A 55,954-nucleotide genomic window follows, 5' to 3' on the forward strand; every position below is an offset into this window, starting at 1 on the left:
GCCCCGCGGCGATCGTGAACGCCCACCGCTTCATCTTCGACTCGCGCGACGACGCCGGTGGAGCGCGCCTGGACATCCTCAACGACAAGGAGGGCGTGTGGCGCTGCCGCACGACCTTCAACTGCACGGAGGCGTGCCCGCGCGGCATCCAGATCACGCAGGCGATCGCCGAGGTGAAGCAGGCCGTCATCCGCGGCCGCGCCTGATCCTCCCCCTCGCGAACGCGTCCGGCCCGCCGGGATCCTCGGATCCGGCGGGCCGGACGCGTTCCAGCGTGCAGGCGGGCGCGTGCACGGGAGCGCCGCGAGGCCTCAGTACGCTGGAGGAATGACCGAGGCGGCCGACACTCCCCGCGGGATCCCGGGCCTGTTCGAGCGGGTCATGCGGACGCGGCCGGTGCGGGTGATGCTCCACTACTCCGAGACCGGCGGGCCCCTCTTCGCCTCCGGACTCGCCTTCCAGGCCCTGTTCGCGGTCTTCGCGGCGCTCTTCGTCTTCTTCGCCGTCTTCGGCTTCTGGGTGCGCGACGACTCGGTGCTGCGCGACTCCCTCCTCGATCTGGTGACCCGCTCCGTCCCCGGCCTGATCGGCGGGAAGAACGCGCTCGTGTCGGTGGACGACCTGCTCGACTCGTCGATCCTCGGCTGGACGGGTGCGATCGCGGCCGCCGGCCTGCTCTGGACGGCGCTGAACTTCCTGGGGAGCCTGCGCCAGGCGGTCCGGCTGCTCTTCTCGCTCCCCGGACCCACGACCCTCTTCGTCCTGCTCAAGCTCAAGGACGCGGGGCTCGCCCTGGTCTTCGGGGCGGTGCTGCTGGTCTCGGCGGGTCTCTCCGTGTTCTCGACCTCGCTGGTGGACGTGGCGTTCGGCTTCCTCGGGATCGGCAGCGAGTCGATGCCGGCCCGTCTCGCCGGCAGCGCGGTCGGCCTGCTGATCATGCTCGCCCTGGACACGGGCACGCTCGCCGGCTCCTTCCGCATCCTCTCGGGCATCTCGATCCCCTGGAAGAACCTCTGGGCGGGGTCGCTGCTCGGCGGGATCGCGCTCGGCGCGCTCAAGGTCCTCGGGACGCAGCTGCTGGGCGGCGCCTCCCGCAATCCGCTGCTCGCCTCGTTCGCGGTCCTCATCGGTCTGCTGATCTGGTTCAACCTCGTCTGCCAGGTGATCCTGATCGCCGCGTCGTGGATCTCCGTCGGGATGAGCGACGCCGGGATCTCGGCGCGCAAGCTCACGCCGGAGGAGCGCGAGAAGGAGCGGGAGGAGCAGCTGCGCACCGCCCGCCGCACCCTCGCCGAGGCCGAGCGCGAGCGGCTTCGCGCCGCGCTGCCGGAGGCGTCCCTCCTCAAACGACGGCGCCTGGAGCGCCAGCTCGCGCAGCTCGAGGAGGAGCTCGAGCAGCTCGCCGCCTGACCCGGCGGACTACTTCGCGTCCCTCCCGGCGTCGCCGCGCCCGATTCCGCCTGCCGAGTCTGTCCGTTTCTGTTGACTTTCCTCCCGAACGGGTCTAAAAAGAGGTAAACGCAGATCCGAGGTCGGCAACGACACCGCGGATCCGGCGCACCACCCACGGCGAGACGACGGAGTCCACATGTACGCACCGGAGCGGCACCAGGCGATCCTGGACCGCGCCCGCACCGACGGGCGCGTCGAGGTCCGCGACCTCGCCCTCTCCCTCGCCGTGACGCCGGAGACGATCCGCCGCGATCTCACCAGCCTCGAGAAGCGGGGCCTGCTGCGCCGTGCGCACGGCGGAGCCATCCCCGTCGAGCGGCTGGGCATCGAGCCCGAGGTCGCCGCCCGCGAGGGACACCTCGCCGGCGAGAAGGACCGCATCGCCACCGCGGCCCTCGCCGAGGTGCCCGACGGCGGCTCGATCGCCATCGATGCCGGCACCACCACGGTGCGGCTGGCGGAGCTGCTCCCCCTGGACCGCCGGCTGACGGTCGTCACCCACTCCCTCCCCGTCGCGATGGCGCTCGTCGGCCGGCCCAACATCGACCTCCACCTCATCGGCGGGCACCTGCGCGGAGTCACGCAGGCCGCCGTCGGGCCGTGGGCCGCCCAGGCCCTCTCCACGGTCTCGGTGGACGTCGCCTTCATCGGCACGAACGGCCTCAGCCTCGAGCGCGGGCTCACCACCCCCGATCTCGACGAGGCCGTCGTCAAGTCCGCGATCATCGCCTCCGCGCGCCGGGTCGTGGTCCTCGCCGACCACTCGAAGTTCGGCCGGCAGGACTTCGGGCACGTCGCTCCGCTGTCCGCGGTCGACACCGTCATCACCGACGCCGATGTCGACGACGAGCTCGCCGACGACATCGAGTCGGCCGGCCCGGAGGTCGTCCGCGCATGATCGTCACCGTCACCGCCAACCCGAGCGTCGACGTCACCCTCTCCACGAGCGGCTTCGCCGTCGGCGAGGTCAACCGCGCGCACGACGTGCGGCGCGACCCGGCCGGCAAGGGCGTCAACGTCGCCCGTGCCCTCGCCCGCAACGGCGTCGAGGCGACCGCGGTCTACCCGGCCGACGCCTCCACCGGCCTCGACCTGTCCACGATGCTCCGGGCCGCCGGAGTCCGCTCGGCCAGTGCGGCGATCGCCCACCCGATCCGCACCAACATCACCGTGGTCGACGACAAGACGGGCCGCACCACCAAGATCAACGAGCCCGGCCCCGCCGTCACGGAGGAGGAGGCCCACGCCCTCTCCGAGCTGATCGGCGAGCACGTCTCGGCCTCGCCCCGCTGGCTCGTCGCCTGCGGCAGCGTCCCCCCGGGACTGGGAGCGGACTTCTACCCCGCGCTCGGCCGCCTCGCCCTGCACTTCGGCGTCCCCCTCGCCGTCGACACCTCGGGAGCCCCCCTGACCGCGATCATCGCGGCCGGCACCGCCACCCTGGTGAAGCCCAACCTCGAGGAGCTCGAAGAGCTCCTCGGCCGCTCCCTGACGACGGTCGGAGACGTCGTCGCCGGAGCCCGTGAACTCCTGCAGCTGCCCGACGCGCGAGCGCTCGTCAGCCTCGGAGAGCACGGCGCCCTCCTCGTCACGACGCACGCGTCGTGGTGGGCGGGCGCCCCCGCCGTCGTGCCTCTCAGCACCGTCGGCGCCGGCGACAGCACGCTCGCCGGCTACCTCTCGGCCGTCGACGCCACGGAGGCGGAGCGCCTCGCGACAGCAGTCGCGTGGGGTACCGCCGCCGTCCAGCTCCCGGGCAGCGAAGCCCCGGGTCCCGACTCCCTCCGCCTCGACGACGTCTCCGTCGTCGAGAACCCCGACCCCACCCTCCCGATTGGAGAACTGAGCGCATGACTGCTCTCACCGAGGCGTCGACGGTCATCGTCGACCTCACCGCCGCCACGAAGGACGAGGCCACCGCGCAGCTCGCGAAGACGCTCGCCGACGCCGGCCGCGTCACCGACCTCGACGGCTTCCTCGCCGACGTCCGCGACCGCGAGTCGCAGATGGCGACCGGGATGCCCGGCGGCATCGGGATCCCCCACGCCCGCTCCTCCCACGTCGTCTCGCCCAGCGTGGCGGTCGGCATCGCGAAGCAGGGCGTCGACTTCGGCGCCCCCGACGGCCCGGCCGACCTGATCTTCCTGATCGCGGCTCCGGACGGCGCCGACCAGGCGCACCTCAAGATCCTCGCCCAGCTCGCCCGCAAGCTGATCCACGAGTCCTTCACCGGTTCCCTCCGCGCCGCCGCCAGCGGCCAGGAGGTCGCGGACATCATCGCCCGAGAGGTCGTCGTCTCATGAGGATCGTCGCCGTCACGAGCTGCATCGCGGGCATCGCGCACACCTACATGGCGGCCGAGGCCCTCGAGCAGGCCGCGAAGAAGAAGGGGTACGAGATCCAGGTCGAGACCCAGGGCGCCGCGGGGTCCGATCCCATGTCGGACCGGACCATCGCCGACGCCGACGTCGTGATCCTCGCCGCCGACCTCGAGGTCCGCGGCAAGGAGCGCTTCGCCGGGAAGCCCACCCTCGAGGTGGGCACGTCGGAGGCGCTCGCGAAGGCGGCCGACGTCATCGACCGCGCCGTCGCGAAGGTGCAGGACACGCCCGCCGCGAGCCCCGCCTCCGGCCCGCGCTTCGTCGCCGTGACCAGCTGCATCGCGGGCATCGCCCACACCTACATGGCCGCGGAGGCGCTCGAGCAGGCCGCGAAGAAGCGCGGCTACCCGATCCGCGTCGAGACCCAGGGCGCGGCCGGCTCGGACGAGATGACCGCGGCCGACATCGCCGCCGCGGACGTCGTCATCCTCGCCGCCGACCTCGAGGTCCGCGGCAAGGACCGCTTCGCCGGCAAGCCGATCCTCCAGGTGGGCGTCGCCGAGGCCCTCTCCAAGCCGGATGAGGTCCTCGACCGGGCTCTGGCCCTCCGCGGCTCCGGCTCCGCCGCGTCCGCCCCCGCCCGCTCGACTCCGGCCGCGGCCCCCGCCGCGCCGAAGAAGGTCGGCGTCGGCACGCGCATCCGCCAGAACCTGATGACCGGCGTCTCCTACATGATCCCGTTCGTCGCGGCGGGCGGTCTGCTGATCGCGCTGTCGTTCCTGTTCGGCGGCTACCGGATCGTCGACTTCACGGCCCAGCAGATCATCGACGACGGCTTCAACGTGGCGAACATCACCGACTGGGCCGGAGTGATGTTCCTCATCGGAAGCGCGACCTTCGCGTTCCTGGTGCCGGTGCTCTCGGGCTTCATCGCCTTCGGCATCGCCGACCGTCCCGGCATCGCGCCGGGCTTCCTCGGCGGCGCGGTCGCGGTCACCGTCGGCGCGGGCTTCCTGGGCGGCCTCGCCTCCGGCTTCATCGCCGGCTACGCGGCCCTCTACATCTCGCGGATCAAGCTCCCAGCGGCGTTCAAGTCGCTGATGCCCGTCGTGATCATCCCCCTGATCGCCACCTTCATCACCGGCTTCCTGATGTTCGTGGTGCTCGGAGCGCCGCTCCGCGCACTGAGCGAGGGCCTGTCGTCCTGGCTCTCGGGCCTCTCGGGCGGCAACCTGATCATCCTGGGGATCATCCTCGGCCTCATGATGGCGTTCGACATGGGCGGTCCGGTCAACAAGGTGGCCTACGCCTTCGCGACCACCGGCCTCGCCTCCGTCCCCGCCGACGGCGACCCGAACTCCGTGCAGTTCAAGGTGATGGCGATCGTCATGGCCGCCGGCATGACCCCGCCGCTGGGTCTGGCCCTGGCCACGACGCTCCGCAAGCGCCTGTTCACCGACGCCGAGCGCCAGAACGGCAAGGCCGCCTACCTGCTGGGCGCGTCCTTCATCTCGGAGGGTGCCATCCCGTTCGCCGCGGTCGACCCGCTGCGCGTGATCCCGTCCGCCATGGTCGGCTCGGCCGTCACGGGTGCGCTCGTCGCGCTCTTCGGCTCCACCCTCCGCGCCCCGCACGGCGGCGTCTGGGTCACCGGGCTCGTCGGGCAGCCGATCCTCTACCTGGTCGCCATCCTGGTGGGCATGGTCGTCACGGCCGTCTGCGTGATCATCGCGAAGAGCATCAAGCGCGCCCCGGTGGTCGCCGAGGTGCCCGAGCCCGCCACCGCGCAGGCCGTCCCCGCCTGATCCCCTCCGACCGACCGTCCTGAGCGGTCCCGCCGGCGGTCGCCTCCGCGCTCCTCCCCCTCTCCGAGGGAGTGGCGCGAGGCGGCTGCCGGCTTCCGCGTTCCGGGGTGCGAGCGCGGCCGGGCGGCCCGCTCCGCGGCTCCGAATAGACTGCTCCGGTGACTCGCAGCACCCTCCGCATCGCCTCCGTCAACGTGAACGGCGTCCGCGCCGCCTACCGCAAGGGGATGGGCGACTGGCTCGCCGCCCGCGACGTCGACGTCCTGGCCCTGCAGGAGGTCCGCGCCTCCACGGACGACCTCACGGGGCTCCTCGGGGACGAGTGGGACGTGCTGCACGACGAGGCGACCGCCAAGGGGCGCGCCGGAGTCGCTCTCGCCTCACGCAGGCGCGCCACGATCCACCGCGTGACGTTCGGCGCCGACGACTTCGACTCGGCAGGACGCTGGCTCGAGGCCGACTACGAGGTCGGCGGCCGCTCGCTCACCGTCGTCTCCACCTACGTCCACTCCGGCGAGGTCGGCACCCCCAAGCAGGTCGAGAAGTACCGCTTCCTCGACGCGATGGAAGCGCGCCTGCCCGAGATCCGGGCGCACAGCGAGCTCGCCGTGGTGATGGGCGACCTCAACGTCGGCCACCGCACGCTCGACATCAAGAACTGGAAGGGCAACGTCAAGAAGGCAGGCTTCCTCCCGGAGGAGCGCGCCTACGTCGACCGCTTCGTCGGCGCCGAGGGCGACCCGGACTACAACGCCGGTGCCGGACTGGGCTGGGTCGACCTCGGCCGCCGGTTCGCGGGCGAGGTGCCCGGACCGTACACGTGGTGGTCCCAGCGCGGCCAGGCCTTCGACACCGACACCGGCTGGCGCCTCGACTACCAGCTCGCCACGCCCGCGCTCGCCGACCTCGCCCGAAGCTACGAGGTCGACCGCGCCGCCTCCTACGACACCCGCTGGTCCGACCACTCCCCCGTGGTCGTCGACTACGAGCTCTGACCCTCTCCCCCGCGAACCGACCCCTCGAGGCCACCCATGACTCCCAGCACCCCGGGCGCCAAGCCCGTCATCTTCTCCGGCATGCAGCCCTCCTCCGGGTCGCTGCACCTCGGCAACTACATCGGCGCGCTGACCCAGTGGGTCGCGATGCAGGAGGACTTCGACGCCTACTTCTGCGTCGTCGACCTGCACGCGATCACGGTCCCGCAGGATCCGCAGCAGCTCCGCGAGCGCACCCGCGCGACCGCCGCGCAGTACATCGCCGCGGGCATCGACCCCGCGCGCTCGACCCTCTTCATCCAGTCCCACGTGCCCGCTCACGCCGAGCTCGCCTGGGTCCTCAACACCCTGACCGGCTTCGGCGAGGCCAGCCGGATGACGCAGTTCAAGGACAAGTCGGCGAAGCAGGGTGCTGAGGCCGCCTCGGTGGGTTTGTTCACCTACCCGATCCTGATGGCGGCCGACATCCTGCTGTACCAGACGGACGCGGTGCCGGTCGGCGAGGACCAGCGCCAGCACCTGGAGCTCACCCGCGATCTCGCCGCACGCTTCAACTCGCGCTTCGGTGAGACCTTCGCCGTGCCGGAGCCCCACATCGTGCGCGAGACCGCGAAGATCTTCGACCTGCAGAACCCCGGCGCCAAGATGTCGAAGTCGGCGGAGTCGGACGCGGGCCTGCTCAGCGTGCTCGACGAGCCGAAGGCGACCGCGAAGAAGATCATGCGCGCCGTGACGGACACCGAGTCGGAGGTGCGCTTCGACCGGGCGGCGAAGCCCGGCGTCTCGAACCTGCTGACGATCTACTCGGTCCTCGCCGACCGCTCCGTCGAGTCGCTGGAGCAGGAGTACGCGGGCCGCGGCTACGGGGACCTCAAGAAGGGCCTCGTCGAGGTGGTCGCCGCCACCTTCGACCCGATCCGAGCGCGGACCGCGGAGCTGCTCGCCGACCCGGCCGAGCTCGACCGGGTCCTCTCCCTCGCCGCCGACCGCGCGTCCGAGACTGCGGAGCGCACGCTCGCCGCCGTCTACGACTCCGTCGGCCTCCTCCGCCGCGTCCGCTGAGGCGGCCGTGCTGCGGCTCGCGCTCTTCGACCTCGACGACACCCTCTTCGCCCATGCCCGCGCCGTGCGGGAGGGGATCGTCGCGTACGCCGCCTCGCTCGGCGCCGCCTACGCCGGCGAGCCGGCCGACGTGCAGCGCCGCTGGCACCTGCTCGAGGAGGAGCACTACCACCGCTACCTCGCGGGCGAGCTCGACTACGAGGGCCAGCGCCGGGCGCGCGCCACGGACTTCGCCGCGGAGGCCGGAGTCGGGCTGACTCCCGAGGAGGCGAGCTCCTGGTTCCGCGGGTACCTCGAGCACTACGTCGCCGCCTGGACCCTCCACGACGACGCGCTGCCCGTCCTCGACCGGCTCGACGCCGCCGGAGTCCGTCTCGGCGTCATCACCAACGGCGTGCTCGACTTCCAGCGGGGGAAGATCGAGGGCACGGGCCTCTCCGGTCGCTTCGAGCACGTGATCGCCTCCGGCGACGTCGGCGTCACCAAGCCGGACGCGCGGATCTTCGCGATCGCCTGCGAGCGGTTCGGGGTCTCTCCGGAGGAGGCCCTCTACGTCGGCGACCGGCTCGGCACCGACGCCGTCGGAGCGGCCGCTGCGGGCCTGCGCGGCGTCTGGCTCGACCGCGTCGGCGGTCCCGAGCACGGCCGCATGCTGCCGCCCGAGGCGGTCGAGCTGGGCGTGCGCCGGATCGCTTCCCTGGACGAGCTGGACGCGCAGCTCGGGCTGTCGGCGGACTGAGGCCCCGCCCGGTCCGGGTCTCGATAAGCCGCCTGCAGCGACTACGCGACCAGCATGCAGGTCCGAATTGCCGGGTCTCGATGAGCCGTCTGCGGCGATCACTCGACCAGCATGGGTGTCCCCGAACCACCCCGTTGCGATACCCGTTGCGCCGTCGTCGGAACGACGAAGCGCCCCACCCGACCCGAGGGTCGGACAGGGCGCATCACCGTGAACGGACTCACGCCATCCGCTCGTCGCGCAAGGCGAACGGGGAGGACGCGTGTCGGCGTCGTCCCCTAGCCGGACGCGACCCGCTCCCCGAGACGCGACCACCTCGATGAGCCGACCGCGCCGCGGCAGGCAGGGACTGCCGCGGAGAAAACTACTGCACGTCCTCGTCGATCCAGTCGAAGGTCTTGGTGACGGCCTTCTTCCAGAGGCGGTACTGGCGGGCGGCCTCGTCCTGGTCCATCTGCGGGGTCCAGCGCGAGTCCTCCTGCCAGTTCTGGCGCAGGTCGTCGAGGTTCTCCCAGAAGCCGACCGCGAGACCGGCCGCGTAGGCCGCTCCGAGCGCGGTGGTCTCCGCGACGACCGGTCGGACGACCGGGACGCCGAGGATGTCGGCCTGGAACTGCATGAGCAGGTTGTTGGCGATCATTCCGCCGTCGACCTTGAGCTCCTGCAGGGGGACGCCGGAGTCGGCGTTGACCGCGTCCAGGACCTCGCGGGTCTGGAAGGCGGTCGCCTCGAGCGCGGCGCGGGCGATGTGGCCCTTGTTGACGTAGCGGGTGAGGCCGACGAGGGCTCCGCGGGCGTCGGAGCGCCAGTAGGGGGCGAACAGACCCGAGAAGGCGGGGACGAAGTACGCGCCTCCGTTGTCCTCGACCGTGGCGGCCAGCGCCTCGACCTCGGGGGCCGAGCCGATGAGGCCCAGGTTGTCGCGCAGCCACTGGATCAGCGAGCCGGAGACCGCGATCGAGCCCTCGAGCGCGTAGTGCACCTCGCCGTCGCCGAGCTTGTAGCCGATGGTGGTGAGCAGACCGTTCTTCGAGTGGACGATCTCGGTGCCCGTGTTGAAGATCAGGAAGTTGCCGGTGCCGTAGGTGTTCTTCGCCTCGCCCGGGTCGAACGCCGCCTGGCCGAAGGTCGCGGCCTGCTGGTCGCCGAGGATGCCGGCGATCGGGACCTCGCGCAGCAGCGACGAGGACTCGACGTGCCCGTAGACCTCGGAGGAGGAGCAGACCTCGGGGAGCATCGACTTCGGGACCCCGAAGGCCTCGAGGATGTCGTCGCGCCACTCGAGGGTCTCGAGGTCGAGGAACAGGGTGCGGGAGGCGTTGGTGACGTCGGTCTTGTGGACGCCGCCGTCGATGCCGCCGGTCAGGTTCCAGAGGACCCAGGTGTCCGTCGTGCCGAAGATCAGGTCGCCCGCCTCGGCCTTCTCGCGAGCACCCTCGACGTTCTCGAGGATCCAGACGATCTTGGTGCCGGAGAAGTAGGTCGCGAGCGGGAGGCCCACGATCGACTTGAAGCGGTCAGCGCCCTCGTCGCCCGCGAGGCGGTCGACGATCGACTGGGTGCGGGTGTCCTGCCAGACGATCGCGTTATAGACCGGCTTGCCGGTCGTCCTGTCCCAGACGACAGCGGTCTCGCGCTGGTTGGTGATGCCGACGGAGGCGATGTCGTGGCGGGTCAGGTCGGCGCGGGAGAGAGCCTGGCCGATCACCTCGCGGACGTTGTTCCAGATCTCGATCGGGTCGTGCTCGACCCAGCCGGCGCGCGGGAAGATCTGCTCGTGCTCCTTCTGGCCGGTGGAGACGATCGATCCCTTCTTGTCGAAGATGATCGCGCGGGACGACGTGGTCCCCTGGTCGATAGCGATGACGTAGTCAGCCATGAATGATTACTCCTTCGTAACGGGGGTGAAAGGAAGCGCGGCGGTCTAGAGGACCGGGAGCAGCACGAGCGAGGCGAGGCCCGCGAGCACTCCACCGACGATCGGGCCGGCGACGGGCACCCAGGCGTAGCTCCAGTCGCTCGAGCCCTTGCCCTTGATCGGCAGCAGCGCGTGCGCGATGCGGGGGCCGAGGTCGCGGGCGGGGTTGATGGCGTAGCCGGTCGGGCCGCCGAGGGAGGCGCCGATTGCGATCACCAGGATGGCGACGGGCAGCGCGCCGAGCGCGGCCAGACCGCCGTCGCCCTGACGTCCGCCGCCGAAGCCGATGACGACGAAGACGAGGACGAAGGTGCCGATGACCTCGGTGACGAAGTTCCAGCCGTACGAGCGGATCGCCGGACCGGTCGAGAAGACGCCGAGCTTGTTGGCCGCGTCGGGCTCCTCGTCGAAGTGCTGCTTGTAGGCGAGCCAGCAGAAGACGGCACCGAGGATCGCACCGATCATCTGGGCGAGGATGTAGACGAGGATCGAGACGATGTCGACGGGCACGCCGGAACCGAACTCGGTCGCTCCACTCGCGACGAGGCCCAGGGTGACCGCGGGGTTGAGGTGCGCCCCCGAGTTGTACGAGACGATCACACCGGCGAAGACCGCGAAGCCCCAGCCGATGTTGACCATGAGGGTTCCGCCGTTGAGACCCTTGCTCTTCACGAGCGCGACGTTGGCGACGACACCGCAGCCGAGGAGCACGAGCATGGCCGTTCCCACGACTTCGGCGAGGAAGACCACTCCGAGATTGTCCACGTTGACCTTTTCCTTTTCGTAAGACGGACGCGCACAGGCGTCCGCGGCGGGCTTCGATGCCCGACGGTGTGAAGTTATCGGCGCCCTGTCCTAGCGACAAGGAACGGCGCGTGCACGTTTGTGCGTTGTCACGACGGAAGCCCCGGTCGAGGTGGTCCTCGGTCCGGGGCTTCCGTCGATCCGCGCCTGATCGCCGATCAGGAGGCGGGCACGGCCGTCGGGGTCTGCACCGAGGTGCCCCCGACGTCGACGCCGTTGTACTCCTTGAGGTGCGCGATGGTCGCGTCGACCTCCGACGCGCGGGCGGCGTCGTCCCAGCCCAGCACGGCGCCCGTGTGCTCGGCGAGCTCCTCGAGGAGCTCGCGGCTCAGGCCGCCCGTGAAGGCGTGGTTGGTGCGGCGCATCACCAGGTCGATGAGGTGCACCACGCTTTCGCGCTGGGCGAGGTAGCGGATCTCACCGGTGGTGAAGTCCTTGTCGAAGTCGAGCGCCTCGTCGTGGCCGTCGGCCAGGGCCTCGATGACCTCCTGCGCCCGGGTGCCGTAGCGCTCGAGCAGCTGGCCCGTGCGGGCCGAGGAGAGCCCGGAGCGGTGCTGGCTGATCCACTGCGCGCGGGACGCGTCGGTGCGCGGGAAGCCCTTGCCGCCTCCGATGGGGGTCTTCACGGTGGAGACGCGACGGGTCACGCCGATCCGCTTGAAGACCTCGTTCGAGAGGTGCTCCGACAGGGCGCGGAACGTCGTCCACTTGCCGCCTACCAGGCTGAGCACGGGCGAGCCGTTGCCGGGGAGCGTCGAGGGCTCGATGCGGTAGTCGCGGGAGACGAAGCCCGGGGCCTCGTCGTCGTGGCGGGGCAGCGGGCGGATGCCGGAGAACTTGAAGACGATCTGCGAACGGTCCACGCGGATGGCCGGGAAGACGTGGTTCACGAGCTCGAAGAAGTAGTCGATCTCCTCCTCCGTGCACACCGCCGGCTTCGTGGGGTCGGCGTCGATGTCGGTCGTGCCGACCATCACGCGGCCCTTGAGCGGGTAGATGAGGACGATGCGTCCGTCGCTGTGCTCGAAGAACATCTCGCGACCCTCGCAGGCCTCGACCAGCTCGGGGTTGTCGAGCACGATGTGCGAGCCCTTGGTGCCGCCCATGAATTTCGTGGACGTGCCGAGGGCCGTGTTGGTGAAGTCGGTCCACGGTCCGGAGACGTTGACGACGACGTCCGCTGCGAAGGTGAACTCCTCGCCGGACTCGCGGTCGCGGAGGACGACGCCCTTCTCGTCGGCGCCGACGGCCTCGACGTAGTTGGCCGCGCGGGCCTTCCTGCCGCCGATCAGCGCGTCGTGGAGCACGTCGAGCGCGAGGCGCTCGGGCTCGTGCACGGAGGCGTCGAAGTAGGTGGCGGTGTACTTGATCTTCGGGTCGAGCTTGGGGAGCTCGTTCAGCGAGAGCTTGCGCCCGTGGAACTGGTGGCGCGGGACCGTGCCGCCGTCGCGGGAGAAGAAGTCGTACATCGTGAGGCCGACCTTGATCAGCAACGCACCGCGCTCCTGCGGCTTGCCCGACTTGTGGGTCAGGAAGCGCAGCGGAGCCGCGAGGATGCCCGAGAACGTCGAGTAGATCGGGATCGTCGTCTGCAGCGGCTTCACGTAATGGGGAGCGATCTTCAGCAGGCCGTTGCGCTCGTGCACGCCCTCGTTGACGAGTCGGAACTCGCCGTTCTCGAGGTAGCGGATGCCGCCGTGGATCATGTGGCTCGAGGCGCTCGAGGCACCGGAGACGTAGTCGCCGCGCTCGACGAGGGCGACGTCGACGCCGTTGAGCGCGAGCTCGCGGAAGGTCCCGATGCCGTTGATGCCACCGCCGATGACCAGGACCGTGGCGCGGGGGTTGTCGCGGAGAGCAGCGACGCTCTCGCGCAGAGCGGAGTTTCCGGGAGTTCCGTCGGACTGTGCCACTTCGTACTCGCCTTCGTGTCGTAGGGGTGTCGTCGAGGCCTCCGCACCAGCGTGCACCGGGGAGATGACCGATTGATTTCGCGGAGGAATACAGCCATCCTTGACCCGACAACACATCCGGTCAAGACCGGTGGAAATCCGTGCAGGGAGCGCTATGACCCCGGTGAGACCGGTCGTCGAACTCGACGAGACGACCCACGCGACCCATCCCGACAAGACGCGGGACGCGCTTCGTGCGGCCCAGCTGTACTACATGCAGGATCTGACGATGGACGCGATCGCGCACGAGCTGCACACGTCGCGCTCCTCCGTCTCGCGCCTGCTCTCGCACGCCCGCGCGACCGGCCTGGTCGACATCCAGATCCGCTCCCCCCTCGACCGGGCGAGCGCCCTCTCGGCCGAGGTGCGGTCCCACTTCGACATCACGGCGCACATCGTGCCGGTGCCGGACCACACCAGCGAGATCGACCGGCTCGAGCGGGTCGCCCTGTCCGCAGCGAGGATCCTCGGGCAGTTCATCGACTCGAACATGATCGTCGGCATCGCCTGGGGCTCCACGATGAGCGCGATCAGCCGCCACCTGATCGCCAAGGAGACGCACAACACGCAGATCGTGCAGCTGAACGGCGCCGGCAACACCGAGACCACGGGCATCAACTACTCGAGCGAGATCCTCCGCCGCTTCGGTGACGCCTACGCGGCGAAGGTCCAGCAGTTCCCGGTGCCGGCGTTCTTCGACGACCCGACCACCAAGCAGGCGGTGTGGCGCGAGCGCTCCACCCGACGGGTCCTGGAGCTGCAGCAGAGGATGGACGTGGCGCTGTTCGGGCTCGGGTCGCCGTTCGCGGCGGTCCCCTCGAAGGTCTACATCGGCGGCTACCTGGAGCCGAGCGACTTCATCTCGCTCAGCGGCTCCGGGGTCGTCGGCGATGTCGCGACGGTGTTCTACCGGTCCGACGGCAGCTGGGACGACATCCCCATGAACGAACGTGCAAGCGGTCCGGACCTCTCCACCGTGCGCCGCGCGTCGCGCCGGATCTGCGTCGTCTCGGGCGCCTCGAAGCTGCCGGGCCTGCGCGGCGCCCTGGCGGCCGGCCTCATCACCGACCTCATCCTCGACGAGGGAACGGCCCGCGCCCTCATCTCGGACTGACGTCCGCGCTCCCCTCCCTCTCCCCCCGCCGCGAGATGCCACTTGTGACGCTTCCGTCCGGCGTGTCGCCAGCACAGGTGGCATCTCGCGAGGGTCGTCAGAGCGCGAGCGCGCGGCGGACCCGGGCGGCGGTGGCGTCCGGGTCGAGCATGCCCGAGGCCCGCACTCGGACGACCCGGTAGCCGAGGGCCTCGATCGCTTCGATCCGGGCGATGTCGCGCTCGTACTGTGCACGATCGGTGCGGTGGTGGTCACCGTCGTACTCGACGACGACGCGCGCGATCCGGTAGAGCATGTCGACCCGAGCGACGAAGCACCCGTCGGCATCGGACAGCTCCACCTGCAGCTCCGGCTCGGGAAGCCCGGCCCTGACCAGCAGGAGCCGCAGCAGGGTCTCGCGGGGCGACTCCGCCCCGACCCGGAGGTGGCCCGCTGCTTCGCGTGCTCGCCGGCCGCCACGCCCGCGGAACCGCGCTGCACGCTCCGTGAGGACCGGGAGGTCGACCCGCAGGCCGCGCCTGCGTCCCTCGTCATCAGGGAGGACGATCGCGTCGCCGAGGACGATGAGCTCGTCGAGACGGCGGGAGTCGGCCAGGTGGCAGAAGGTCGAAGCGGGGTCGGCTGCCGGGTATCGCGTTTGCACCACGGCGACCGCCTCGTCCCAGAGATGGTGTGACCGCACGCCCACCCGTCGGGCGGCTCGCATCGGAGGAGCGACCGAGACGTCGAGCGGACTCGTCGCGGTCATCCGCCGATCCGGCAGGCCCAGCAGATGCGCTGCCGTGCCGTGGGAGAAGAACTCGCCCGGCCGCATCACAGCGGAGAACGCGGCGATCCGCTCGTCGACATCGGCCGGCTCAAGCGCTGCACGGGCTCCCCGGAACACGGCGACCGGGTAGTCCCGGACGAGACCGTGTCGCGACTGCCCGCTCGTCGATGCATTCATGACCCCGGGGTGCTGCTGCTCGCTCATGCCCCGCAGGGTGCCCGATCCGCCGCCCACCCCGCTCGCGTTCTCCACACCCCCTCCTGCGAGATGCCACCTGTGAGGGCGACACGCCGAAGGAGACCGTCGCAAGTGGCATCTCGCGGAAGGGGAAGGGTGAGGCGGGAGCGGTCAGGACTCGCGGGCGTGCGCGTCGAGGAACTCGTAGACCTCGGCGTCGTCGATGCCCGGGAAGGTCCCCGACGGCAGCGGTGCGAGCACGTGCGCGTGCAGGCGCGCGCTCGGCCAGGCGTTGCCGTCCCAGCGCGCGGCGAGCTCCGACGGGGCGCGCCGGCAGCAGGACTCGTCGGGGCAGCGGGAGAGCTCGCGGCGGTCGGTGTCGCGGCCTCGGAAGAAGCGGGCCTCGGCGAACGGGACGCCCACGGTGATCGAGAACTCCTCGGTGGCGGTCGTGCCGGTCTGCGACGCCGACCAGAAGGTGCCCGCCGGAGTGTCGACGTACTGGTAGTACTCCGTCGTCCGGTTGGTCCGGGTGAACGCGGAGCGCGCCGACCAGTAGCGGCAGACGACCTGGCCCTCGACGGCCCCGGTGACGTCGGTCGGCAGCGGCAGCCCGTCGTTCTCGTAGGCCTTCTGGATCGAGCCGTCTCCCAGCACCCGCAGGAAGTGCATCCGGATGTCGAGGTGCGAGGTGAGCAGGTTCGTGAAGCGCAGGGCGGCGGCCTCGTGGGTGACGCCGAAGCCGTCGCGGAAGTCCTCCACCGAGACGTCCCGCTCGCGCTTCGCCTCCTGGAGGAACGCGACCGCCGGCTCCAGCGGCATCAGGCACGCGGCGGCGAAGTAGTTGATCTCGAGGCGCTGGCGGAGGAAGTCGGCGTAGGTCACCGGCCGCTCGTGCCCGAGGAGGCGGTGCGCCATCGCCTGCAGCGCCAGCGCCCGCAGGCCGTGGCCCCCGGGGATCGAGGCGGGCGGGAGGTAGATCCTGCCGTTCGCGAGGTCGATCACCGAGCGGGCGGAGTGCGGCAGGTCGCCGACGTGGATGATCTCGAAGCCGAGGTGCCGGGCCATCTTCGAGACGGAGCTGTGGGTCAGTGCTCCTCCGCGGTGCCCGACGGTGCGGAGCATCTCGCCCGCCACCTCCTCGATCTCGGGCAGGTAGGAGCTGCGCTCGCGCAGCTGGAGCCGCTGGGCGGTGTTGGCCCGGCGAGCCTCCTCCGGTGTGGCACTCGCCTCGCTCCGGCGCCGTGCGAGCTCGCGGTAGACGCCGAGGAACGCCTCCAGCACGGGCGTGCTCAGCCCCTTGTTGACCTTGAACTCGGGCAGGCCGAGTGAGCGGTACAGCGACCCCTTCTGCACGCGCGCCAGCTCGATCTCGAGCGCGGCCCGCTCGCTCGGCGGCTCGTCCGAGAGCAGCGCCGCCAGCTCGACGCCGAGCGCGGCCGCGAGGCGCTGCAGGAGGGAGAGGCGCGGCTCGCGGCGCCCCGTCTCGATCAGCGAGAGCTGGCTCCCCGACACGTCGACGCGCTCGGCGAGCTGCCCGAGGGTCAGTCCGCGCCGGGTGCGGAAGTGGCGCAGGCGCTGCCCGAGCAGCACGGCGTCGGAGCCCGGGGCGGGTGTCGAGGGATCGGTCACGGCGAGCTCCAGCGGTCGGTTGTGACGAAAGCGCAAAAAGACGGTTTCTTGACCGCCTGAGCACCGGGAATACTTCCTGATCCTCCTCCATCCTGGCTTCAGGCGCCACCGAGCGCCCCTCCCGGCCCGGCCGGCCTCTTCCCGGCTGCGGCCGGCGACTCCCCACCCCCGTCGACGACGACCACCGAAAGCGGAGCCAGCATGAGCATCTACAGCAACACCGTCCGACTCGAGCCGAGCACCATGACCGCGCCGACGTCCGTCCCCGCGCCCGTCGTGCCGCCGGCGCCCCTCGCCCTCCGCCGCTGGGTGCGCGAGACCGCCGCGATCCTCCAGCCCGACGCGATCGAGTGGAGCGACGGCTCCCCCGCGGAGTGGTACCGCCTGACCGAGCGGCTCGTCGCCTCCGGCACGCTCCTCCCGCTCAATCCGGAGTGGCGGCCCGGCTCGTTCCTGGCCCGCACCGACCCGGACGACGTCGCCCGGGTCGAGGACCGCACCTTCATCTGCACGACCGACGAGGCCGACGCGGGACCGACCAACAACTGGCGCGAGCCCGCCGCGATGAGGGCCGAGCTCGCTCCCCTCCTCGACGGAGCGATGCGCGGACGGACGATGTACGTCGTCCCGTTCTCGATGGGGCCCGTCGGCGGTCCGCTCTCGCAGCTGGGCGTCCAGGTCACCGACTCGGCCTACGCGGTGCTGAACCTGCGGATCATGGCGCGCGTGGGCTCCGAGCCGCTCGCGGCCTTCACCGAGGAGACCCCGTTCGTCCGCGGCGTGCACACCGTGGGGCTGCCTCTCCGCGACGCGGACGGCGTCACCCGCGAGGACGTCGCCTGGCCGTGCAGCCCGGTGAAGTACATCACCCAGTTCCCGGAGACGCGCGAGATCGTCTCGTACGGCTCCGGCTACGGCGGCAACGCCCTGCTGGCGAAGAAGTGCTTCGCCCTGCGCATCGCCTCGGCGATGGGGCGCGAGGAGGGCTGGCTCGCCGAGCACATGCTGCTGATCCGCATCGTCTCGCCCGAGGGACGGCGCTACCACGTCGCCGCCGCCTTCCCGAGCGCGTGCGGCAAGACCAACCTCGCGATGATGCAGCCCGCGATCCCCGGCTGGCGGGTCGAGACGCTGGGCGATGACATCACCTGGATGCGCCGCGGCGAGGATGGACGCCTCTGGGCGATGAACCCCGAGACGGGCTTCTTCGGCGTCGCTCCCGGCACCGGGGAGACCTCGAACCCGAACGCCGTGCAGACGCTCTGGGGCAACACGATCTTCACCAACGTCGCGCTCCGCGAGGACGGCGACGTGTGGTGGGAGGGCCTGACCGACGAGGTCCCGGAGCGGCTGACCGACTGGCGCGGGCACCCGTGGACGCCGGCGTCCGGCACGCCCGCCGCGCACCCCAACTCCCGCTTCACCGCGCCGGCCGCGCAGTGCCCGTCGCTCTCCGCCGACTGGGACGCCCACGAGGGCGTGCCGCTGGACGCGATCGTCTTCGGTGGCCGACGGGCGAGCAACGTCCCGCTGGTCACGCAGGCCACCTCGTGGCAGCACGGCGTCTTCCTGGGTGCGACCGTCGCCTCCGAGAAGACCGCGGCCGCGGAGGGCACGGTCGGGGAGCTGCGCCGCGATCCGTTCGCGATGCTCCCCTTCTGCGGCTACAACATGGCCGACTACTTCGCGCACTGGCTCGCGATCGGCGCCGAGCTCGGCGATGCGGCGCCGGCGGTGTTCCAGGTCAACTGGTTCCGGAAGGACGCGGACGGCGAGTTCCTCTGGCCCGGCTTCGGCGAGAACGCGCGGGTGCTGCAGTGGCTCGTCCGCCGCCTGGAGGGGCTGGCTGAGGCGCGGCGGAGCCCCCTCGGCGACCTGCCGGTCGCGATCGACACGCACGGGCTCCTGCTCTCCGCGGCCCAGAAGGAGGAGCTGTTCTCCGTCCCGGTGGAGGCGTGGCTGGAGGAGTGCGCGCTCACGGAGGAGTTCTTCACGCGGTTCGGCGACCGGCTGCCGCCCGAGCTGTCCGCCGAGCTCCAGGCCCTGCGGCTCCGGCTCCTCGCCGAGAAGCTGCCGCTGGCGGCCTGATCCCCCTGACCGAGCCGGCTCCTGCCGGACACCCCTGTGGCCCGCGGGCGGATCATCCCCCTTTCCTCGCACCCCCGCGGGTCCACTCCCCCCTTCCGCTCCCACGACGACGGGCACCATGACCGACCGCATCACGCTCCGCTTCCTCGCCGCCCCGCAGGACGCCACCGCCGACGGCCGCAGCGCCCAGGCCGGCCGCGTCCTCGAGTGGATCGACAAGGCCGGCTACGCCTGCGCCGTGGGCTGGAGCGGCGGCTACTGCGTGACGGCGTACGTCGGCAACGTCCACTTCACCCGGCCCATCTCGGTCGGCAACCTGATCGAGGCGACCGCCCGCGTCATCCACACCGGGCGCACGAGCATGCACGTGCTGGTGCAGGTCGCGCAGGCGGATCCGCGGACCGGCCTCTACGAGGACGCCACGCACTGCCTCCTCGTGTTCGTGGCCGTCGACGACGAGAAGAGGCCGCGGTCGGTCCCGGAGTGGCGGCCCCGCTCGATCGAGGACCTGTCCCTCGCCGAGGGCGCTGCCGCGCGCATCGACGGCCGCCGACGGCTGCACGACGTGATGCGCGCCCAGGAGTACACCGAGGAGGGCACCGGTCCGCGGATCGTGTTCCGCTTCCTCGCGGCGCCGGGCGACGTCAACTGGGGCGGCAACGCCCACGGCGGGATCGTGATGCGCTGGATCGACGAGGCGGCCGACGCGGTCGCGCAGCGCTGGACCGGCCGCGACTCTGTGGCCGTCTACTCCGGGGGGATCCACTTCTACCGTCCGGTGCGCATCGGGCATCTCGTCGAGGTGGAGCCGCGCCTCATCCACACGAGCGCCCGGAGCATGCACCTGGCGGTGCACGTGCGCTCCGGGGACCCGCGGACCGGCGAGCTGGAGCTGACCACGCAGTGCCGGAGCGTCTTCGTGGTGCGGGGCGCCGACGGGGCGGCCGAGCCGGTCCCGCCTCTCGAGCTGCGGACCGGGGAGGACCGGCATCTGGACGCCCATGCGCGCGAGCTGATCCTCCTGCGCGCGGCGCTGCCGCCGCTCCCGCTCGCGGGGACGGCCGGCGCTAGGGTCGGAGCGTGAAGCTGCCGATCCTCGTCCTCAACGGCCCGAACCTGAACCTGCTCGGCACCCGCGAGCCCGAGCTCTACGGCTCGGACACCCTCGTCGACGCCGTGGCGCTGGCGGCGGAGGCGGCCGAGCGGCACGGCTTCACGGTCGAGACCTTCCAGAGCAGCTCGGAGGGCGCGATCGTCGACCGGCTGCACGCGGCTCGCGGCTCCGTCTCGGGAGTGGTGCTCAACGCCGGGGCGTACACGCACACGTCGATCGCGATCCGCGACGCCGTCCTCGCGACCGAGCTGCCGATGGTCGAGGTGCACGTGAGCAACGTGCACCGGCGTGAGCCGTTCCGGCAGCACTCCTACCTCTCGGACGTCGCGATCGCCGTGATCGTCGGCGCGGGCATCGCCGGCTACGGCTACGCGGTGGACGTGCTCGCGCGAGCGGCGGAGAAGCGATGAGCGGCCTCGGACGCTCCTTCGGCAGCGCGGTCGACGCCTACGACTGCGGGCGGCCCGGCTACCCCGACGACGCCGTCGACTGGATCGTGGGGCACGCCCCCGCGCGGGTGGCGGGCGCCTTCATCCCGGAGCGGGCCCGCGCGGCGGGAGCCGACGCCTCCGATCGGCTGCGCGCCGTGGACCTCGGCGCGGGAACGGGCAAGTTCACCGCGTCGCTCGCGTCCCGCGGCCTCGACGAGACCGCGGTCGAGCCCGACGCGGAGATGCTCGCGCGGCTCGCCTCGAATCTGCCGGGGGTCCGCCCCGAGGAGGGGACGGCCGAGGCGATCCCCGCCGCGGACGCCTCCGCGGAGCTCGTCACCGCCGCGCAGTCGTGGCACTGGGTCGACGCCGAGCGCGCGGGAGCCGAAGTCGCCCGCGTCCTGGTGCCGGAGGGCGTGCTCGCGCTGGTGTGGAACATCCGCGACGAGTCGGTCCCCTGGGTGCGCCGGCTCGGCGAGGTCGCCGGAGCCTCCACCGCCGGGCGCTTCGAGACGCTCCGGCCGCCGCTCGGCTCCGCTCTCGAGCGGGTGGCGTTCGCGGCCTTCGAGTGGTCCTTCGAGCTGGACCGAGCCGGGGTGCGGGACATGTTCGCGTCCCGCAGCTCCGTCATCGCGATGCCCGACGAGGAGCGCGCCGCGGTCCTCGCGGCGGTCGACGCCGTGGTGGACGAGGAGTCGGGCGGGAGCGGGACCGTCGCGATGCCGTACTCGACGCGCGTGACGATCGCGCGCCGCTCCTCCTCCGCCTGACTCCGCGCCGCGCGCCGCGGACCGCCCCGCCCGCCGACTACCCTCGGAGGGCGCCGCACCGGCGCGAGCACCGAGAGCACGAGGAGAGACGCACGTGAGCATCATCGCCGCCGCAGACGGGTCCGCACTGGGCAACCCCGGCCCCGCCGGCTGGGCCTGGTACGTCGACGACGAGCGCTGGGCCGCGGGCGGCTGGTCGCACGGCACGAACAACATCGGCGAGCTCACCGCGGTGCTCGAGCTGCTGCGCGCGACCGCGCAGGAGGAGGAGCCGCTGCACATCCTCTGCGACAGCCAGTACGCCATCAAGGCCTGCACCGAGTGGCTGCCGGGCTGGAAGCGGAAGGGCTGGCGCAAGGCCGACGGCAAGCCGGTGATGAACGTCGAGATCATCAAGGCGCTCGACGAGGAGCTGCAGGGCCGGGCCGTCACCTTCGAGTGGGTGAAGGGGCACGCCAACCACCGGATGAACGAGGCCGCCGACGTCCGCGCCCGGAGCGCCGCGACCGCCTACCAGCGCCGGCAGCCCGTCGACGCCGGACCCGGATGGCCGACGGCCGCCGCCGCGCCCGCCGCGGCCGATGCGCCCCCCGTCGAGGACTCCGCCACCCTCTTCTAGCCGCGTTCCCCCTGGGGCAGCCGCAGCAGCCCCGTCGCCACCAGCTCGCGCACCCGCGGCAGCACCGAGTCGGACACCGCCTCCTCCTCGACCTGGAGGAGCGAGGCGACCGCCGCCGCGATCGCCGCCACCGAGAGCTCGCCGTCGCAGGCGCCGACCACGGCGGCGAGCGCCGTGTCGACCTCCTCGACCCGGGCGAAGCCGCCGCCCTGGCGCAGCCGCAGCACTGTCGGATCGTCGTTGCCCGGCCAGTAGTGCCGCTCCTCCGTGACGTCTCCGGCGACGACCAGGGCGAGACCCGCCAGAGCGCGATCGTCGATCGACGCGAGGGCCTCGGCCGCGTCGAGGCAGGCGGCGAGGTGGCCGCCCAGGCCCGCGGTCGCCACCGGCGTGGTGATCCGCTCGAGGCGGCGGATCGGCGGGCGGGGCTGCTCGGGCAGGCGGAGCGTGACGTAGCCGAAGCCGACGCCGGTCACCCCGCGCCGCTCGAAGTCGGTCAGCCAGGCGTCGACCAGCGCGTCGAACGCGGGGCCGCGAGTCGTGCCGCCGTCCCGGATCCAGGTCTCGGCGTAGACCGCCGGATCCTGACGCTCGCGCTCCACGACCCAGACGTCCAGCGGAGAGGCGGTCCCGCCCATCCAGGCGTCGAGCCCCTCGGGCCCCGCCTCGAGCGCCTGCTCCAGCGGGCTGCGGGCGTCGGCGAGCCAGTCCGCGATCCGGTCGAAGGCGTCCGCGCCCTCCCGGTACTCCCAGTTCCCCAGGAGCTGCGCGACACCGCCGGGCACCAGGTGCTCGGCTGCTCCGAGGATCACGCGGCGCACGATCTCGTCGCCCTCCAGCCCGCCGTCGCGGTACTCGTAGGAGGGAACGCCCTCGGCTCGCGGCGTGATGACGAACGGCGGGTTCGTGACGATGTGGTCGAAGCGCTCCCCCGCGACCGGCTCGTAGAGGCTGCCGAGGCGGAACTCGATGTTCTCGATCCCGTTGAGCGCCGCGGTGAAGGAGGCGAGCGCGAGCGCGCGCTCCGAGATGTCGGTGGCGACCACCTGCTCGGCGTGGCGGGAGGCGTGCAGCGCCTGGATCCCGCAGCCGGTCCCCAGGTCGAGCACGCGGCCGACGGGCCGCTGGATCATCAGGCCGGTCAGCGTGAGGCTCGCGCCGCCGACGCCGAGCACGTGGTCCTCGTCGAGCGCGCGGCCGAGGGCGAGCTCCCCGAGGTCGGAGGCGATCCACCAGGAGGCCGCGCCGCGCTGGTCGACCACGTCGTAGGGGCGCAGGTCGAGGGCCGCGGTGACGACGGCTCCGGCCTCGACGCGCACCAGGCCGAGCTCCACCGCCCCCTCCAGCGCGAGAGCGCCGAACGCCTCGTCCGCGTCGTCGGCCGAGACGGGATCGGCCAGAAGGAACAGGCGGGCGAGGGTGGCCAGCGCGTCGCGGTCGCCGCTGCGCTCGAGAGCGCGGCGGGCGGGGACCCGGTCGCCGCGGTGCAGCGCCTCGGCCGCTTCGTCGCCCCAGAGCCCCCGCACGGCGTCCACGCCGTAGCGGGCGCGGATCAGATCGTCGCGCAGGAGGGCGATACGGGCTCGGTCGAACGGGTCTGCGGAGAACACCGCTCCATCCTCCTGCACGCGGGTCGGCCACCGGGGCCGCCGCGGCCGTACGATCGGAGGCATGCCGCTGACCGGAGAGTACGAACCCAGCACGTCCGAGTGGGCCCGCGAGCAGGCGGAGCTCTACGAGCGGACCGGCGGAGCCGAGGGGAACCTCCTCCGCGGCCGCCCCATCATCGTCCTGACCACCGTCGGCTCGAAGAGCGGGAAGCTCCGCAAGACCGCGCTGATGCGCGTCGAGCACGAGGGCGAGTACGTGGTCGTCGCGTCCAAGGGCGGCGCGCCCGAGCACCCCGTCTGGTACGGCAACATGCTCAAGGAGCCGCACGTCGAGCTGCAGGACGGGCCCGTGAAGAAGGACTACGCCGCGAGCGTGCTCGAGGGCGATCTGCGCGCGGCCTGGTGGGAGCGCGCGGTCGCCGCGTGGCCGGACTACGCCGAGTACCAGACGAGGACCGAGCGGCAGATCCCGCTCGTGCTGCTCACTCCCTGGTCCTGAGCGCGGCGGGCGGCTCGGCCCGTCGCTGAGGCGGCCGTCCTCCGGTCGAGGACGCGCCGCACGGCAGGCGCCTCACGCGGGCGGCGAGTCCAGCGGATCCGGTCCGGCCTCAGACCCGGGCCGCGATGAGGTCGAGCACCTTCGGGCTCGAGAGCAGCGCGAAGTGGCCGACCACCGAGACCGCGATGTTCTCGCGCGCCCCGGCGAGGCGGCTTCCTCCGGGGATGTACTGGTCGCGCATCCCGTAGATCGACGTGATGCGCGCGTCGGCCTCGCGCTCGGCCAGCAGGGTGCGGATCAGCGGGCGGTGGGGCGCGAACTCCCTGAGCGCCCGCGCCGGGGCGATCCGTGCGAGCGACGAGCCGTTGAACGGGGTCGAGACGGCGATCATCCGCTCGATCCGCCCGTCCTCGCGGTCGTCGACGACCATCATGTGCTTGCCGATCAGGCCGCCCTTGCTGTGCGCGACGACGACGACTCCGCGCAGATCGTGCTCGCGCAGGTAGTCCTGGCCGAGTCCGGCCGACGCGACGATCGGCCGCGTGTTGTAGCCGAGCGCGGGCAGCACGTGGATCGGATGGCCCGCCGCGTGCAGCCTCTCGGCGATGGGCCGGAGGAACTGCCACGTCTCGTAGATCCCGGGGATGAGCAGCACCGGAGCGCCGTCGCCGGACGCGTACCGCGACACGTCCCAGCCCTCCCGCAGGTGCACGAAGCGCGAGCCGTAGGCGTAGCGGTAGTCGCGGAGGTACGCGCGCCGCAGCGAGGTCGAGCGGCGCGGGCGGGCGGAGTCACGCGCCGGCATGGGCCCGCTCCAGCTCCGCGATGTCGAGGCGGCTCATCGCGAGCATCGCCTGCAGAGCGCGCGCGGACGCCTCGGGGTCGGCGCCTCCGAGCAGACGCGGGAGGACCTCCGGCACGATCTGCCAGGACAGCCCCCAGCGGTCGCGGAGCCAGCCGCACCGGCTCTCCTCGCCGCCGTCCGCGATCAGGGCGTCCCACAGCCGGTCGAGCTCGGACTGGCCGCCGACGGTCACGACGATCGAGACGGCCTCGGTGAACGGGAACCGCGGCCCGGCGTTGATCGCCTGGAACCGCTGCCCGTCGAGCTCGAACGTCACCGACAGCACCTCGCCGGGCGACGGGGAGCCCTCCGGCAGCACCTGGCTTCCGGTGATCCGCGAGTTCGGCACCAGCTCCGTGTAGAAGCGCGCCGCCTCCCCCGCGCCGTCGTCGAACCAGAGGAAGGTGCTGACCGCGCCCATCGGAGTCTCCGTCCTGCGCGGGAGGGTCTCCGCGGCTCCCTCAGTGTGCCGCGGAGGCGCCCTCCCCGCGACGGATCACAGCGGGTTGACGCCGAACGCCGTGGCCAGCTTGTCGATCTTCTTGGCGCGGCCCAGCCGGGGCAGGTCGCTGCCGTCGCGGATGACGCGGCCGCGGGCCTCGAAGTCGTCGAGGAAGTCGCGGGCCCAGGCGACGTCGGACGGCGTCGGGCTGATGACCTCGTTGATCACGGCGAGCTGCTCGGTGTCGAGGCAGAGCTTCCCGGTGAGGCCGAGCGAGACCGTGAGCGCGGACTGCTCGCGCAGCACGGGGTGGCTGTTCGAGACGGTCGGTCCGTCGATCGGGCCGGGCAGGTCGCCGATGCGCGAGGCGACGACCAGGCGCGAGCGCGGGTAGGCCATCGCGAGGTCGTCGGCGCTGGTGCCGGTGTCGCGGCGGTAGTCGCCGCTGCCGAACGCGAGGCGGAAGGTGCCGCGGGCGCGGGCGATCGAGACCGCCTCCTCGATGCCGAGGGCGGACTCGACCAGGGCGAGCACCGGGGTGGAGCCGCCGAGGCGGTCGAAGGTCTCGGTGACGTGCTCAGCGGCCTCGGTCTTGGCGAGCATGACGCCGGCGAGGCCGGGCAGGCCCTTCAGCGCGTCGACGTCGTCGGACCAGAACGGGGTGGAGTGGTCGTTGATGCGGACCCAGGCGCGCTTCTCGCCGGTCAGCCACTCCGCGACGTCGGTCCGCGCGTCGGGCTTCGCCTTGGGGTCAACCGCGTCCTCGATGTCGAGGACGATCTGGTCGGCGCGGGACGCGTGCGCGGCGTCGAACGTCTCGGTGCGGGTGGCGTTCACCAGCAGCCAGGAGCGCGCGATCTCGGGGGCGACGTCGCGCCCCTTCCGCTTCGCGATGGCGGTGGTGGTGGTCTCGGGCAACGTCACGTTCGGGTCCTCTCGGTGGCGCGGTCCTCGCTCCGCGGACGCCACCGCTCTGCGACGGCGCCGGGGACAAGGGTAGCGGCTCCCCGTCGGCGGGGCTCCGAGCACTCCGGCGTCTCTCCACTCCGGGGCTGCGACGCCCCGAGCGCTCCGGATCAGCGGCCCTCCGGGCGCTCCCACAGCGTCAGCACCGTCGTCGGCACCCGGATCCGCTCGCGCGCGACGAACCCCGCCTCCGCGAGCACCGTGTCCGCCTCGCCCTCCGGCAGCGCCTGCCAGACCCGGTCCTCCCCGGCGAGCGCGGCGAGCAGGGCCTCGCCCTCCAGGAGCACGTCGGAGTACGTCCCCGTCGTCCCGTACGGAGCGGCGAGGGCGACGTCGTCCACGCCCGCGAACGCCTCCGGGTAGGCGGCGAGCGCCAGGCGGGGCCGGAGCGAGACCGTCCCGGAGGAGCCGAGGAGGACGGCGTCGCCCGGACGGGCCCGCTCCTCGACGGCGGCCGCCAGACCGCGGAGATCCTGCGCGGCCGGCTTCCCGGTGACCGTGCGCATCTGCACGAGGACCGGCAGTGCGGCCACCGCGATCAGGGCGAGGAGGGCGACGCCCGTCCGGGCCCTGAACGAGTCGAGCGCGAGGCCGAGGAGGACCGCGAGGGCGGGCGTGCTCGCCGCGAGGTAGCGGGGGGTGAACATCGGCTCGACGAGGAGGGTCCCGAGCACCAGCACCGCCGTCGTCAGCACGATCCAGAGGACGAGGGCCGGCAGGAGCGGCCCGCGCAGGCCGCCCCGCACCGCGGCGACCGCGAGGAGCGCGACGGCGATCCCGGCCAGCCACCACGCGGATCCGAAGAACGGCTCGACCAGGACGGCGAACGCGGTCACGGGCTGCGAGCGGAGCCAGCCGACCTGGCCGCTCTGCCCTGCGGCGAGGAGCAGCACCGGCACGGCGCCCAGTGCCGAGAGGGCGCTCGCCGGGAGAGCCCGCACGGCACCCCGGGGCGCCGCGGCCGCGGCGAGAGCGACGAGAGCCGGCAGCACCAGCACGGAGTAGAGGAACACGGCGTTCGCCAGTCCCGCGACGGCCGCGAACGCGGTCCAGCGCAGGGCGCCTCCGGAGCGGGCCGCCCGCACGACGAGGACCGCCGCTCCCACCACGAGCGCGGTGGCCAGAGCGGAGGATCGCGCCTCGGTCCCCGAGAACGAGGACCGAGGGAGCAGCACGAGCACCGCGGCGGCGAGGAGTGCCGCCCGGGGCCGGTCGAACGATCGCAGCAGGACGACGACGCCCGCCGCCGCCGCTCCCGTGGCGAGAGCGGACGGCGCGCGCACCGAGAGCTCCGACTCCCCGGCGATCGCGATCCAGCCGTGCATCAGCAGGCCGTAGACCAGGTGCACCGCGTCCTTCTCCTGCACGAAGGCGAGGAGCTCCCCCACCGGGAGCCGCGCCAGGCGGAGGGTCGCGGCCTCGTCGTTCCAGTAGGAGGGGATCCAGGAGCCGACGAGGGTCAGCGCGGTGGCGAGGGCGAGGACCGCGCTCGCGGGCAGGGTCCGGAGCGCGCGCATCCCGCCAGCGTAGAGGCCGGGCTCAGCGCGCCGAGCGCTCGGCGAGACCCTTCGCATACGCGGCCTGGCCGACGTGCTGCGTGTCGTCGTCGATCACCGAGACCAGCCGCACCCCGAGGGTCACCGGCGGATCCCACTGCTCGTCGACGACGCGCTCGAGGTCCTCGTCGCCGAGCGTGTCGAGGAGGGCGAGCGTCTGCCGGTGCACGGCGTCGGCGTACTCCGCGAGCAGCGCGGCCGGCACCGCGGCGAGCGCCGCCACCTCGGCCGGCTCCTGCCCGTAGCCGGTCTCGTCGGGCCCGAAGGGCAGGCCGGACCGGCCGTGGAAGCCGTCGGCCGTCCACACCTGCTCGTGGCCGGCGAGCGGGGCGAGGTGGTCGTCCTGCACCCGGACGAGATGCCAGACGAGCCAGGCGGGCGAGTTCGAGCGGGCGTCCGCGCGGAACGCGAGCTGATCGGGGGTGCTGTCGTCGAGGACGGCGTGCACGTTCTCGTGCACCCGGCCGAAGGCGTCGCGGAGGAGGTCGATGGCTGCGCTCATGCCGCCAGCCTGCCGCTCCCGCGCCCGGTGCGGCACCCCCTCCGCGCGCCTCGGAGGAAGTGCGGAGGCGGGTGCCCGATACTCGGCCCGTGACCTCCGGATCCTCGAACCTGGCGACGAAGCCGTGGCTGACCTCCTACGCGGAGGGCGTGCCCGCCGAGATCGACCCTCCCACCCAGACCCTCGTCGACCTGCTCGAGGACTCGGTCGCGCGGTACCGCCGCGGCATCGCCCTCGAGTTCTTCGGCGCCGAGACCAGCTACGCCGAGCTCGGCGAGCAGGTCGCGCGCACGGCGGAGGGCCTGCGGCGCCTGGGCGTGCGCGCCGGCGACCGCGTCGCGCTGGTGCTCCCGAACTGCCCGGAGCACGTGGTGGCGTTCTACGCCGCTCTCCGCCTCGGAGCGATCGTGGTCGAGCACAACCCGCTCTACACGCCGCGCGAGCTGCGGCGGCAGTTCGAGGACCACGGCGCCCGGTTCGCGGTCGTCTGGGACAAGATCGCCGACGTCGTCGCGACCATGCCCGCCGACCTGGGCATCGAGCGCGTCGTCTCCGTCGACCTCACCCGCTCCTTCCCGCTCGGCAAGCGCCTGGCGCTCCGGCTCCCCCTGCCGTCGGTGCGCCGGTCGCGCGAGAAGCTGACCGCGACCCCCCGCAGCCGCTCCCTGGTGCCCTTCGCGTCGCTGCTGAAGAACCGCCGCATCGCGCGCTCGCACCCCCGCCCGGTCCTCGGCGACACGGCCCTGCTGCAGTACACGAGCGGCACCACCGGGACGCCCAAGGGCGCGATCCTCTCGCACGCGAACCTCCGCGCGAACGCCCTGCAGGGCCGCGCCTGGGTGCCGGGCCTGCGCGAGGGCGACGAGACGTTCTACGCGGTGCTCCCCCTGTTCCACGCCTACGGGCTGACGCTGTGCCTGACCTTCGCGATCAGCATCGGCGCGAAGGTCGTGCTGTTCCCGACCTTCGACGTCGGCCTCGTGAAGGCGGCCGCGAAGTCGTCGCCGCCCACCTTCCTCCCCGCGGTGCCGCCCGTGTACGACGCGCTGGCCCGCGCCTCCGAGCGCCACGAGCTCGACCTGCGCGGCATCCGCTTCGCGATCTCGGGAGCGATGAGCCTGCCGGTCGCGACGGTCGACCGCTGGGAGCGCGCGAGCCGGGGACTCCTGGTCGAGGGCTACGGAATGACCGAGAGCTCGCCGGTCGCCCTCGGCAACCCGGTCGGCCCGACCCGCCGGCCCGGCACGGTGGGCGTGCCGTTCCCCAGCACGACGATCCGCCTCGTCGACCCCGCCGATCCGTCGGTCGACCGCGGCCCGGGCGAGTCCGGCGAGCTCCTGCTCCGGGGGCCGCAGGTGTTCCAGGGGTACTGGAAGCGGCCGGAGGAGACGGCCGAGGCCCTCCTCCCCGGCGGCTGGCTGCGCACGGGCGACATCGCGACCGTCTCGGCCGACGGCTTCGTCACGATCGTCGACCGGGCCAAGGAGCTCATCATCACCGGCGGCTTCAACGTCTCCCCCTCCGAGGTCGAGGGAGTGCTGGAGTCGCACCCGGACGTGACGCGCGCGGCCGTCGTCGGGCTCCCCCGCGAGGACGGCGGCGAGAGCGTCGCGGCGGCCGTGGTCCTGCGGGCCGGGACGGCCGTGGATCCGGAGGCGCTGCGCGACTTCTGCCGGCTGCACCTGACGCCCTACAAGGTGCCCAAGCGGATCGTCCCGGTGGACGAGCTGCCGACCTCGCTGATCGGCAAGGTGCTGCGCCGCCAGGTGCGCGAGAGTCTGCTGGACTGAGGCGACCGGAGCGGGCGGTGGCCCGCGAGGAGGAGGACGACATGGCGAGGATCGTGCAGTACGAGCGGATCGGCGGGCCCGAGGTGCTCGAGACCGTCGAGGCGCCGGAGCCCGAGGCGGGGCCCGGAATCGTGGTGGTCGCCGTCCGCGCGGCCGGTGTGAACCCGATCGAGTGGAAGGTGCGCTCCGGCCTGCGCCCGAGCCCGCCGTTCGACGGTCCGCGGAGGCTCGGGTCGGACGGCTCCGGCGTGGTCTCCGCCGTCGGTCCGGGAGTGACCGGTTGGAGCGTCGGCGACCGGGTCATCGTCAGCGGCGCCACCGGCACCTACGCGACCGCCGTCGCGGTCTCCCCCGACTCCCTCGATCCGCTCCCCGACGGACTCGGCTTCGAGGAGGCGGCCGCGCTCGGCATCCCGGTCTCCACGGCCTACCAGGCGGTGGTCTCGCTCGGCGTCGCGGAGGGATCGACGTTCGTCGTCCACGCGGGCGCCGGAGCGGTCGGCCGGGCGGCGATCCAGTTCGCCGTCGACCGCGGAGCCCGGGTGATCGCCACGGCGAGCCCGGCGAATCACGAGGCGCTGCGCGCGCTCGGAGCGGTGCCGGTCGCCTACGGGCCCGGACTGCTCGAGCGGCTGCGTGCCGCGGCGCCCGAGGGCGTCGACCGCGTGCTCGACGCGGCCGGGACGGACGAGGCGCTCGCCGCCTCGCTCGCGCTGGTGGCGGATCCGCAGCACGTCGGAACGGTGGTCGCCGGTCCTCGGGCGGCCGAGCTGGGCATCCGGGCCTGGAGCGGCGGCAGTCCCGTGCCGCTGACCGAAAAGGAGCAGCGCCTCCGCCGCGAGGGCGTGCCGCTCGCCGCCCGGCTGGCGAGCGAGGGGCGCTTCGCGGTCGCGACCGGTCCGCGGCTCCCGCTCGAGCAGGCCGCCGAGGCGCACCGGCTCAGCGAGGACGGCCACGTCCGCGGGAAGATCCTGCTCGTTCCCTGACCCGGGCCGGCATCCGGCATCCGTCTCCCCACCGCTTCCCCCGCTCTCACCGTCGAGAAGGAGTCCCCGTGTCCACTGACGACACCACCCCCGTGATCCTGGGGGGCGCCCGCACCCCGTTCGCCCGCTTCTCCGGAGCCTTCGCGCCGCTCTCGGGCGTCGAGCTCGGCGCCGCTGCCATCCGAGGGGCTCTCGAGCGCTCGGGCGCCTCCGCGGCCGACGTCGACGCGGTCGTGCTCGGCCAGGTGATCCAGGCCGGAGCCGGTCAGGGCCCCGCCCGGCAGGCCGCGGTCCTCGCGGGCCTGGGCTGGGACGTCCCGGCGGTCACGATCAACAAGCTCTGCCTGTCGGGTCTCACCGCGGTGATCGACGCGGCGCGGATGATCCGGCTCGGCGAGGCGCAGGTGGTCGTCGCCGGAGGGCAGGAGTCGATGACCAACGCGCCGCACCTCCTGCTCGGATCCCGCTCGGGCCTGGGTGTCGGTCCGCGTCCGCTCGAGGACGCACTCCTCCACGACGGCCTGCTCGATCCGTTCGACCGCCGCCTGATGGGGAGGGTGACCGACGACGGCAACGCCGCACGGGGCATCCGCCGCGAGCGCCAGGACGCCTTCGCCGCGCTCTCGCACCAGCGGGCCGCCGCGGCACGGTCCACCGGCGTGCTCGCCGAGGAGATCGTGCCGGTCGCGGTTCCGCAGCGGCGCGGACCGGACCTCGTCGTGTCCGCCGACGACGGGATCCGGGAGGACAGCACGGTCGAGACGCTCGCCCGGCTGGCCCCCGCGTTCTCGCCCGAGGGCACGATCACGGCGGGCAGCTCGTCCCCGATCACGGACGGCGCCGCCGCGCTGGTCGTCGTGTCCCGCGGCTGGGCCCGCGAGCGCGGACTGCCCTGGCTCGCGACCGTCGCCGAGCACGGGCAGGTCGCCGGACCGGACAACTCCCTGCATTCACAGCCGTCGGCGGCGATCCTCCGGGCGCTCGGCCGCCGCGGTGCAGCGGTGTCCGACCTGGACCTGATCGAGATCAACGAGGCGTTCGCCTCCGTCGTCCTCCAGTCGGCGGACGATCTCGGCGTCGAGCCCGAGGCGGTCAACCCCGACGGCGGGGCGATCGCGCTCGGCCACCCTGTGGGCGCCTCCGGAGCACGGCTGGCCCTGCACCTGGCGCTGGCCCTCCGGCGCCGGGGCGGCGGTCTGGGCGTCGCCGCGCTCTGCGGCGGAGGCGGCCAGGGCGAGGCGCTGATCCTCGAGGGCTGACCGGCGGTCCGCCCCCAGGAGCGCGTCGGCGCCTCCGGCTACGCTCGCGGGATGAGCATCCTGAGCGCCGACGGCCTCGCCTTCGTCACCGAGCGCCACCTGGCCACCCTCTCCACCCCCGGCCGCCAGGGCCGCCTGCACGTGGTCGCCGTGGGCTTCACCTACGAGGACGGCGTCGTCCGCGTCATCACCTCCCGCGAGAGCCAGAAGGTGCTCAACGTCCGGCGGGGCGGCACCGCGACGGTCGGGCAGGTCGACGGCATCCGGTGGCTGAGCCTGGGCGGTCCGGCGACGATCGAGGAGGAGCCGGACGCCGTGCAGCACGCCGTCGAGCTCTACTCCCAGCGCTACCGCACCCCGCGCCCGAACCCCCTCCGCGTCGCCATCCGCATCGACGTCGACTTCGCCCTCGCCTCCTCCGGCCTGCGCGCGGAGTAGCCGGGTGGCCCGCGGCGACGCGCTGGGCGGGGGCGGTGCCGTCTCCTCCCTCCGCACCTACCGCTACGTCCGCCTCTCCCTGGTGGCGGCCGTGGTGCTCCTCACGGCCGGCCTCGTCCACCAGCTCGTCGTCGGAGGCCCGCTGCGCTCGATCAGCGCCTCGTACTACACCCCGGTCCGCTCCCTCTTCACCGGGGCGCTCTTCGCGGTCGGCGTCGCGCTGGTCGTCCTCGCCGGGAGGAGCGTGCGGCGCTTCCTCCTGCTGCTGGCGGGCATGACGGCGCCGGTCATCGCGATCGTGCCGGTGCCCCTCGCCTCGGAGGAGCTGCAGCGCCTCCAGGGAGCGGTGTGCCCGGCGGGAGGGGCGTCGTGCCTTCCCGCGACGGCCGCGGGTGAGGTCGCCGCCTCCCTGCCCGCCTACCTGGTCACGGCCGCGGCCGTCCTCGTCGCCTCCGTGATCCTGCTCGCCCTCGACCGGGTCCTCGACCGCTGGGCGCTCGTCCGCACCGCGATCGCCGCCGCCCTCCTGATCGCTCTGGCGGCCTGGAGCACGCTCCCGTCGTTCCTGCGGCTCGGCCACTACGCCGCCGCCGGCGTCTTCTTCCTCCTCATCGCCGTCACCGCGGGTCTGCACGCCGTCGCGGTGCGCGAGGAGGGAGCGAGCGGGCCGGGGACGCCGCGCTTCTACTGCCGCTGCTACGCCGTTCTCGCGGTGCTGATCGCCGCGGTCGATGCGGCGCTGGTGCTCCTGCTTCTCACGGGGCGGGGAGCGGAACTTCTCGGCGAGCAGTGGCTCCTGCTCGGCGAGGCCGTCGCGCTCGCCCTCTTCGGGGTCTTCTGGGTGCTGCAGACCGTCGAGAACTGGGATCGTCCCGACGTGCTGCTCGTCGCGCGGGGCTGAGGGGTCCGGTGACGGAAGGCCCCCTCAGCCGCTCAGCGCTTGAGGGTGATCGAAGAGCTCCGCCCGAGGTTCCCTGCGGCGTCGTAGGCGTGCGCGACGATCGCGTACCGCCCGGCCGGGTAGGAGGAGGCCGAGACGGTCAGGCGCCACGTGCCGTCCGACACCCTCGTCGCGTCGCCCAGCCGCGTGGCTCCGCTCCAGAAGCTCAGTTTCGTCGTGCCGACGTCGTCCTTGGCGGTGGCGACCAGGGTGACCGAGCCGCGCACCGTCGATCCGCTCGTCGGCGCGGTGATGACGGTCTTCGGAGCCGTCGTGTCGCGCGACGGCGCGGGCGAGCCCGTGGGTGCCGGAGCAGGAGCCGCGGTGGGCGCCGACGTGGGAGTCGGGGTCGGGGTCGGAGCCGGTTCGTCGCCGAGGCCCCAGGCCGTCCACAGCTCCTCCGCGATCATCGCCTGGCCGGCGACGTTCGGGTGGAAGTAGTCGACGTCCGTCGAGAGCTGGTCGAGCGAGATCGGAGCCGCCGTGAGGGCGCCGCCGTCCCAGACGCAGTCGTTCGCGGCGGATGCGCAGGCCGATTCCAGTGCCTCGTTGAAGGCGGCCTCCCGGTCCTCCGCCGCCGCGAGCGAGGCGGCGTAGGCCGAGCTGGTCAGCGGGGCTCCGGTCGTCGCGTCGACTCCGCGCTGGGTCCGGCAGACCCCGCCCCAGGCCCAGATCGCGGCGCCCGGCGTCGGCTTCACGGCCTCCCACTCCGACTCGATGTCCGGGACCGAGCCGACGAGCACCGTCGCCTCCGGCCACTCCTCGCCGATGGAGCGCAGTATCCGGGTCGCCGACGCGGCGAAGGAGGCCGCGGGCGTCATCGCGTAGCCGTCGCGGGAGTCGGGCGAGAGGCTCAGCGAGCAGAGGTCGTTGCCGCCGATCAGCAGCGTGACCACGTCCGGCTCCTCCCCGGCCGCGACCGCGGCGTCGATCCGCGACTCGACTCCGCTGATGACCGCGCCCGACTTCGCGTAGTTCACCGCGCGGACCGCCGTCCGCGGATCCGCCGCCGCCATCCGGCTCGCGATCGAGTCGACCGCGGGCGCCGATCCCGTCGCCCAGGAGTTCTCGACGCAGTCGCGGTTCACCCCGCAGGTCGTCGCCGCGCGCGTGATCGAGTCGCCGAGCGCGAGCAGCGTCTGCGTCCCGGACGCCTGCGCCGGCGGTGCCGCCAGGAGCCCCGCCAGGACCGCGATCGCCCCCGCGCCGACCCCTGCCGCTCTCCGCCGTGCCCTGTGTGCTGTGGTCCCCATGTCGTCCCGTCCCCTGGTCGTCCATCGTTCGAGTGCCTCGCGTGCTGCGAGAGCACGAGGGGCGAGCGTACGTCGCCGCGGATCCCCCGACGGACCGGAGGAGAACGGCTCCCGTCCGGCGCGGCCCGGATGGGGGACACGGAGGACGTCTGTCGGCGATCGGCGGGAGGGATCCGGAAGGGGAGAGACGGGCGGCCGCGAGCACGACGGCTGCTCACCGCGGAGGACCGGCCTTCGGCCGCAGGGCGGGAACGGCAGGGCAGACGGCGAGCGCGACCAGCACGTTCTCGTTGAGCGGGCCGCCGGGAGAACGCAGAAGGCCCGCTCTCTCGAGCGGGCCTTCCGTGGTGGTGGATCCGAGGGGATTCGAACCCCTGACCTCTTCATTGCGAACGAAGCGCGCTACCAACTGCGCCACGGACCCGTGCCTTCCGAGCCGTCACCGGCCCGAACAACTCGTCCACACTAGCACGGACGAGCAGGCGCCTCGCACTCGAGTCAGGCCCCGCGGCGGCGCTGCAGCGCCTGGTCGAGGTCGATCGCGTCGACGCCGTCCACGACGCCCATCGCGGCGAAGCGGGAGGAGGGACGCGGCGCCTCGGGAGCGGGAGCGGCGGCACGCGGGACGCGCAGCGGCGCCACCTCGGGAGCGGTCGCGGCGGCGCGCTGGGCGAGCTCCGCCTCCGCCGCGGCGGTGCGCAGGCGCTCCACGGCGTCGATCGACGCCATCGCGGAGGCGGCGACCGTGCCCCGGGAGAGGTACAGCGGCTTGGGGAGCGGCTGCGGCGTCCAGCTCGCACGGTCCTCGGCGAGCTCCTCGGAGGCGTCGTCCGCGGCCTCCTCGGCGAGCTCGGCCTCGAAGACCTCGGCGCGCCGACGCTCGGTCGCGGCGGCCGTCGTCGCGGTCGCGGCCGGAGCGGCGGCGCGGCGGCGACCCGGCGCCAGCAGGATCAGCGTGCCGAGCCCCGCGACGGCGAGGAGCAGGCCGACGAGCGGCACCGCGCCCGTGCCGCCGAAGGGCAGCATCACGAGCCCGACCAGCGCGGCGACCGCGCCGACCAGCACGGCCAGCGCGGCGCCCTGGCGCCAGCGCAGGACCGAGGGCCCTGACCGCGTGCTCCGCCGTGCGCTCGCGGTCGCCCGTCGCAGCGCGTCGCGCGCCGCCTTCTCCGCCTGTGCCAGCTCCATCGCCTGTGCCTTCTCTTCGGCTCGTCGTCGTGTCTCGGTCACCCGGAGCCGGCGCTGCTGCAGCGCCACCTCGCGGGCCGTCGCCTCCGCACGCACGTGCTCGGGCACTTCCGCGGTCTCGGCGAGGATCCGCAGCGTCTGCTGCAGCCTCACCGCGTTGCGCTCGGTCGCGTTGTACGACCGCCTGCGCATCCACGTGGGGATCAGGTAGGCGACCCACAGAACGGCGGCGAGCGCCCAGACGACGCCCCCGCCCAGCCAGTCGCTACTCATGCGGACAACGCTAGGAGCACCGGGCACTCCCGTCCGTCATTACGGGTAGGTGTGTCCGTGCGGATCGCGGATCAGCCGGGGCCCCGTCGGAGGGACACCGGCGCCGTCGGAGGGTCCGGAGAGACCCGAGCGGCGCGAGGCGCGGAGGTCCGCGTCGGTCGGCACGCCGACCTCCGACGGGACCTGCCCGTCGAGGTAGCGGCGGAGCACGCCGCGGGGCACCTCCTCCGCCACGAGGGCGAAGCAGAAGTGGTCGCGCCAGTCGCCGTTGATGTGGATGAAGCGCCGCCGCAGGCCCTCGTAGCGGAAGCCGAGCTTCTCGACCACGCGCAGGCTCGGCCGGTTCTCCGGGCGGATGCAGATCTCGATCCGGTGCAGGCCCAGGTCGAGGAAGGCGTGGTCGGCAGCGAGCGCCACGGCGATCGGAGTGATCCCCCGCCCGGCGTAGCGCTCGGACACCCAGTAGCCGATCGACCCGGAGGAGAGCGAGCCGTACCCGATGTTCGAGATGTTGAGCTGCCCGGCGAGCTCGCCGTCCCAGTCGATGAGGAACGGCACTCCCCCGCCGGCCCGCGCGTTCTGCTGCAGCGAGCGGATGCTGGCGCGCACGTCGAATGCGGCGCCTCCCCGGGGGTCGGACGCCTCCCACTGGCGCAGCCACGACCGGTTCGCGATCAGCTCCCGCTCGAGAGGGCGGGCGTCGCGCACGCGGATGGGGCGGACGGTGACACGACCCTCGGTGAGCGTCGGGATCGGGAGCGGCATGATGCGACCCTACTGCTCCGCCGCACTGCGGGAGGGGGACTGGACTCCGCGGCGTTCCGTGCTCTCGGGGAACGGACGAACGGACGGGATCCCGTGCCGCAGCAGGGGGTCCCGTCCGTTCCGGAGGAGCGCTCGCCGGGGCTCAGAGGCCGGCGACGAAGTCCTTCAGCCAGGGCTTGAGGTCCTTGCCGAGGTCGTCGCGGTCGGAGGCGAGCTGCACGATCGCCTTGATGTAGTCGAGCTTGTCGCCGGTGTCGTAGCGGCGGCCGCGGAACACGACGCCGTAGACGCCGCCGAACTCGGCCGGGTCCTGGGCCATGCGCTCCAGCGCGTCGGTCAGCTGGATCTCGCCGCCCTTGCCCGGAGCGGTGTGCTCGAGCACGCCGAACACGTCGGGCTTCAGCACGTAGCGGCCGATGATCGCGAGGTTCGAGGGGGCGTCCTCCTTGGAGGGCTTCTCGACCAGCCCGGTGATCCGCACCACGTCGTCCTCGTCGGTCGCCTCGACCGCCGCGCAGCCGTAGAGGTGGATCTGGTCGGGGTCGACCTCGAGCAGCGCGACCACCGTGGTGTCGCGCTGCTCGGCGACGTCGATCATGCGGGAGAGCAGCGGGTCGCGGGCGTCGATCAGGTCGTCGCCGAGGAGCACGGCGAAGGGCTCGTCGCCGACGTGGCGCTGCGCGCGGGAGACCGCGTGGCCGAGGCCCTTCGGCTCGCCCTGACGGACGAAGTGCACGTCGGCGAGGTCGCTGGCGTACTTGACGTGCTCGAGCTTCTTGTCGTCCTTCTTCTGGGACAGGTTCTGCTCGAGCTCGGGCACCGAGTCGAAGTGGTTGGCGAGCGCGTTCTTGTTGCGCCCGATGATCACGAGCACGTCCTGGAGGCCGGCGTCCGCAGCCTCCTCGACCACGTACTGGATCGCCGGCTTGTCGACGACCGGCAGCATCTCCTTGGGGATGGCCTTCGTCGCCGGCAGGAAGCGGGTGCCGAGACCTGCGGCGGGGATGACTGCTTTGCGGATTCGAGTGCCCATGGGGCGCCATCCTAGCGGCGGGGGAAGTCGCGGGAGTTTCGCGCCAGGACCGGCGACGGAAGGCGCCGGACCCCGTTCCGGGGCGGTCCGGGACGAGCGTCCCTCAGGGTCGTCCGCGCGGAGGCCGGCGCGGGGCCCGGTTCTAGACTGAGCGCATGCCAGCCGACATCACGCACGAGAAGCGGGCGCTGCGCGCCGAGCTGCGCGAGCGCCGCCGCACGCAGACCTCGACCGCTCGCGACCAGGCCGCGGAGCAGATCACCGCCCACCTGATCGAGCTCGCCACCCGCGTGGGGGCCCACTCCCTCGCGTGCTACCTCTCCGCTCCGGACGAGCCGAGCACCCGGCCGTTCCTGGGCTGGGCCGAGAGCCACGGCATCCGCGTCCTCTTCCCCGTCTCGCGCCAGGACGGCCTGCTCGACTGGGCGGTCGGCGACGGCCACACCGAGACCCAGGGCCTGTTCGGCATGCCCGAGCCCGTCGGGCAGCTGCTCGGCCCCATCGCGATCAACGACGTCGACCTCATCGTCGTCCCGGCCGCCACCGTCGACCGGCAGGGGATGCGGATGGGCTGGGGGCGCGGCTACTTCGACAAGACCCTCGGCTCGATGGAGAAGTGCCCGCCGGTCTACGCCGTCGTCTTCGACAGCGAGCTCGTCGACCGGGTGCCCAGCGAGGTCCACGACCAGGCCGTCGACGGAGTCGTCACTCCCTCCGGCATCGTCGACCTGCGCCACTGACCCCGTCCTCCTTCTCCCCCACCCGCCTCCGAGGAGCCCCCTGTGCCCACCTACTCCTACCGCTGCACGCAGTGCGGCAACGCCTTCGACATCCAGCAGAAGTTCACCGACGACACGCTCACCGAGTGCCCGAGCTGCCAGGGGGCGCTGCGCAAGGTGTTCAGCGCGGTCGGCGTGACCTTCAACGGCTCGGGCTTCTACCGCACCGACTCCCGCTCCGGCGGGAAGTCGAGCGAGGGCGGCTCCTCCTCCTCGGGTGCCGGCTCGTCCGGCTCGGGCGCATCCGGCTCCGGCTCATCCGACTCGTCGTCGGGCTCCTCGGGATCGGGCGGCTCCTCCTCCGGATCCTCGGGTTCATCGGGCTCGGGCGGCTCCTCGTCCGGCTCGGGGTCCTCGGGCTCCGGATCGTCCTCGTCCTCGGGCTCCTCCGGGTCCTCCTCCTCGGGTTCCTCCTCCGGGAGCTGACCCGCCACCCACCGCTCACGGCAGAAACGGAACCATCATGATCAACGGCTTCAAAGAGTTCATCCTCCGCGGCAACGTCATCGACCTGGCTGTCGCCGTGGTCATCGGCGCCGCCTTCACGACCATCGTCAACGCGATCGTGACGGGGATCTTCAACCCGCTCATCGGCGTGATCTTCGACGCCTCCTCCCTCGAGGCCCTGGCCTGGCCCATCCGACCGGGAGAGAACGGCGAGGACCCGACCGTCATCGCCTACGGCTCGGTCATCTCGGCCCTGATCCAGTTCGTGATCGTCGCCTTCGTCCTCTACTTCGCGTTCGTCCTGCCGATCAACCACCTCAAGAACGCCGCGTTCGCCAAGAAGGCCGCCGACGCCCCCGCCGCGGAGGACAAGGCCCCCACCGAGCTCGAGCTCCTCTCCGACATCCGCGACCTGCTCGCCAACAACGGCACCGCCACCACCGCGAACTCCGGCAAGCACGTCGACTGAGTCGCTCTGTCTCCTTCCGCCGGAGGCGGAAGAGGACCGCGGTCGGCTTCCCGATGGGGGAACGCTTCGCAGAGCGTTGTGCGAACGGTGCGTCCGAAACGTCGGCACGCGTTTCGGACGGCACCTGCACCTTCGGGAGGTCGCCGAACGGGACCTTCGGCGTCTCCGACGGGGGCTGATCGGCCCTGTCTCCACGCGCTCCTCGATACCGGCGGGCACCGGGCGGGAAGCGGTCGGTCAACGGGCACCGGACGGGTGCGGTCGTCAGCGGGCATCGGTCGGGAAGCGGTCGGCCACCGTCGACGGGCCCGACGTGATCGGTCGCCAGACGTCCGCGTGACGTGTCCGCTCGTCGAGCGGGGGCGTGCCGGGGTGAGGCCCGAGCTCGTCGACGGGACCGGCGTCGACTCGCGGACCGCCAGCCGCGCGGGTGGAATCAGTAGTGCGGGGGGACGTCCTGGCGCAGGCGCGCGTCGTTCGGGCCGGTGTCGGGGCGCGCGGGCGGCGCGGAGGGGTCGGCGACCGGAGCATCGTGCGGGGACGGATCGGTGCCGGGCTTCGCGGGGAGCGTCGCCCGCCGGCCGCCGCGGGTGCGCCGCAACGGGCGGTCGGCACCCGCGGGGGCGTCGGGATCCGGCGCCACGATCAGTCGCGCGGCAGCGGCTCGACGGGCTGTGTCTCCCCCGACGCCGGAGCGGCGGCGGCAGCAGGAGCGGCGGGAGCAGCAGCAGCCTCGCCGGCGGCGGGAGCAGGGGTCTGCTCCTCCCCCGCGGTCGCACCGATCAGCCCGGCCACCCGCGCGGCCACGGCCTCGGGGTCGGCGAACAGCTCGAAGTTGTGCACCCGCAGGTAGTGCCAGCCCAGCCGGCGCAGCAGCTCCGGACGCAGGCGCAGCGACACGCGCAGGCTCTGCGTGCTCACGTCGCGGTCGGTCTCGACCACCACGGCACGGGTCCCGTGCGCGGCGACGAGGGCCAGCTTGCCCTTGTGCCCGATGTTGACCCGGAGTCCACGGCGCTCGAGGCGCGCGGCGAGATCCACCAGCATCGGCTCCGAGTAGTCGTCGCGGTCGCTCGGCTGGACGCGGTCCTCCGCCTCCTGCAGCACCTGCGCGAGCGCGACCATGCCGTAGCGCATGCGCGACTCGTCGATGTCGCCCGGGCGGAAGCACGAGACGATGTCCATCGAGCGGCGGGCACGGGTCATCCCGACCGCTAGCAGACGCTCTCCGCCCGGCTCCGCGAGCGCGCCGAAGTTCGACAGCAGGCGGCCGTGGGGCGTCCGGCCGTAGCCGATCGAGAAGATGACGCGGTCGCGGCTCTGCGCGACCGACTGCTCCAGAGTCACGACGGCGAAGGGCTCGGGCCGATCGCCGAGGATGAAGTCGCTCAGATCGGCGCGCTTGGCGAAGGCCGTCAGCACCGCCTGCTGCACCCGCACGGCGTGGCGAGGACTCGCGGTGATGACCATCAGCGACTCGCGCGGACGGATCACCGCGTGCTCGAGCACCAGCTCGACCACCTTCGCGACCTCGGCGTCGACGGACTCGACGGCTCCCGAGTCGTTCTCGGGCATGCCGTGCCCGCTCGCGATGTAGTGGAAGCGGAGCGAGTCGTGTCCGAGGAAGGATCCGGCCCAGGGCAGGGAGTCGATGCGGCCGCCGTAGAAGCGGCGGTTGACCAGCTCGGCCAGGTCCTCGCCGCCCGCGCGGTAGCTGCGGGTGAGCGTGACGGTGTTGAGCAGCTCGCCGAGTCGGGCGAGCGCCGACTGGGCGTGCAGCGCCTCCACGTCGGTCCGCGAGGCGGTGGAGCCGAACTCCGGCGTCTCGTCGACGCGCAGGCCGAAGGGAGTGGGGGTCTGCGTGACCGGGTCGCCGAACGCGACGACCTGCTTGGCCCGGCGGATCGCTCCGACGTTCTCGGCCAGCGTGGTCGCCCCGGCGTCGACGAGGAACACCGCGTCGAAGGTCGTCTCGGTGCCGATGCGGTGCACCTCGTACGGCGAGGCGAGCCAGGCCGGAGCGAGCACGCGCGAGAGGTGCGGAGCGGCCTTCTGCAGCTCCTGAGGGGTCGTCGCCGCCTCGGTGCGCAGCAGCGCGCGCAGCGCGTCGCGCTCCTGCGGCCAGTCGACGAGCCCGATCTTCCAGGTCTCGGAGAGCTTCCAGGCCAGCAGCTCGGCGCTCGAGGCGGCGTGCGCCTCGTCGACGAGCTTGAAGTCGGCCTCGAGCCGGTCGAGCACGCTCGTGTTGCCGCCGAGCAGCGCACGCTCGTCGGTCAGCATGATCTCGAGCGCCGAGCGCCACCAGGCCAGGTCCAGCTCGCCCGCGACCAGCTCGGCCGGCACGTGGCGGCGCGAGAGGTCGGTGAGCAGCGGGTCCAGGCCCCAGTCGCGCAGGGTGGCGAGGAGGGTCGTCCGCTCCTGGAGGTTGGCGAGCACCTCGCTGTCCTCGGCGAGGCCGGACACCATCGAGGCCAGCTCGGCGAGAGGGAGCGAGGCGAGCTGCAGGTTCGTCCCGCGTCGGCCGAGCGGCTCGTCGAGACGGCTCAGCTGGTCGGTCACCTGCTGGTAGGCCACCTGCACGTCGGCGACGCCGACCGGGACCTCGGGGATCGTGCCGGCGACCGCGTAGCGCTGCCACAGCGTCCGCTGCTGCTGCACCCGGCGGAGCGCCGCGTTCAGGTCGGTGACGTGCGCGCCGGGACGCAGGTACTCGCGGGCGAGCTTCTTCAGGCGCCGGCGGTTGGTGGACGACATCTCGGCTGCCTCGCGGCGCGGCGAGGTGGCGACGATGAGGTCCTGGATCGAGCGGTCGAAGACGGCCGGCTGGAACTTGTCCAGCGTCTCGCGGACGTCCTGCAGCAGGCGCAGGTAGATGCCGAGCTCGGCGACCGACTCGAACGGGCGCATCCGCGTCTGGCCGATGACGTCCTGGGCGCGGTCGAGCAGGCGCGGCAGGTCGCGCAGGTGCAGGCGCTTGGCCAGCTCGTGGGCGATCTCGGCGTCGGCGGTGGAGTCGAACTGGGCCCCGTACCAGGGCGAGTCGCCCGGGCCGTAGCGGAACTCGCCCAGGCGCGCCGACTCGATCAGCATCCGGGTCGCCTCGGGGCGGCTGTGCGCGAGAGCGGTGACGGAGCGGCGGTCGAGGCGGGCGGCGGTCGACGGGGGCGTCCGCAGCTGCGAGAGGCGGGCGAGCTCCTCGAGCGCCTGCAGCGCCGAGACGCCGAAGCTCTCGTCGCGCCGGGAGAGCGCGCCGCGGTAGTCGAGCAGCACCTTCCGCAGCCGGAGCAGGGCGTCGTCGATCTCGCTGATGGAGGGGCGCGCGGCCTTCTCGTTGCGGCCGATCGACTGGATGAGGTCGCGGCGGAGCGTGCGGGGCCCGACCGCGATGCCGCCCAGGCCCGCCGAGAGCAGGCGCTGGTGGATGCTGTCGAGGCTCGACCGGCGGGCGCTGACGACCAGCACGCGCTTGTGCTGGGCGGCCAGGGCGCCGATCGCGTTGACGATGGTCTGGGTGCCGCCCGTGCCGGGGAGGGTCTTCACGACGAGCGAGTTGCCGGCCGCGATGTTCGCGATCACCTGCTCCTGCTCGGCGTCCGCGTCGAGGAGGAGGTTGTCGGTCGCCGGAGGACGCTCGTCCTGCGGGATGATCGACGCCACCTTCTGCGACTGCTGCAGCGCCCGCTTGGCGGCCGGGTTCCCGGCGACGGCGTCGAGGACGGGGTGCTCGAGCATCCGGGCGTCGCGGAGCATGTCGCCCGCCACGTCGGCGAAGCTCGAGACCACGAGGCGCGGGTGCACGGCGAACCACGGCAGGTGCGAGGTCAGGCCGCGCAACTGGTCGATGACCGGCTGCGGCTTGAAGACGCCGTTCTGCACGGCCAGCTCGACGAACTGCTCGGGGTCGATCGTGATGCCGAACTGCTGCTTGAGGGCACGCGCGAGCTGCGGGTTGAAGTAGGGCTGGCCCTTGAGCTTGAGCTCGAAGTCGCGGCCGTAGCGGCGGATGGCGAGCGGGCGCAGGAGCACGGGTGCGGTGAACTCCGTGTCGCCGGCGCGCCACTGGGCGAGGCCGATGGCGAGGTGGACGCCCTCGATGCCGCGGACCGAGCGCAGCTCGATCCCCTTGTCGGTGATCGCACCCGCGGCGTTCTTCGCTGTGCGCAGGGCGAGCTCGTCGCGGATGAGCGAGGAGAGGAGCGTCGTCTTGCCCGAGATGAACGGGGGCAGCCCGCCGGGGTGCGTGGTCGAGAGCTCGATGCGCGTCCGGGGCGAGTCCACGAAGTGGAGCAGGGGCGACGGACCGCCGACCTTGGCGAGCTCGTCGCGCCACGACTGCCACACCGGATCGGCCACGTTGCCGCCCTGGTAGCCGGCCTCGCCGCTCGTCACCTGCACGGGAGAGGTCGCCGTCGGGGAGAGCCGATGCGCGGACGCCTCCCCCTGGTCACCGGATTCGGGTGAGGTCGCCACCGGTCCGGCTCCTGGGAAATCGTCGACTCGTTGCACACGGACACCCTAAACCGGGCACCTCCGAAAGGCCGTAGCGACGCGGGTCGGCGGCACGGCACCTCCGAACGGCTCACCTGCCTGGAGCATCGGAGGCACGCGGAGCGCCGGGTCGGATCGGCGAGCGCGCCCGCCCGATCGGGGCGGGCGGGGGGCTCAGGAGGGCCAGACGGCCAGGGGCGGCGCCGTCTCGACCCGGCGCTCGTCGCCGACCACGCGGATCCGGCTGCTCACGCGGTCGTGCCCGGCGGCCGCGGCGACCGCGGTCATGACGAGCCGGGCGTGGTCGCGCGTGAGATGCCCGAAGGCGCTCCGCAGATCGACGGGGCGGCCGGTGGCGAGCGACACGGCGATGCGCGCGACCGCCTCCTCCGAGAGGTCGAGGAGGCACGCCTGCTCGGCGAGGACGGCGAAGTCGATCCGCGGCGCGGCCTCCGTGGCGGCACCGGCCGCCCACAGGTGCTCGGGGCGGAGGCATCCGGCGCGGACGAGGAGCTGCTCCGCGGCCTCGAGGCCGGGCCCGGCGAGGACGGGGATCATGCCGCGGTCCGCTCGGCGCGGCGCCCGGAGGCGCGGACCCCGACGGACACGACGGCCGACAGCAGGCAGGCGACGCCGGCGATCAGCGGCGCGAGCCAGCCGAGGACGCTCACTTCGTCGACGTCCGTGCCGAAGTACTGCCAGTGCGCGATGGCGTAGACGAAGAGGGAGAAGAAGCAGAGCGCGACGCCCGTGAGCGCCGACACCAGGTCTGCCGGACGGACGAGGGGCTCGTGCTCCGCCGAGGCGGCCTGCTCGATCGCGGGCTCGGAGAGGGCGGCGGCCGGGACCTGCGGGAGGGTCGCGGTGGCGGGGTGCTGCGTCATGTCTCCGAGGCAACCAGCCGCCCGGTGTCTCGGTCGTCACTCGCTGGCATGACGTCCTGAGCCGAGCGGATGGTGGGGCGGTCGGCCGGTCAGGGAGCGACGGGGACGTCCGCTCGAGCCGGTCGGCGTCCGAGCGACGACTGGAACCGCAGCAGGTACCCGTCGGGATCGGCCACCACCAGCTGACGGACGCCCGCCTCCTCCGCTCCGACCCGGTACCAGCGGGTCTCGAGCGGCGAGAACGGCGGCGTCCCGGCCTCGGCGAGCGCCGCTGCCGTCCGGTCGGCGTCGTCGACGTGCAGCTGCAGGTTCATCCCCCGGCCGAGCGGGCGCTCCAGCGGTGCCGCGATCCAGTTGCGGCCCCGCTCCGCCTCTTCGAGCATCACGTGCGCGGAGCCGAGGACCAGGTACGCGAAGCCCTCCTCGGGCCGGGCGTAGTGGATCCGGAACCCGCAGGGACCGCACCAGAACCCCAGGCTCCGGTCGAGGTCGGCGACGAGCAGCTCGGGGACGAGATCGGGATCGGCCATCCGCGCGGTCTACGCCTCGGCGCCCTCGGGGCGCTTCGTGCGGCCCGGGAGCAGGAGCAGGCCCGAGACGCCCACGACGATCAGCAGGATGGCCGCGACCGTGACGAAGGAGGCCAGCGCCAGCACGGGCATGATGATCGTCAGGACGCCCGCGATGACCGAGGCGATCCCTGCCGCGATCGGCAGCCACGCGGGGCCGGCGACGGTGCGGCCGCTGGTGATGCTCGAGACGCCGTCGAGGATCCAGCCCGCGCCGATCACGAGGCCCAGGACGCTCAGCGACTCGAACGGGTTCGACAGGCACAGGATGCCCGCGACCAGGATCAGGGCGCCGAGCAGGCCCGCGAGCCAGCGCACCCGGGCATCGAGCCGCGAGGCGGTGAAGGCCAGCAGCAGGCGGAAGACGCCCGCGGCGATCAGGTGGATGCCGAAGACGATGGCGACGGTCAGCAGCGTCGGACCGGGGATCAGGACGGCGATGACGCCGAGCACGATCGCGATCAGCGAGACGGCGATGATCCACCAGCGCTCGACGGAGGTGCGGGACATCGTGGGCGCGGCGGTCTCGGACATGGCGTTCCTTCGCGTCGGGGAGTGCGGACCCCTCGAACGTTAGGGCACCGGGGCGGGGTGGAGCGGGGCCTTGCGCCCGCCCGCCCGAGGACGCAGGTCAGTGGCGCGATCCGGTGCGCGCCGCGGCACGGTGCCGCCGCACGCGGCGCACAACGAGCGCGAGCAGCAGCACGCCGAACGCGCTGTAGATGATCGCGTCGAGCACGCCCGCGTACTGGTCGACGAGCTCGTACTGCGTGCCGAGGGCCGCGCCGAGGCCGATCAGCAGGCCGTTCCAGACGCCGGAGCCGAGGATCGTCAGTCCCGAGAACAGCAGCAGGTTCATCCGCTCGGCCCCCGCGGGGAGCGAGATGAGGCTGCGCACGCCCGGGATGAGGCGACCGAAGAGGACCGCCCAGGTGCCGTGCCGGCGGAACCAGCCGACCGCCTTCTCGAAGTCCTCGCGGTCGACCAGCGGGAGCTTGGAGAGCAGGCGGATCGAGCGCTCCGTGCCGATGCGGTGGCCGAGCGCGTAGAGGATCAGGCCGCCGAGGTAGGCGCCGAGGGTCGCCGTGATCACGACCAGCACCAGGTTCATCCGGCCCTGCTGGGCGAGGAAGCCGGCCAGCGGCAGCACGAGCTCGCTCGGGATCGGTGGGAACACCGTCTCGATCAGCGTCAGCAGGCCGACGCCCGCCTCTCCGAGCGCGGCGATCACCCGCGCGGCGACGCCGACGAGCCCGGAGAGCTCGTCGATGCTGTCGGAGGAGGAGGCGGTCGCCACGGAGGCAGGGGCGAGGGCGAGGGTCGCGATCGTCATGACTGAGAAGCTACTCAGTCCGCGGAGCGCGCACCTGGGAATCCGGCGGCCCGCTCAGGGGCGGCCGGTGAGCACGACGGTGTCCGATCCCTGCAGCCGCACCTCGACCGAGGCGATCTCGGAGAGCGGGAGCCCGGTGGCGAGGCTGGGCTCCATCGTCGTCCCCGGCGCGCTCGTCCACGATCCGACGGCCTCGGTGCCGCCCGAGGTGTCCGTGACGTAGAGGACGTATCCGGCCGAGCCCGCGTACTGCTCGGCCGTGTCGGCCCAGCTGCAGTCCATGTCGATCCGCGTGCCCCACTGCTGCGGCACGAACCGCACGGAGGCCTCGACGGGGACGCCCGGAGCCGCGGCGAGCGAGACGGTCGAGCCGACGGTCTCGACGGGGGCGAGGGACGGGCCGATCGCGAGCGGCAGGGCGACGGCGGTGGCGGCCGAGACGCCCGCGGCGGCGAGCACCAGGCCCGCGATGCGCAGCCGGGTGCGGCGGCGGACGGAGTCGGTGGCCGCGGCGAGGCGGGTCAGCAGTGCCGCCGGAGCCGGATCGCCGGCCGCCTCCGGCTCCTCGACCAGGCGCATCGCCTCGTCCTGGGGCAGGTGGGCCAGCAGGCCCGGCAGCGGGACGAACTCGGCGAGGGACTCGCGGCAGCCGGGGCAGGCGCGCAGGTGCAGCTCGTACTCGCGGCGGTCGGCGGCGGTCAGGGATCCGAGGAGGTACGCGGCGTCCCAGTCGCGGAAGGGGTCGTCGTGCCGGTCGTCGGAGGAGGGGTCGCGGTTCACAGCTCCGTCACCCCCCGCTCCTGCAGTGCGAGCTTGAGGGCCCGCATCCCGTAGTGCATCCGAGACTTGACGGTGCCCGGGGCGATCCCCAGCAGCGCGGCGATCTCGGTGACCGTGCGGCCGCCGTAGTAGGCGTGCACGATGACGGCGCGGTGGTCGTGGCTCAGTCCGCTGAGCGCGTCCGAGAGCAGCCAGGCGTCGAGCACCTGGTCGGTGCGGTCGGCGGTCGGGCGCTCGGGGACCTCGTCCGTGCCCAGCTCCCGGGCGTAGCGGGCGCTGCGGCGGTCGTCGATGACGAGGTTCCGGGCCACGGTGTAGAGCCAGGAGCGGGCGGCGGCCTCGCCCTGGGCGAGGATCTCGGGGTGCTTCCAGGCGCGCAGCAGCGCCTCCTGCACGACGTCCTCCGCCATCTGGCGGTCGCCGGTCAGGCGCAGCACGAACCGCCAGAGCGCGCTGGCGTGCTCGTCGTGCAGCGCACGCAGCATCTGGGCCTGATCCTCGGACATCTCCACCTCTTCCTGCACCAACGTAACGGGGTCCCGAACGGTTCAGCCGGTTCGCGCGAGCGGCCGCACTCTGGTACTCCGGAGTCGATGACCTTCCCCGATGCCGACGACGCCGCCCGCGTGCGCTCCTTCCTCCGCGACAACCGCTCGCGGATGCTCGACGACGTCCGGCACCTCGTGATGATCGAGAGCCCCAGCGACTCCCTCGAGGCGCTCGGCGAGCTGCACGCCTTCCTGGTGCACTGGGTGGGAGAGCGGCTCGGGCACGACACCGACGTGCAGCACCGGCGTGCGCAGGACGCGCCGACCGCGACCAGCTGGACCGTCCGGGCGAGCGGCGGCGCGAGACCGCACCGGGGCACGCGTCCGTTCGTGGCGCTGCTCGGCCACTACGACACGGTGTGGCCCCTGGGCACGACCCGCTCCTGGCCCTTCGCCGTCGACGGCGACCGCCTGAGCGGACCGGGCAGCTACGACATGAAGGCCGGGCTGGTGCAGATGGTGTGGCTGGTGGCCGCGCTCCGCCACGCCGGCGTCCCGCATCCGGCCGTCCGCCTGGTGATGAGCGGGGACGAGGAGATCGGCAGCGCCGCCTCCCGCCCGTTCCTGGAGCGGCAGTGCGCGGGCGCCGACGCGGTCCTGGTGTTCGAGGGCGCGATCGGCGACGCGGTCAAGACGGCGCGCAAGGGCATCGGGCGCTTCGTGATCGACGTGGTCGGGGTCGAGGCGCACGCCGGGGTCGAGCCGGAGAAGGGGGCGAGCGCGATCCACGAGCTCGGCTCGCTGATCCCGCGGGTGCTGGCGATCGCGCGGGAGGAGGAGGGCACCTCGGTCAACATCGGAGTGGTCTCCGGCGGCTCGCGGGTCAACGTGACGACGGCCCGCGTGCGCCTGGAGCTGGAGGCGCGGATCCGCGGATCCGCCGAGGCCGCCCGCGTCGAGGCCGAGCTCGACGCGCTCGCCGCCGCCGACCCGCGCATCCGGCTGGAGGTGCGCGGCTCCTGGGAGCGGCCCGTCTTCGAGCGGACCGCCTCCGTCGCCGCGCTCTACCGCAGGGCCGAGCGGGTCGCGAAGCGGATCGACGTCCCCCTCCGCGAGATCGCGGTCGGCGGGGCGAGCGACGGCAACCTCGTCGCCGCGCTGGGCCTGCCGGTCCTCGACGGGCTCGGCGCCCCGGGCGAGGGTGCGCACGCGCGCAGCGAGGCGATCGGCATCGAGGGCATGCTGGAGCGGACGGCGCTCGCCGCGCTGCTGGTCGCCAGCTTCGGCGACGAGCACTGACCGGCTGCAGAGGAAGGACGAGCGGATGACCCTGTACGAATCGCGCCCCGTGGGCGTCGTGATCGAGGCTCCGGCCGCGGAGGTGTACGCCTTCGTCTCCGACCCGGCGAACCTCCCGCGGTGGGCCGCGGGCCTCGCCTCCTCCGCGCTCGAGCAGGTCGACGGACGCTGGTTCGCCGACTCGCCGATGGGCCGGGTCGAGGTGCGCTTCGCCCCGCAGAACCCGTTCGGCGTCGCGGACCACGAGGTCACGCTCCCCGACGGGACGGTGGTGGACAATCCGCTCCGGGTGCTCGTGAACGGGAACGGCGCCGAGGTGGCCTTCACCGTGCGGCGGCGCCCCGGGATGAGCCTCGACGACTGGGACGAGGACTGCGCGCGGGTCGCGGACGACCTCGAATCGCTCCGGCTGCTGTTCGAGCGCGGGGCGCTGTAGGTTCGTCACAGCTCCGGCGCAGGGCCGGCACCCGTGAGAACGAGGACGCGATGACCTCCCCCGATCGTCCGAGCACCCGCCCCGCGAGCGGCATCGAGCTCAACGGCCTCGACACGATCCAGGAGTCGGAGCGGCACGGCCGCCCCCGCGACCTGTTCTGGCCGTGGTTCGCCGCGAACGTGTCCGTGCTCGGGCTGAGCTACGGCTCCTTCCTCCTCGGCTTCGGCCTCTCCTTCGGGCAGGCGACGCTCGTCAGCGTGATCGGGATCGTCGTCTCGTTCCTCTTCTGCGGTCTGGTCGCCGTCGCCGGCAAGCGCGGCTCCGCCCCCACGATGGTGCTCAGCCGGGCGGCCTTCGGGGTCGACGGCAACCGCCTCGTCTCGGTGATCTCCTGGCTGCTCACGGTGGGCTGGGAGACGGTGCTGGCCTCCCTCGCGGTGCTCGCGACGGCGACGGTGTTCGAGGAGTTCGGCTGGGACGGGGGCGTGCTCACCAAGGTGGTCGCGCTGATCGTGGTCGCCGCGCTCATCGTGATCGCCGGGATCGCGGGCTTCCGCCTGATCATGCGGCTCCAGCTCGCGATCACCGTCGCGACCGCCGTGCTGACCGTGGTCTACGTCGTGCTCGTCCTCGACCGGATCGACCTCGCCGCCGTCGGCGCCCTGCCCGCGGGCTCGGCCGCCGCGGTCATCGGCGGGCTCGTGTTCATGATGACCGGCTTCGGGCTGGGCTGGGTGAACGCCGCGGCCGACTACTCCCGCTACCTCCCCCGCGGTGCCCGCACGAGCGGAGTGATCGCGTGGACGACGATCGGCGGAGCGGTCGCGCCCGTCGTGCTGGTGGTCGTCGGCCTGCTGCTGGCCGGCTCCTCGCAGAAGCTCTCGGACGCGATCGCCGCGGACCCGATCGGAGCCCTCGCCGGGATCCTGCCGACCTGGTTCCTGCTCCCCTTCATCGTCGTCGCGCTACTCGGCCTGATCGGCGGGGCCGTGATGGACATCTACTCCTCGGGCCTGGCACTGCTCAGCACGGGGCTCAAGGTCTCGCGGCCGGTGGCCGCAGGGATCGACGGCGTGCTGATGGTCCTCGGAGCGGTCTACGTCGTGTTCGTCGCGGGCGACTTCCTCGGCCCGTTCCAGGGCTTCCTGATCACCCTCGGCGTGCCGATCGCGGTATGGCTCGGCGTGTTCCTCGCCGACCTCCTCCTCCGCCGGCGCGACTACGACCAGGAGGCCCTGTACGACTCCCGCGGCCGCTACGGCAGCGTCTCGGCGGTCCCCGTGGCCCTCGTGCTGATCGGCGCGATCGTCGGCTGGGGCCTGGTGGTCAACTACTCCCCCGGGTTCGAGTGGGAGGGCTACCTCCTCGGCCCACTCGGCGGCCGCGACGGCGACTGGGCCGGCGCCAACCTCGGCGTCCTCGTGGCGCTCGTGATCGGCTTCGCGGGAACGCTCGCCCTCTCGCGCGGGGCCGTCCGCCGCCAGGAGGCCTCGGCGTGAGCCTGCTCGTCGCGATCGACCTGCAGCACGTCTTCGCCGACGCCGAGTCGCCGTGGGGATCCGGCGGATTCGAGCGCGCGGCCGAGGGGACCCGCCGGCTCCTCCCGGCGTTCGGCGAGCGGGTCGTGACCACCCGCTTCGTCGCCCCGGAGCGGCCCGCCGGCGCGTGGATCCCCTACTACCGCGAGTGGCCGTTCGCGCTCGTCCCCGAGAGCGACCGGCTCTACGAGCTCGCGGCCGGGTTCGAGGGCCACCGCACGATCACCGCCACGACCTTCGGCAAGTGGGGGCCCGAGCTCGAGGCCGAGCTCGACGACTCCCGCGAGCTCGTGCTCACCGGCGTCTCGACCGACTGCTGCGTGCTCTCGACGGCGCTGGCGGCCGCGGACGCCGGAGTGCGGGTCAGGGTCGCCGCGGACGCCTGCGCGGGCGCCTCCGAGGCCGACCACCAGCGCGCGCTCGACGCCATGTCCCTGTACGCGCCGCTGATCGAGATCACGACCGTGGACGCGGTGCTGGCGGACCTGCGCGACCGAGGCTGAGACCGCGGGCGGGACACGAGCCGCTCGCGCCGGTCGGCCCGGCGCGTCGCGGGGCGACCCCGTCACCCGGCATGATGTCGGCATGTCCTCCACCGACGAGCGCGTCAGCCCGGCTTCCCGCACCCTGGTCATCGGCGAGGCGCTGATCGACATCGTCGAGCGCGACGGCAGCGCCACGGAGCACGTCGGCGGCTCCCCGGCCAACGTCGCCCTCACGCTCGCCCGACTCGGGCGGCCCGCGACCCTCGTCACCGACATCGCCGACGACGAGCGCGGCCGCCGCATCAGCGCCCACCTCGAGGCCTCCGGCGTGGAGGTCCGGCACGGCGACTCGGAGCGCACCAGCACCGCTCGGGCGGTCCTCGCCGCGGACGGGTCGGCCCGCTACGTCTTCGACCTCTCCTGGAACCCGCCGGCGGCGGACCCGGAGGGCGCCTCCCACGTCCACACCGGTTCCATCGCGATCTTCCTCGAGCCGGGCGGATCCGCCGTGCTCGAGCTCCTCGAGGCTCTGCCCGCCGGAGTGACGGCGAGCGTCGACGCGAACATCCGCCCGGCTCTGGTCGGCGCGCACGCCGAGGCGCTCGCGCGCTTCGAGCGGATCGCCGCCGCGTGCGAGGTCGTGAAGCTCAGCGATGAGGACGCGGAGTGGCTCTACCCGACGATGCAGCTCGACGAGGTCCTCAGCCGACTGCTCTCGCTCGGGTCGCAGCTCGCGGTCGTCACCCGCGGCGCGGAGGGACTGCTGCTGGCCTCGACCGTCACGCGGGTGACCGTGCCCGCCGCCCGGATCGTGGTGGCGGACACGATCGGCGCCGGCGACTCCGCGATGGGCGCGATCCTCGACGAGGCGTTCCGCCAGGGCCTCGGCGCCGCGAACGGGATGCTCCTCGACGGCCCCGCCCTGCACGCGATCGGCCGCCACGCCGCGCACGTCGCCGGCATCACGACCTCCCGCTCCGGCGCGAACCCGCCCACCCGCGACGAGCTCTGAGGGCCGGGGGCGGACCTTCTGCAGGACGCCCCTGGTGCTCGCGTCGGGACGCGGAGATACTGGGCGCACCTCGACGGAAAGGCGTGCCGTGCCCACTTCACTGAGCCCCTACATCGGCTTCGACGGCTCCGCGCAGGAGGCGATGGAGTTCTACCGGGACGTCCTCGGCGGCGAGCTCAGCTCCAGCCGTTTCGGCGACTTCGGGATGAGCGCGGATCCGGCCGACCAGGACCGGATCATGCACGCCCAGCTCGTCACGCCGAGCGGGATGATCCTGATGGGCTCCGACTCCCCCTCCTCGAGCCCGGCCGAGAGCGGCGCCCGCATCACGATCGCGCTCTTCGGCGACGACGACGCCGAGCTGAGCGGCTACTGGGACGGCCTGGCCGAGGGCGGCATGGTCGTCGAGCCGCTGGTCGCCTCACCGTGGGGCGACCGCTTCGGGATGCTGGTCGACCGCTACGGCGTCGGCTGGATGGTGAACATCGCCGCTCCGCCGGCCTGACGCTCCTCCCCAGTGCGGGATCGGGGCACGCCTCCCCCGGGTGCGTCCACCCGTCCCGCCGGGCGCCGCGGCGGGCGCAGAATGGAGGGGCCGCTCCCGCTCCGGGAGCCGTCCCACCTCTCACGAAGGCTGCAGATGACGATCACGCTCGGGTACAAGGCATCGGCGGAGCAGTTCGGCGCCCGGGAGCTCGTCGAGCTCGCGGTCGGCGCAGAGCGTCACGGCTTCGAGACCGCGGTCGTCTCGGACCACTTCCAGCCGTGGCGGCACACGGGCGGGCACGCGCCGTTCTCCCTCGCCTGGCTCGCCGCGGCCGGTGAGCGCACCTCCACCATCACCCTCGGCACCTCCGTGATGACCCCGCACTACCGCTACAATCCCGCCGTCATCGCCCAGGCGTTCGGCACGCTCGGCGTGCTCTACCCCGAGCGGATCATGCTCGGCGTCGGCACCGGCGAGGCGCTGAACGAGGTCGCCACCGGCTACCAGGGCGCGGGCGAGCAGACCTGGCCCGACTTCAAGGAGCGCTTCGCCCGCCTGCGCGAGGCCGTGCGGCTCATGCGCGCGCTCTGGGCGGGCGACCGCGTCACCTTCGACGGCGAGTACTACTCCACGCACGAGGCGTCGATCTACGACAAGCCCGAGAGCGGCGTGCCGGTCTACATCGCGGCGGGCGGCCCCGTCGTCGCGAAGTACGCCGGCCGCGCGGGCGACGGCTTCATCTGCACGTCGGGCAAAGGCATGGAGCTCTACACCGAGAAGCTGCTCCCCGCCGTCGAGGAGGGCGCCGCGGCGGCCGATCGCGACTCCTCGACCATCGACCGCATGATCGAGATCAAGCTCTCCTACGATCCCGATCCGGCGCTCGCGCTCGAGAACACGCGCTTCTGGGCGCCGCTCTCGCTGTCGCCGGAGCAGAAGCACTCGCTGACCGATCCGGTCGACATGGAGCGCGCCGCCGACGAGCTGCCGATCGAGCAGGTCGCGAAGCGCTGGATCGTCGGCTCCGACCCCGAGGAGACGGTCGCGCAGATCAAGCCCTACGTCGACGCGGGCTTCACCCACCTGGTCTTCCACGCCCCGGGCGACGACCAGCAGCGCTTCTTCGACGCCTTCGAGCGCGACCTCGCGCCGCGGCTGCGCGCGCTCTGACCTCCCGCCTCCGCCACGACCCCCTTCGGAAGGGCCGCTCCCGCATGACCACGGCCACCCTGCTCGCCCGGCTCGACCGCGGCGAGGCGTTGACGCGCGTGACCGCCGAGGAGCTCCTCGGCGCGCGCGGCGACGACCTCGACCTGCTGCTGGAGGCCGCCGGCCGCCTGCGCGACGACGGACTCGCCCGCCGCGGACGGCCCGGCGTCGTCACCTACTCGCGGAAGGTCTTCGTCCCGCTGACCAAGCTCTGCCGCGACCGGTGCCACTACTGCGTCTTCGTGGAGACACCGGGCGGGCTCGCGGCCAAGCGCGAGTCGACCTTCATGGAGCCGGAGGAGATCCTCGAGGTCGCCCGCGCCGGTGCCGCGCTCGGCTGCAAGGAGGCCCTGTTCACGCTCGGCGACCGCCCGGAGGACCGGTGGCCGATCGCCCGCGCCTGGCTCGCCGAGCACGGCTACGCCTCGACGCTCGAGTACGTGCGCGCGATGGCCGTCCTGGTGATGAGCGAGACGGGCATGGTCACGCACCTGAACCCCGGCGTGATGTCGTGGGCCGAGCTGCAGCGGCTCCGCCCGGTCGCGCCCTCGATGGGCATGATGCTCGAGACGACCGCCGAGCGCCTCTGGTCCGAGAAGGGCGGTGTGCACTACGGCTCCCCGGACAAGGACCCGGCGCTGCGCCTGCGCGTGCTCGAGGACGCGGGCCGCAGCCGCATCCCCTTCACCACCGGCGTGCTGCTGGGCATCGGCGAGAACGCGGCGGAGCGGGCGGACGCCCTCTTCGCGATCCGCGAGTCCCACGAGCGGTGGGGCCACGTGCAGGAGTGCATCGTCCAGAACTTCCGCGCGAAGCCGCGGACGGCCATGCAGAACGAGGTCGACCTCGAGCTGCAGGAGTACGTGGCCAACGTCGCGGTCGCGCGCCTCGTGCTGGGCGCTGAGGCGACGATCCAGGCGCCGCCGAACCTCACCGACGAGCAGGAGCTCGGGCTGCTGCTGCGCGCCGGGGTCGACGACTGGGGCGGTGTCAGCCCGCTCACGGCGGATCACGTGAATCCGGAGCGCCCCTGGCCGAACATCGACGACCTCGCGCGGCTCACCGCGGCGGCCGGCTACCGGCTGCACGAGCGGCTGACCGCCCACCCGCAGTACCTCCGCGACTCGGCCACCTGGATCGATCCG

At 72.9% G+C, this 55,954-nt stretch carries 56 protein-coding genes and 1 tRNA gene (2 of these 57 running past the window's edge); 32 read left to right on the plus strand and 25 right to left on the minus strand.

Annotation, left to right across the window (positions count from 1 at the left end):
* The 9 genes from C5B93_RS01790 to C5B93_RS01830 form a co-directional block, all read left to right on the plus strand.
* Positions 1-206, plus strand: the final stretch of a protein-coding gene (locus tag C5B93_RS01790) for a succinate dehydrogenase iron-sulfur subunit (RefSeq protein WP_068254543.1). The gene continues 556 nt to the left of window position 1, outside the view; only the last 206 of its 762 coding nucleotides appear in the window; the start codon falls outside the window, past its left edge; its stop codon occupies positions 204-206.
* A gap of 121 nt (positions 207-327) precedes the next feature.
* Entirely contained in the window at positions 328-1,410 is a 1,083-nt protein-coding gene (locus C5B93_RS01795; RefSeq protein WP_104223189.1) for a YhjD/YihY/BrkB family envelope integrity protein, read from the plus strand.
* A gap of 178 nt (positions 1,411-1,588) precedes the next feature.
* Complete coding sequence (locus C5B93_RS01800; RefSeq protein WP_104226423.1) at positions 1,589-2,350, plus strand: DeoR/GlpR family DNA-binding transcription regulator; 762 nt, start codon at positions 1,589-1,591, stop codon at positions 2,348-2,350.
* The gene (locus tag C5B93_RS01805) at positions 2,347-3,306 is read left to right on the plus strand and encodes a 1-phosphofructokinase family hexose kinase (protein WP_104291614.1); all 960 of its coding nucleotides are present in this window, start codon (positions 2,347-2,349) and stop codon (positions 3,304-3,306) included. The genes C5B93_RS01800 and C5B93_RS01805 overlap by 4 nt, the downstream gene beginning before the upstream one ends.
* Positions 3,303-3,755 carry a PTS sugar transporter subunit IIA gene (locus C5B93_RS01810; RefSeq protein ID WP_097166616.1) on the plus strand — a complete coding sequence of 151 codons (453 nt, stop codon included), beginning with the start codon at positions 3,303-3,305 and terminating at the stop codon, positions 3,753-3,755. The genes C5B93_RS01805 and C5B93_RS01810 overlap by 4 nt, the downstream gene beginning before the upstream one ends.
* Positions 3,752-5,578, plus strand: coding sequence for a PTS fructose-like transporter subunit IIB (locus tag C5B93_RS01815; protein ID WP_104291615.1), 1,827 nt, complete (start codon positions 3,752-3,754; stop codon positions 5,576-5,578). The genes C5B93_RS01810 and C5B93_RS01815 overlap by 4 nt, the downstream gene beginning before the upstream one ends.
* Positions 5,579-5,736: 158 nt before the next feature.
* Positions 5,737-6,573 carry an exodeoxyribonuclease III gene (locus C5B93_RS01820; protein WP_104263197.1) on the plus strand — a complete coding sequence of 279 codons (837 nt, stop codon included), beginning with the start codon at positions 5,737-5,739 and terminating at the stop codon, positions 6,571-6,573.
* Between the two features lie 36 nt (positions 6,574-6,609).
* Complete coding sequence (gene trpS, locus C5B93_RS01825) at positions 6,610-7,635, plus strand: tryptophan--tRNA ligase (protein ID WP_104232840.1); 1,026 nt, start codon at positions 6,610-6,612, stop codon at positions 7,633-7,635.
* Between the two features lie 7 nt (positions 7,636-7,642).
* Entirely contained in the window at positions 7,643-8,374 is a 732-nt protein-coding gene (locus C5B93_RS01830; RefSeq protein ID WP_181068293.1) for an HAD family hydrolase, read from the plus strand.
* 364 nt (positions 8,375-8,738) lie between these two features.
* On the opposite strand, the gene glpK is transcribed toward C5B93_RS01830, so the two are convergent.
* From glpK to C5B93_RS01845, 3 genes are all read right to left on the minus strand, one after another.
* Complete coding sequence (gene glpK, locus C5B93_RS01835; protein ID WP_104226427.1) at positions 8,739-10,253, minus strand: glycerol kinase GlpK; 1,515 nt, start codon at positions 10,251-10,253, stop codon at positions 8,739-8,741.
* A gap of 45 nt (positions 10,254-10,298) precedes the next feature.
* Positions 10,299-11,009: an MIP/aquaporin family protein gene (locus tag C5B93_RS01840; RefSeq protein WP_244230707.1), complete on the minus strand. Its 711-nt coding sequence runs from the start codon at positions 11,007-11,009 to the stop codon at positions 10,299-10,301.
* 245 nt (positions 11,010-11,254) lie between these two features.
* Positions 11,255-13,009, minus strand: a complete 1,755-nt coding sequence (locus tag C5B93_RS01845; protein ID WP_258068097.1) for a glycerol-3-phosphate dehydrogenase/oxidase — start codon at positions 13,007-13,009, stop codon at positions 11,255-11,257.
* Positions 13,010-13,163: 154 nt separating this feature from the next.
* On the opposite strand from C5B93_RS01845, the gene C5B93_RS01850 reads away from it, so the two are divergent.
* Complete coding sequence (locus tag C5B93_RS01850) at positions 13,164-14,162, plus strand: sugar-binding transcriptional regulator (protein ID WP_104291618.1); 999 nt, start codon at positions 13,164-13,166, stop codon at positions 14,160-14,162.
* A 97-nt stretch (positions 14,163-14,259) separates the two neighbouring features.
* On the opposite strand, the gene C5B93_RS01855 is transcribed toward C5B93_RS01850, so the two are convergent.
* Positions 14,260-15,135 (minus strand): endonuclease domain-containing protein, encoded by an 876-nt coding sequence (locus C5B93_RS01855; RefSeq protein ID WP_219812363.1) that lies wholly within the window; start codon positions 15,133-15,135, stop codon positions 14,260-14,262.
* Positions 15,136-15,279: 144 nt separating this feature from the next.
* Positions 15,280-16,740, minus strand: a complete 1,461-nt coding sequence (locus C5B93_RS01860) for a helix-turn-helix domain-containing protein (protein ID WP_104291619.1) — start codon at positions 16,738-16,740, stop codon at positions 15,280-15,282.
* Positions 16,741-16,983: 243 nt separating this feature from the next.
* Between C5B93_RS01860 and C5B93_RS01865 the strand changes: the two genes are divergently transcribed.
* The 5 genes from C5B93_RS01865 to C5B93_RS01885 all read left to right on the plus strand — a co-directional run bounded on the left by C5B93_RS01865 (position 16,984) and on the right by C5B93_RS01885 (position 21,762).
* Positions 16,984-18,828 (plus strand): phosphoenolpyruvate carboxykinase (GTP), encoded by a 1,845-nt coding sequence (locus C5B93_RS01865; RefSeq protein WP_104291688.1) that lies wholly within the window; start codon positions 16,984-16,986, stop codon positions 18,826-18,828.
* A 118-nt stretch (positions 18,829-18,946) separates the two neighbouring features.
* Positions 18,947-19,912: an acyl-CoA thioesterase gene (locus tag C5B93_RS01870; RefSeq protein WP_104291620.1), complete on the plus strand. Its 966-nt coding sequence runs from the start codon at positions 18,947-18,949 to the stop codon at positions 19,910-19,912.
* Positions 19,909-20,352 (plus strand): type II 3-dehydroquinate dehydratase, encoded by a 444-nt coding sequence (gene aroQ, locus C5B93_RS01875; protein ID WP_104291621.1) that lies wholly within the window; start codon positions 19,909-19,911, stop codon positions 20,350-20,352. Before C5B93_RS01870 ends, aroQ begins: the two co-directional genes overlap by 4 nt.
* Entirely contained in the window at positions 20,349-21,143 is a 795-nt protein-coding gene (locus C5B93_RS01880; protein WP_104291622.1) for a class I SAM-dependent methyltransferase, read from the plus strand. The genes aroQ and C5B93_RS01880 overlap by 4 nt, the downstream gene beginning before the upstream one ends.
* A gap of 94 nt (positions 21,144-21,237) precedes the next feature.
* Positions 21,238-21,762: a ribonuclease H gene (locus C5B93_RS01885; protein ID WP_104291623.1), complete on the plus strand. Its 525-nt coding sequence runs from the start codon at positions 21,238-21,240 to the stop codon at positions 21,760-21,762.
* On the opposite strand, the gene C5B93_RS01890 is transcribed toward C5B93_RS01885, so the two are convergent.
* Positions 21,759-23,435: a methyltransferase gene (locus C5B93_RS01890; protein WP_104291624.1), complete on the minus strand. Its 1,677-nt coding sequence runs from the start codon at positions 23,433-23,435 to the stop codon at positions 21,759-21,761. The two genes, C5B93_RS01885 and C5B93_RS01890, sit on opposite strands and share 4 nt — an antisense overlap.
* Here C5B93_RS01890 and C5B93_RS01895 point away from each other — a divergent pair.
* Positions 23,434-23,871 carry a nitroreductase family deazaflavin-dependent oxidoreductase gene (locus tag C5B93_RS01895; protein WP_104291625.1) on the plus strand — a complete coding sequence of 146 codons (438 nt, stop codon included), beginning with the start codon at positions 23,434-23,436 and terminating at the stop codon, positions 23,869-23,871. The genes C5B93_RS01890 and C5B93_RS01895 overlap by 2 nt on opposite strands.
* 109 nt (positions 23,872-23,980) lie before the next feature.
* Here C5B93_RS01895 and C5B93_RS01900 read toward each other — a convergent pair whose 3' ends face one another.
* The 5 genes from C5B93_RS01900 to C5B93_RS01920 form a co-directional block, all read right to left on the minus strand.
* Complete coding sequence (locus C5B93_RS01900) at positions 23,981-24,676, minus strand: triacylglycerol lipase (protein ID WP_104223206.1); 696 nt, start codon at positions 24,674-24,676, stop codon at positions 23,981-23,983.
* Positions 24,663-25,136, minus strand: a complete 474-nt coding sequence (locus tag C5B93_RS01905) for a VOC family protein (RefSeq protein WP_104223207.1) — start codon at positions 25,134-25,136, stop codon at positions 24,663-24,665. Before C5B93_RS01905 ends, C5B93_RS01900 begins: the two co-directional genes overlap by 14 nt.
* A 75-nt stretch (positions 25,137-25,211) precedes the next feature.
* A complete protein-coding gene (locus tag C5B93_RS01910) occupies positions 25,212-26,075 on the minus strand; it encodes a CoA ester lyase (RefSeq protein ID WP_208543400.1) in 864 nt (287 codons plus the stop codon).
* Between the two features lie 158 nt (positions 26,076-26,233).
* A complete protein-coding gene (locus tag C5B93_RS01915) occupies positions 26,234-27,640 on the minus strand; it encodes a glycosyltransferase family 39 protein (protein ID WP_181068294.1) in 1,407 nt (468 codons plus the stop codon).
* A gap of 22 nt (positions 27,641-27,662) precedes the next feature.
* On the minus strand, positions 27,663-28,181 hold the full coding sequence (locus C5B93_RS01920) for a DinB family protein (RefSeq protein WP_104223209.1): 519 nt from the start codon (positions 28,179-28,181) through the stop codon (positions 27,663-27,665).
* An 89-nt stretch (positions 28,182-28,270) separates the two neighbouring features.
* On the opposite strand from C5B93_RS01920, the gene C5B93_RS01925 reads away from it, so the two are divergent.
* From C5B93_RS01925 to C5B93_RS01945, 5 genes are all read left to right on the plus strand, one after another.
* Positions 28,271-29,971: a long-chain-fatty-acid--CoA ligase gene (locus C5B93_RS01925; RefSeq protein ID WP_104291627.1), complete on the plus strand. Its 1,701-nt coding sequence runs from the start codon at positions 28,271-28,273 to the stop codon at positions 29,969-29,971.
* A gap of 41 nt (positions 29,972-30,012) precedes the next feature.
* Positions 30,013-30,957, plus strand: a complete 945-nt coding sequence (locus tag C5B93_RS01930) for an NADP-dependent oxidoreductase (RefSeq protein WP_104291689.1) — start codon at positions 30,013-30,015, stop codon at positions 30,955-30,957.
* Positions 30,958-31,025: 68 nt separating this feature from the next.
* Positions 31,026-32,216, plus strand: a complete 1,191-nt coding sequence (locus C5B93_RS01935; RefSeq protein ID WP_104232853.1) for an acetyl-CoA C-acyltransferase — start codon at positions 31,026-31,028, stop codon at positions 32,214-32,216.
* Positions 32,217-32,267: 51 nt separating this feature from the next.
* A complete protein-coding gene (locus C5B93_RS01940; RefSeq protein ID WP_104223212.1) occupies positions 32,268-32,654 on the plus strand; it encodes a pyridoxamine 5'-phosphate oxidase family protein in 387 nt (128 codons plus the stop codon).
* 4 nt (positions 32,655-32,658) lie between these two features.
* Complete coding sequence (locus C5B93_RS01945; RefSeq protein ID WP_104291628.1) at positions 32,659-33,555, plus strand: hypothetical protein; 897 nt, start codon at positions 32,659-32,661, stop codon at positions 33,553-33,555.
* A gap of 32 nt (positions 33,556-33,587) precedes the next feature.
* Here C5B93_RS01945 and C5B93_RS01950 read toward each other — a convergent pair whose 3' ends face one another.
* The 5 genes from C5B93_RS01950 to galU form a co-directional block, all read right to left on the minus strand.
* Entirely contained in the window at positions 33,588-34,847 is a 1,260-nt protein-coding gene (locus C5B93_RS01950; protein ID WP_104291629.1) for a GDSL-type esterase/lipase family protein, read from the minus strand.
* A 348-nt stretch (positions 34,848-35,195) separates the two neighbouring features.
* Positions 35,196-35,271, minus strand: a tRNA-Ala gene (locus C5B93_RS01955).
* Positions 35,272-35,345: 74 nt separating this feature from the next.
* Positions 35,346-36,308 (minus strand): hypothetical protein, encoded by a 963-nt coding sequence (locus C5B93_RS01960; protein WP_104223216.1) that lies wholly within the window; start codon positions 36,306-36,308, stop codon positions 35,346-35,348.
* A gap of 39 nt (positions 36,309-36,347) precedes the next feature.
* Positions 36,348-37,073, minus strand: a complete 726-nt coding sequence (locus tag C5B93_RS01965) for a GNAT family N-acetyltransferase (protein ID WP_104223217.1) — start codon at positions 37,071-37,073, stop codon at positions 36,348-36,350.
* A gap of 142 nt (positions 37,074-37,215) precedes the next feature.
* Positions 37,216-38,106, minus strand: coding sequence for a UTP--glucose-1-phosphate uridylyltransferase GalU (galU, locus tag C5B93_RS01970; RefSeq protein WP_104223218.1), 891 nt, complete (start codon positions 38,104-38,106; stop codon positions 37,216-37,218).
* Positions 38,107-38,261: 155 nt separating this feature from the next.
* On the opposite strand from galU, the gene C5B93_RS01975 reads away from it, so the two are divergent.
* From C5B93_RS01975 to mscL, 3 genes are read left to right on the plus strand one after another with little or no spacing between them, the layout of a single operon-like run.
* A complete protein-coding gene (locus tag C5B93_RS01975; RefSeq protein ID WP_104291630.1) occupies positions 38,262-38,846 on the plus strand; it encodes a 5-formyltetrahydrofolate cyclo-ligase in 585 nt (194 codons plus the stop codon).
* Between the two features lie 42 nt (positions 38,847-38,888).
* Entirely contained in the window at positions 38,889-39,311 is a 423-nt protein-coding gene (locus tag C5B93_RS01980) for an FmdB family zinc ribbon protein (protein ID WP_104291631.1), read from the plus strand.
* 37 nt (positions 39,312-39,348) lie between these two features.
* Positions 39,349-39,801: a large conductance mechanosensitive channel protein MscL gene (gene mscL / locus C5B93_RS01985; RefSeq protein ID WP_181068295.1), complete on the plus strand. Its 453-nt coding sequence runs from the start codon at positions 39,349-39,351 to the stop codon at positions 39,799-39,801.
* A gap of 436 nt (positions 39,802-40,237) precedes the next feature.
* On the opposite strand, the gene C5B93_RS01990 is transcribed toward mscL, so the two are convergent.
* From C5B93_RS01990 to C5B93_RS02030, 9 genes are all read right to left on the minus strand, one after another.
* Positions 40,238-40,444 carry a hypothetical protein gene (locus C5B93_RS01990; RefSeq protein WP_104232858.1) on the minus strand — a complete coding sequence of 69 codons (207 nt, stop codon included), beginning with the start codon at positions 40,442-40,444 and terminating at the stop codon, positions 40,238-40,240.
* A gap of 2 nt (positions 40,445-40,446) precedes the next feature.
* Positions 40,447-44,271 (minus strand): DEAD/DEAH box helicase, encoded by a 3,825-nt coding sequence (locus C5B93_RS01995; protein ID WP_374953129.1) that lies wholly within the window; start codon positions 44,269-44,271, stop codon positions 40,447-40,449.
* A 192-nt stretch (positions 44,272-44,463) separates the two neighbouring features.
* Positions 44,464-44,847: a hypothetical protein gene (locus tag C5B93_RS02000; protein WP_104291632.1), complete on the minus strand. Its 384-nt coding sequence runs from the start codon at positions 44,845-44,847 to the stop codon at positions 44,464-44,466.
* On the minus strand, positions 44,844-45,173 hold the full coding sequence (locus tag C5B93_RS02005; RefSeq protein ID WP_104226447.1) for a hypothetical protein: 330 nt from the start codon (positions 45,171-45,173) through the stop codon (positions 44,844-44,846). Before C5B93_RS02005 ends, C5B93_RS02000 begins: the two co-directional genes overlap by 4 nt.
* 89 nt (positions 45,174-45,262) lie before the next feature.
* Positions 45,263-45,703 carry a VOC family protein gene (locus tag C5B93_RS02010; protein WP_104226448.1) on the minus strand — a complete coding sequence of 147 codons (441 nt, stop codon included), beginning with the start codon at positions 45,701-45,703 and terminating at the stop codon, positions 45,263-45,265.
* Between the two features lie 9 nt (positions 45,704-45,712).
* Entirely contained in the window at positions 45,713-46,276 is a 564-nt protein-coding gene (locus tag C5B93_RS02015) for an HdeD family acid-resistance protein (RefSeq protein WP_104232862.1), read from the minus strand.
* Positions 46,277-46,373: 97 nt separating this feature from the next.
* Complete coding sequence (locus C5B93_RS02020) at positions 46,374-47,075, minus strand: DedA family protein (protein WP_104225072.1); 702 nt, start codon at positions 47,073-47,075, stop codon at positions 46,374-46,376.
* Positions 47,076-47,129: 54 nt separating this feature from the next.
* Positions 47,130-47,855: an anti-sigma factor gene (locus C5B93_RS02025; RefSeq protein ID WP_104291633.1), complete on the minus strand. Its 726-nt coding sequence runs from the start codon at positions 47,853-47,855 to the stop codon at positions 47,130-47,132.
* Positions 47,852-48,361, minus strand: a complete 510-nt coding sequence (locus C5B93_RS02030) for a sigma-70 family RNA polymerase sigma factor (protein ID WP_104225070.1) — start codon at positions 48,359-48,361, stop codon at positions 47,852-47,854. The genes C5B93_RS02025 and C5B93_RS02030 overlap by 4 nt, the downstream gene beginning before the upstream one ends.
* Before the next feature lie 87 nt (positions 48,362-48,448).
* On the opposite strand from C5B93_RS02030, the gene C5B93_RS02035 reads away from it, so the two are divergent.
* From C5B93_RS02035 to cofG, 8 genes are all read left to right on the plus strand, one after another.
* Positions 48,449-49,642 carry a M20/M25/M40 family metallo-hydrolase gene (locus C5B93_RS02035; RefSeq protein ID WP_104291634.1) on the plus strand — a complete coding sequence of 398 codons (1,194 nt, stop codon included), beginning with the start codon at positions 48,449-48,451 and terminating at the stop codon, positions 49,640-49,642.
* A gap of 25 nt (positions 49,643-49,667) precedes the next feature.
* Positions 49,668-50,078: an SRPBCC family protein gene (locus C5B93_RS02040; protein ID WP_104225068.1), complete on the plus strand. Its 411-nt coding sequence runs from the start codon at positions 49,668-49,670 to the stop codon at positions 50,076-50,078.
* Positions 50,079-50,128: 50 nt separating this feature from the next.
* The gene (locus tag C5B93_RS02045) at positions 50,129-51,577 is read left to right on the plus strand and encodes a cytosine permease (RefSeq protein ID WP_104291635.1); all 1,449 of its coding nucleotides are present in this window, start codon (positions 50,129-50,131) and stop codon (positions 51,575-51,577) included.
* Positions 51,574-52,119 (plus strand): cysteine hydrolase family protein, encoded by a 546-nt coding sequence (locus C5B93_RS02050; RefSeq protein WP_104291636.1) that lies wholly within the window; start codon positions 51,574-51,576, stop codon positions 52,117-52,119. Before C5B93_RS02045 ends, C5B93_RS02050 begins: the two co-directional genes overlap by 4 nt.
* A gap of 82 nt (positions 52,120-52,201) precedes the next feature.
* Positions 52,202-53,113, plus strand: a complete 912-nt coding sequence (locus C5B93_RS02055; protein WP_104291637.1) for a carbohydrate kinase — start codon at positions 52,202-52,204, stop codon at positions 53,111-53,113.
* Positions 53,114-53,201: 88 nt separating this feature from the next.
* The gene (locus C5B93_RS02060) at positions 53,202-53,618 is read left to right on the plus strand and encodes a VOC family protein (protein ID WP_104226455.1); all 417 of its coding nucleotides are present in this window, start codon (positions 53,202-53,204) and stop codon (positions 53,616-53,618) included.
* A gap of 135 nt (positions 53,619-53,753) precedes the next feature.
* Positions 53,754-54,770: a glucose-6-phosphate dehydrogenase (coenzyme-F420) gene (gene fgd / locus C5B93_RS02065; protein ID WP_181067747.1), complete on the plus strand. Its 1,017-nt coding sequence runs from the start codon at positions 53,754-53,756 to the stop codon at positions 54,768-54,770.
* Positions 54,771-54,814: 44 nt separating this feature from the next.
* A protein-coding gene (cofG, locus tag C5B93_RS02070; protein ID WP_104291638.1) for a 7,8-didemethyl-8-hydroxy-5-deazariboflavin synthase CofG crosses the window boundary here: on the plus strand, positions 54,815-55,954 show its beginning. Its footprint extends 1,251 nt past the window's final position; the window shows 1,140 of its 2,391 coding nt (coding positions 1-1,140); the start codon lies at positions 54,815-54,817; the stop codon falls past the right edge of the window.

Origin of the sequence: Rathayibacter sp. AY1A2 (assembly GCF_002930935.1) — a bacterium.
GTDB lineage: Bacteria > Actinomycetota > Actinomycetes > Actinomycetales > Microbacteriaceae > Rathayibacter.

Coding starts and splice junctions, on each gene's coding strand:
- C5B93_RS01795 (WP_104223189.1), top strand. CDS start 328: ATGACCGAGGCGGCCGACACTCCCCGCGGGATCCCGGGCCTGTTCGAG.
- C5B93_RS01800 (WP_104226423.1), top strand. CDS start 1,589: ATGTACGCACCGGAGCGGCACCAGGCGATCCTGGACCGCGCCCGCACC.
- C5B93_RS01805 (WP_104291614.1), top strand. CDS start 2,347: ATGATCGTCACCGTCACCGCCAACCCGAGCGTCGACGTCACCCTCTCC.
- C5B93_RS01810 (WP_097166616.1), top strand. CDS start 3,303: ATGACTGCTCTCACCGAGGCGTCGACGGTCATCGTCGACCTCACCGCC.
- C5B93_RS01815 (WP_104291615.1), top strand. CDS start 3,752: ATGAGGATCGTCGCCGTCACGAGCTGCATCGCGGGCATCGCGCACACC.
- trpS (WP_104232840.1), top strand. CDS start 6,610: ATGACTCCCAGCACCCCGGGCGCCAAGCCCGTCATCTTCTCCGGCATG.
- glpK (WP_104226427.1), bottom strand. CDS start 10,253: ATGGCTGACTACGTCATCGCTATCGACCAGGGGACCACGTCGTCCCGC.
- C5B93_RS01840 (WP_244230707.1), bottom strand. CDS start 11,009: ATGCTCGTGCTCCTCGGCTGCGGTGTCGTCGCCAACGTCGCGCTCGTG.
- C5B93_RS01850 (WP_104291618.1), top strand. CDS start 13,164: ATGACCCCGGTGAGACCGGTCGTCGAACTCGACGAGACGACCCACGCG.
- C5B93_RS01855 (WP_219812363.1), bottom strand. CDS start 15,135: ATGAGCGAGCAGCAGCACCCCGGGGTCATGAATGCATCGACGAGCGGG.
- C5B93_RS01865 (WP_104291688.1), top strand. CDS start 16,984: ATGACCGCGCCGACGTCCGTCCCCGCGCCCGTCGTGCCGCCGGCGCCC.
- C5B93_RS01870 (WP_104291620.1), top strand. CDS start 18,947: ATGACCGACCGCATCACGCTCCGCTTCCTCGCCGCCCCGCAGGACGCC.
- C5B93_RS01880 (WP_104291622.1), top strand. CDS start 20,349: ATGAGCGGCCTCGGACGCTCCTTCGGCAGCGCGGTCGACGCCTACGAC.
- C5B93_RS01895 (WP_104291625.1), top strand. CDS start 23,434: ATGCCGCTGACCGGAGAGTACGAACCCAGCACGTCCGAGTGGGCCCGC.
- C5B93_RS01890 (WP_104291624.1), bottom strand. CDS start 23,435: ATGCCTCCGATCGTACGGCCGCGGCGGCCCCGGTGGCCGACCCGCGTG.
- C5B93_RS01900 (WP_104223206.1), bottom strand. CDS start 24,676: ATGCCGGCGCGTGACTCCGCCCGCCCGCGCCGCTCGACCTCGCTGCGG.
- C5B93_RS01905 (WP_104223207.1), bottom strand. CDS start 25,136: ATGGGCGCGGTCAGCACCTTCCTCTGGTTCGACGACGGCGCGGGGGAG.
- C5B93_RS01915 (WP_181068294.1), bottom strand. CDS start 27,640: ATGCGCGCGCTCCGGACCCTGCCCGCGAGCGCGGTCCTCGCCCTCGCC.
- C5B93_RS01920 (WP_104223209.1), bottom strand. CDS start 28,181: ATGAGCGCAGCCATCGACCTCCTCCGCGACGCCTTCGGCCGGGTGCAC.
- C5B93_RS01930 (WP_104291689.1), top strand. CDS start 30,013: ATGGCGAGGATCGTGCAGTACGAGCGGATCGGCGGGCCCGAGGTGCTC.
- C5B93_RS01940 (WP_104223212.1), top strand. CDS start 32,268: ATGAGCATCCTGAGCGCCGACGGCCTCGCCTTCGTCACCGAGCGCCAC.
- C5B93_RS01950 (WP_104291629.1), bottom strand. CDS start 34,847: ATGGGGACCACAGCACACAGGGCACGGCGGAGAGCGGCAGGGGTCGGC.
- C5B93_RS01960 (WP_104223216.1), bottom strand. CDS start 36,308: ATGAGTAGCGACTGGCTGGGCGGGGGCGTCGTCTGGGCGCTCGCCGCC.
- C5B93_RS01965 (WP_104223217.1), bottom strand. CDS start 37,073: ATGCCGCTCCCGATCCCGACGCTCACCGAGGGTCGTGTCACCGTCCGC.
- galU (WP_104223218.1), bottom strand. CDS start 38,106: ATGGGCACTCGAATCCGCAAAGCAGTCATCCCCGCCGCAGGTCTCGGC.
- C5B93_RS01975 (WP_104291630.1), top strand. CDS start 38,262: ATGCCAGCCGACATCACGCACGAGAAGCGGGCGCTGCGCGCCGAGCTG.
- mscL (WP_181068295.1), top strand. CDS start 39,349: ATGATCAACGGCTTCAAAGAGTTCATCCTCCGCGGCAACGTCATCGAC.
- C5B93_RS02000 (WP_104291632.1), bottom strand. CDS start 44,847: ATGATCCCCGTCCTCGCCGGGCCCGGCCTCGAGGCCGCGGAGCAGCTC.
- C5B93_RS02005 (WP_104226447.1), bottom strand. CDS start 45,173: ATGACGCAGCACCCCGCCACCGCGACCCTCCCGCAGGTCCCGGCCGCC.
- C5B93_RS02010 (WP_104226448.1), bottom strand. CDS start 45,703: ATGGCCGATCCCGATCTCGTCCCCGAGCTGCTCGTCGCCGACCTCGAC.
- C5B93_RS02015 (WP_104232862.1), bottom strand. CDS start 46,276: ATGTCCGAGACCGCCGCGCCCACGATGTCCCGCACCTCCGTCGAGCGC.
- C5B93_RS02020 (WP_104225072.1), bottom strand. CDS start 47,075: ATGACGATCGCGACCCTCGCCCTCGCCCCTGCCTCCGTGGCGACCGCC.
- C5B93_RS02030 (WP_104225070.1), bottom strand. CDS start 48,361: ATGTCCGAGGATCAGGCCCAGATGCTGCGTGCGCTGCACGACGAGCAC.
- C5B93_RS02035 (WP_104291634.1), top strand. CDS start 48,449: ATGACCTTCCCCGATGCCGACGACGCCGCCCGCGTGCGCTCCTTCCTC.
- C5B93_RS02040 (WP_104225068.1), top strand. CDS start 49,668: ATGACCCTGTACGAATCGCGCCCCGTGGGCGTCGTGATCGAGGCTCCG.
- C5B93_RS02045 (WP_104291635.1), top strand. CDS start 50,129: ATGACCTCCCCCGATCGTCCGAGCACCCGCCCCGCGAGCGGCATCGAG.
- C5B93_RS02055 (WP_104291637.1), top strand. CDS start 52,202: ATGTCCTCCACCGACGAGCGCGTCAGCCCGGCTTCCCGCACCCTGGTC.
- fgd (WP_181067747.1), top strand. CDS start 53,754: ATGACGATCACGCTCGGGTACAAGGCATCGGCGGAGCAGTTCGGCGCC.